This is a genomic window from Erythrobacter sp. SD-21, assembly GCF_000181515.1.
GTDB lineage: Bacteria > Pseudomonadota > Alphaproteobacteria > Sphingomonadales > Sphingomonadaceae > Qipengyuania.
Genome location: NZ_ABCG01000004.1, coordinates 1 through 57,671, shown reverse-complemented (window position 1 = coordinate 57,671; position 57,671 = coordinate 1). Strand labels below are relative to the sequence as shown.

The window sequence follows — 57,671 nt, the reverse complement described above, 5'->3', positions numbered from 1 at the left end:
TGGCCTGCGTTTGCGGGTGGCTGGCGGGCTTGCCTTCCGCTCTCACCGAATTGTGGCAGTCCGCACAGCGTGTCGGCGTGCCCTTGAATTGCCCGTCTATGTGGCAGGATTCGCATCGGACGGTCGCGTGCTGACCTGTAAGCGGGAACCCGGTGGAAAAGTGATCGAAGTTTTCGAAACGCGATTCCTGCTGGCCGAACGAAGTGGCGGCCAGAAGCACAAAGCTGGCCAAGGTCATCAGGATTAGTGTCGAAAGCTTGTTCAACACTGGGGTGCCCTCGGCAACTCGACGACCCGAGAAAACCGACATGATCTTCTTTCATCAAGCGGCAGCCCCCAGCCACTCGCGCTGCAAACTGTCAGACTGACCGGCATAGCGATAGAGTCCGCTTATCGGTTCGTCGCAAGCGGGGCTCGCTTCGTCGGCTATAAGCCCAATAAACCGGACTGGCATCCCAGTTACTTGCTGCGATCCTCGGGTAAGGAGACCTTCGACCAGTCATCCGTCACATGACAACGCTGGCAATCGGTCCCGAATTCCCCGCGGTGGACGTCATCGCGGCGGTGACAATCGGCGCAAGTCGCTGATAGTTCGGCCGGGTCCCCCGCTCTCGCGTGACAGGACCCGCACACCAGCCCCTTGTGCTTGCCGGTGAGGGGGAATTGCGTCTGCGTATCGTGATTGAAACTCCACGCCTTCCAGTCGTTGGCGTTGTGGCAATCGCCGCATTGCGCGGGCGTGCCGAGACGGCCTTCGTGGTGCTCGTCCACATGGCAATCGGCGCATTGCGGCCCCTTGACGGTGAATGTCTGGTCCGCGTGGCAATCCGTGCAATCGATATCGGCATGCTTGCCAAGTAGCGGGAAACTGGTCAGCGCATGGTCGAAGCTGATGTTGGTAGTCCAGTCATTAGAATCGTGACAGCGCCCGCATGAGGGGCCCAGTTCCGCCTTGTGGACGTCGTCCTCATAGTGGCAGGAGGCGCACTCCGGCACGAGCTTCACCTGGTCCGAGGCCTCTACGTGGCAGTCCTCGCAGCGCGCCTCCGCATGCTTCCCGAGCAAGGGGAAGCCGGTCATGGTCGCGTGGTCGAATTCCACCGCTTCCCAATCGGTCTCCGTATGGCAGCGCGCGCAATCGGTGCCGTTGCCGCCCTTGTGACTGTCGTCCTCCTCATGACAACCGAAACAGGTGGTCGGCGGGGCGGCAACCCTTGGTGGCTGGACATGGCAGCTCTCGCAAGTCGCCTGCCGATGCGCCCCGCGCAGGGGGAAATCGGTCAGCCGGTCGTGATCGAACTGGATCCGGGTCCAGGATCGGGGCGTGTGGCAATCCTCGCACTGCTTCCCGTTGGCGCCCTCGTGGGAATCGTCCTTCTGGTGGCAACCGTAGCAAGTCGTCGGCGGGTTCTTGATCGAATTGTTTGCCCCGTGACACGAGGTACAACTTGCCTGCGCATGCGCGCCGATAAGTGAGAAGCCTGTCGTGTCATGGTCGAATTTGACCTGGCGCCAGGACGACGTCGTATGGCAGCTCGAACAATTGGTTCCGCGCGATCCATTGTGGGCGTCGTCCTGCTTGTGGCAGCCATAGCAACTGGTCGTCAGCCCCTCCCATCGCTGGCCCTTGTGGCACGACATGCAACTCGTACGCGAATGCGCGCCGGTGAGGGGATATCCGGTCTTGGAGTGATCGAAGGGCTTCAGGGATTTCCAGTCGGAAACCTGGTGGCAGTCCTGGCAGCGCGGTCCGAGGCGGCCCTTGTGCGGATCATCGCTTTCGTGGCACCCGCGACAGGTCGTCGGCGCGAGGCGATAGGCTTTCCCTCCCGTGTGGCACGAAGCGCAAGACACCTTTGCATGGCCGCCCCGCAGCGGGAAATCGGTGAGGTCGTGATTGAAGCTTCGCGTGTTGAGGCGGACGATGTCGAAGCGCCGGCCCTTATGCTCGGTATGGCAGCTCTTGCAGGTGCTGCGCCGTGCGTTGGAACTGCGCCCGTGATAGCCTGCACCGGCCCGGATGTCCGACGCGACATCGGTGTGGCAGGCGAGGCACTTGGAGTTCTGCGCCTCCTTGCGGAAATTCGTGTGGCACGAGTTGCAGCTGTCCTCGAGCTTTGCGTGCGGCTGCGACAGGGGGCCGGGCGTAACCAGCCGCTCGATGATCGTCTGTCCAAGGGCCGGCGCTGCGACCATCAGCAGCAAGAGAGCAATAAAGGCGCGCAGGCCGCGCATCAGTATTGGTGGACCGCGACGATGTGGAGAGTGACTGCTGCGACCAGCAGGATGAAAAGCGGCAGGTGCAGATAATGCCAGAATCGCAGGAGACGGCTGTAGAAGGCAAAGCTCGAAGCGCGCCTGGTCGCACGGAAAAAGTCCTCCAACCCCTGCAGCAACGCCTGCCGATGTTCCGCGTCGGGGTCCTGCAACTGCCTTCGCACCTCGCGCCCGATAATCAGCGATCTGAGACGCAGGCTCACGAAGGATCGGGCGCCCGCCCAGAAGGATTTCCCCGAAGCGATGGCGCGGTCCTCGAGATCGTGCAGCGTATCCATGATATAGCTGTCGCCGATATGCTCGTGCTCGAGATCGTCGAGCAATGCATCCATTTCTCTTTTCAGGTCTCGGATGGCGATGGTCCGGGTAGAATAGCCCCGGTGAACCCGTGAATAGAGAAAGCGGCCGATTAGGCCGCTCGAGGCAACGATGATCATCGCCCCGAGCGCCGTCGCGCTGTTCAGCGAGCCCCAGCCGAAACGCGAATGATAAAGGATCGTCACAGGGCCCAGCAGCCCGAGGAGCATGTGAAAGCGGAACCAGAACCCGACCGATCCCAGACTGCGCAGCTTGGGATTGCGCTTGCGCAAGGGATAGATGAGCAGGATCAGCATCATCGAACTGCCGATTATGCCAAGCCAGTATCCGATCCCGTCTTCAGGATCGAGCCTCGGGTCGTCCCTGTTGATGAAACCATAGATCAGCGCCGCGAGGACGCCGGCGAGGACAAGGACCGAAAGCACCCGCTCCAGCTGCCCAGGGCGCAGGCGTAGGCGACGAATACCGCGAACTGGCTGGGTCGTTATCGTATCCATGGAGGCAAATTAGGCTCCTTCTGAGCATCGCGCGACCGCAGCGCATTTACGTAACGACCAATCATCACGCAAGTTTTCGGATATTTCATGGCCAAGAATGTGCGCGTTAGTATAGTGCAGGCCAAGTGGCAAAGAGCCAGAAGCGGTCGCACAGTGTAGGAATTGGGAGATGTGGAGTGCTAGCTACAATCCTGACCGCCCTTGCCGGGATCGCCGTCGGCATCGTCGGCATGCGCCTATGGCAACAAAGCCAGACGGCTAGTGCGAATGCTTCCTCGGACGGGGGAGCCGGTGTCGATACGCCGAAGCTGAACTTCGACCGCACGCGCGTGCTGTTGATCGGGGCCGGGGTGCTCGTCGCTGCGACTCTGGCCGTCCTGCTCATCAAGCCCGACGACGACGGCACCGGCGCAGCGCCGGGTAGTGCGATCGCGCTCAACCAGAACAGCCAGCAACTTGAAGACGTCGACACCATGATCGAACGGCTTGCCGCCCGGCTCGAGGCAAACCCCGAGGACGGTGAAGGCTTCCGGATGCTGGGCTGGTCCTATCTCATGACCAACCGGCCACAAGAGGCGATCGCTCCTTTCGAGCGCGCGATAGAATTGCTGCCGCAGAGCGCTGCGGCCCGGTCTGGCTATGGCGAAGCGCTCGTGGCGCTGGCCAAGGGAGAGGTAACGCGCGACGCCCGGCAGGCCTTTGAGCAAGCGCTGGCTATCGACCCCACCGAACCGCGCGCGCGCTATTTTCGCGGGCGCTTGCTGGCGCAGCAGGGCCGGCAGCAGGAGGCGCTCGACCTGTGGATCGACCTCGCCAACTCCGCCTCGCCCGACGCCCCCTGGCAGGCCGACGTACGCCGCGACATAAACCAACTGGCGGGCGAACTCGGTACGGATGTCTCCGGCCGCCTCAACGCCAGCCCCCCACCGTCCATGACCGGTCAGCCGCCGGCGCTCGATGCGGCAACCGTGCAGGCGGCAAACTCGCTCCCGCCTTCGGAACAGGAAGCGATGATCGAGAAAATGGTCGAGGGCCTTGCTACGCGCCTCAAGTCCAATCCCGACGATCCCGAAGGCTGGGCGCGTCTCATCCGGTCGCGCATGGTCCGCGGACAGGCCGAGCAGGCGAAGGCCGACCTCGCCACTGCGCGAAAGGCGCTGGCAGGCAACAGTCAGGGCCTAGCCCTCGTCAACGCGACCGCGAGCGAGGTAGGAGTTCCCTGACCGCCATGCCGACCTGGCAACTCGAACTCGTCTATCTGGTCCCGCTGTTCCTGATATGGCTTGTGTGGAGCCTCTATAAGCGAAAGCGGTCAGCCAAGGCGCGTGCGATCCTGGAAGACAATCTCCAGGCGGGGCTCGCGCATCCGCCTTCGCTCCATCCATTAATCAACCCCGACCTGTGCCTTGGCTGCGGGGCCTGCGTCATCGCTTGCCCTGAAAAGAAGATCCTCGCCCTGATCGACGGCAAGGCCGCACTGGTGGAGCCGACCTCCTGCGTCGGGCACGGCGCGTGCCAGGCCGCCTGCCCTTTCGACGCCATTGATCTCGTCTTCGGAACCGAGGAACGCGGCGTCGACATCCCGCCGCTCTCCCCCGAGTTCGAAACCAACGTGCCGGGCATCTTCATCGCCGGTGAACTGGGCGGGATGGGACTGGTCAAGAACGCCATCGAACAGGGACGCCAGGCGATCGGCTTTGCGGCCCAGAAAATCGCCAGCCTGCCCAATGCGCCCGGGCATCATGACATCGCCATCGTCGGCAGCGGCCCGGCGGGCATTTCCGCAGGGCTCGGCGCGATCGAACGCAAGCTGGACTACGTGCTGCTCGACCAGTCGGACCTCGGCGGCACGGTGGCGCAGTTCCCGCGCGGGAAAATGGTCATGACCTCGCCCGCCGAATTGCCGATCATCGGAACGGTAAAATTCGGCGAGGTCCAGAAGGAAGAGCTGATTTCCTTCTGGCAGGGCGTGGTCGAAAAGACCGGTCTCCAGATACGCACCGGCGTCAACGTCGAGGCCGTGCGCAAGACCGCGACCGGCTTCCGTCTCGAAACCAGCAAGGGCGATATCGAAGCCAAAACCGTCCTTCTCGCCATTGGCCGCAGGGGCACGCCGCGCACGCTGGATGTGCCAGGAGAAAAGCTGCCCAAGGTCGTCTATCGCCTGATCGATCCCGAACAATATGTCGGCGCCAAAGTGCTAGTGGTGGGCGGCGGCGACAGCGCGCTGGAGGCCGCGATCCAGATTGCCGAGCAGAGCGACACGAAGGTCACGCTGTCCTACCGCTCCGACGCTTTCGCCCGTGCCCGCAAGAAGAACCGCAACCGCTTCATCGAACTCGTCGAGAAAGGCGTGATCGAACAGCGGCTGAAGAGCCAGGTCGCGGAAATCCGCGAAGACGAAGTGGACCTGACCACCGAAGACGGTATCGAGACGCTGGCCAACGACTACGTCATCATTTGCGTGGGCGGTATCCTGCCAACCGGCTTCCTCAAGGAATCCGGGATCGAAGTCGAAACCAAGTACGGAACCGCCTGAACAAGGAATTTCGACAGTCTTGGCCCGGGTAGCAATTGTTTCCTCTCCTGCGCTTGGTTAGGTTCCGCAGAGCGCGGGCTATGTCGCGCAAAACGGAGGGACGCAGATGGGCTGGTTTCCAAGCAACTGATCGATGTGCTCGAATGGGAGGAGAAGCCCGGCCAGCTGGCGTGGCGTTTCCCGGTCGAGGATAACGAAATCCAGTACGGCGCGAACCTGACCGTGCGCGACGGGCAGCAGGCAATCTTCCTCGACAACGGAAAGCTCGCCGACAACTTCCAGTCCATTCGGCCAACTCCATTGTAATTTTTTTGTACGCTGCTATATAGAAATTGCCTAGCGTCGTTTGCGACGGATTATGATTGCCGCAGTTTGCGCCCAAGCGCGATATCGGCACCACTTCCATTACATGGAGCATGGCTCCGCAGCGGAATGTGTCCGTGCGGATGATTTTTCGTACGCAAGGAAAACCGATTGGCGAAGGAAGAGCTCATTACGATGGAGGGTGAGATCGACGAGATCCTGCCCGACGGACGTTTCGGCGTCACCCTCGATAATGAGCATCGTCTGATCTGTTACACTGCAGGCAAGATGCGTCGCTATCGTATCCGATCGGTCGTAGGAGACCGCGTACATGTCGAGATGACGCCATACGATCTGACCAAGGGTCGGATCGTCTTCCGCGAACGAACACCCGGGCAAGGACCCGCTGGTGCTCGCAAGCGCGGATACAGGCGCTGAGACTGACAAGAAGGCGGCGGGCAGGACCTGCCGAACATAAGAATAATGAATGCATTGAACCTGCGCGATACGTCGCGCCCTAAACTTTCGCTGCGCTATGGCGCAATCCATGCACAGCGGGCGGACCGGGATCGGACAAATCCCAGTCACATGCCGACCGCCGAGCTGCGACGTCTTGTCGCAACGATGATCGACTGAGCGACATACATAACTCGCGGCCATGCCTCAGCATTCCCGCCACAGCCGGAGAACTGACATGGACCTGAACCTGCAATATGCCGAGCACCAGCGAGCCCTTATGGGTGCTGACGGCGCCGCAAACCATGACGATCGCTTGGCCAAACTGGCGAAGGCTTCTCGCATCGCGGGTCGTATCAGCGACTTCCAGCATGGACTGGGCGCTGCCGCAGCCTGTGCCTGGAGCAAGTCCCAGTTTCCAACTCGGTTCTGACAAAAGCGGGCTCCGAAGCGATCGTCTAGTTCGCACGAAGCTCGCCCGATCAAATCTGCTCACGTTAAATTTCGACGGATATCGACGCCTGGTTAGGAAACCGGAGAATTCCGGTTTTCGCGCCTTGAATATGACGAACTCCTTTCAATTGACGACTTGACGCACAACCTCGGTTCGCAATCTCGCGCGCCGAACACAACCGTTTCTTGAAAGGAAGCGAATATGACTACCGGTACAGTAAAATTCTTCAATGGCGACAAGGGTTATGGCTTCATCCAGCCCGATGACGGCTCTGCCGACAGCTTCGTCCACATCTCAGCTGTCCAGGCGGCAGGCATGACAACGCTCGATAAGGACCAGCGCCTCAATTACGAGGTCGAGACTGGCCGCAATGGCAAGGCCAGCGCCGTGAACCTGTCCGCCGCCAATTGAGAGGTTTCTTGCTCCGGATTGCTTTCAAATGTGGTCCGGAGCTCCCGGTTTTGACCTTTAGGAGTGACGGCAATATCCCAAACCTACGATTTTCAGGTCGCGCAAGCAGACGCGGCTGCGATAGAGGCCGGAGAGGCTGCACTGGAGAATGCCAGGCTGCGCGCACTTCGGTCTGAAGCTGCGTGGCGCGAAATGGCTGACCGCACTCTAAGAATGCAAAAGGAGCGCGAGAAAGCTCGTCGGGCGCGGGAACTCCAAAGTTTCGCGATGCTAGAGCCGGAAAGAAAGGCAGCCCCGTGATCCACGGCCACGTGCTTGTTATCTCCGGTAAGCTCCCTTAATTCAGTTAGTCTGCCTAAACTTGAGTGGAGTCGGTCATCGAAAAGTTGCAGACCGGTAATCCTCTCGCAGCCCCTTCTCACCCATTGTCAGAAAAGTATCTCGCAGAGGTCTGGCGTCGCCAGCAACAGATACTTGGTCGTGTGGCGCTTGGGGGCGACCGCGAACCTACTCTGCGACATAGTCCGCCTCGCCGAAGAACAGACCGGGGACGGCATGCTGGCCTCGATCCTTTTGCTGACAGAAGACGGGCAGCATCTCGAACTGGGTGGTGCTCCGAGTCTGCCCGACGAATACAATGCCGCGATCGAAGGGATGGCGATAGGAGACGGAGCGGGGTCCTGCGGTACCGCCGCCGCGACTGGCCAAGCTATCTTCGTCGATGACATCGCTACCGATCCGCTCTGGGCCGATTTTCGCGATCTGGCACTATCGCATGGTCTGGGCGCTTGTTGGTCGGTGCCGATAAAGGCGGGCGACGGCAGCGTGCTCGGCACTTTTGCGAATTACTATTCCGAACCCCGACAGCCCTCCGACCTTGATCGCGCCATCATCGAAGCGATCGCGCTAACAACATCGATCGCCGTCGAGCGGATGCGCCTAGAGCGGATGCGCAACCGTGCCGAAGAGGCCAAGGCGCTCATTCTGGAAGAACTTCAGCATCGCGTGAAGAACGCGTTCGCCCTCGCGCAGAGCCTTATCAACCTGAACGTGCCGGCGGCGCTGAGCGCCCGGGACCTGGCAGACAAGGTCAACGGAAAGCTTCGAGCGATTGCGTCCGCTCAAGATCTCATAATTATTCGCAACGCGGCCGGGCGTTCGGATGAAATGACATCAATCCATACGCTGCTAGCAACGATCCTTGGGCCATTGGGCCATGGGGATGCAGACGATCGCATTAGCCTGAATGGCGATGAACAGACGGTCGATGCCCAGTCGCTTTCTGGACTGGCCATGGTGTTTCATGAACTCGCCACCAATGCGATCAAATACGGTGCTCTGAAAGATATGGGTGGCAAGGTTTCGATCGATTGGCTGCGAACCGCGGAAGGTCTGAAAATCGAGTGGACCGAAAGTGGAGGCCCGACAACCACACCTCCAGAGAGCCAGAATTTTGGCACTCGCCTTGTCGCATCGACAATCCGCCAGCTCGGTGCGACAATCGACTATGATTGGCGAGCTGATGGCCTTGGCGTGACGATTATCTTGCCGCGCGCGTCGGTTGCCGAATAGGCCGCTCCAGCTTTGACCCTATCAAGGTAGCATTTCCTGTATCGCGGCGTGGACCGTAGCTCGCATATAAGGCTTCGAATAAAATCTCGAACCTTCGGGCAGCGCGTCCTCACCGAGCGCTGTTTTGCCGGACGTAACGATTATGCCGATCTCCGGCCGTGTCCGACAAACCTCATGCGCCAACATGATGCCATCCAGGTCTCCCCGCATGTCGACGTTGGTGAATAGGATACAAACACCATCGCCTGTCGTGAGCGTTTCGAGCGCCTCGCATCCGGTCGATGCTTCAATTACGCTGTAACCAAGACCCGTCAATTGATCAACGACATCCATGCGGATCAGAATTTCGTCCTCGACTACGAGGATGACGGCATCGGAAGAATGCATGGGGAACGTTCCTTCTGGGACAGCCCCTCCGCCTTCTGGAACGACATCCTTCGAGCGCCGGGGTTCGTGAAGCGGTTCCGGAACGGCTCACAGTGTGTTTGATTGCAGGCCGCAAAACGGGCGGCAAGAAATCGCAATACATGCATCAAATGTTATGGTAGGCAACTGCCTATCGCAGGGAACATCTAGCATCTGCGACAGAGAGACCGGTTTGTGCTCCCGCTTTTGAAGAGGAGCAAATCTTGGCCTGTCCGACCTTAGCCGTAAATTTCCCTATATCACGGCGCCCGCTGTGAGGCGTCCCAAGCCGAGCATTCGCCTCACGCCCGCAGCTTCGCGTCGCCAAGGCGAAACGGCTCGCATGGCGATGATGCTTCTTGGGAGAGAAGCGGCGATCGAATTCATGAACGCACATCACGATGATTTGGGAGGGCGTCCCATCGACTTGGCGATTGCGAGCGACGAGGGACGTTCCCGAGTTGAGCTGGCGCTTTCCGAGCGCTGCAACCCGTCGGGCGAACGCAGTATGCTTTAGCAAGTTTCCAGACAGCAGCAGCCCTGCACAAAGGCGACCCGAAGGGCGGCACTGCGACGTTCGTAGTGCCAACCTCGACTATAGGCCTCCGCGCCATTTCAGGGGCGGAGGCCTTCTTTACGGTCGCCCAAGATCCGCGTTAAGATCGGTAGTCAAATCTCGGTCTTCTCTGCGAGAGTGAGGGCGTCTTCTATATCGACGCCCAAATATCGCACGGTGTTTTCGATCTTCGAATGCCCTAACAGGATCTGGATCGCACGGATGTTTCCCGTGGCTTTGTAGATGATGGAAGCTTTGGTTCGACGAAGTGAATGGGTGCCGTATTCCTCTGGATTCAATCCGATGCTCTCGACCCATTCGTCTACAAGTCGAGCATACTGGCGTGTGCTTAGATGCCGCGTCTTCTTTCTCCCTGGCCGGATTGGCTTAGAAGAATGTCGGCTTTCAGAACCTAGGATATCAGATTGCTACATCTTGGATGGGGGCGCAAAGCGGTCACTCGCCGTCTTAATTTCCGAAGTAGGCCCTTAAAGCGTGACACAAATCTGCGAAAAGGTCACATCAAGGTTGCGACTGGGTCACGGTAAGGTTGTCCCAACAGCGGATTTTCGCTAATGGCGCGCCCGGCAGGACTCGAACCTGCTGCCTCAAGATTAGAAGTCTCGCGCTCTATCCAGATGAGCTACGGGCGCGCGCCCTGATCGCCATAACGCGACTTTGCCGAAGCGCCAATCGGCGATAGGCAGCGCGTTATGGAAAAAGCCCCCGACTTGGCCCAGCCCGCCCCGCCCCGATTCAAATATTACGACCTCGTGATGGCGGCTTTCGTCACGATCCTGCTGCTTTCCAACCTGATCGGGGCTTCCAAGCCCAGCTACGTCACCCTGCCATGGGTGGGCCAATGGTCCTTCGGTGCGGGCGTATTGTTCTTCCCGGTGAGCTACATCATCGGAGATATCCTGACAGAAGTGTATGGTTACGCCCGTGCGCGGCGGGTGATCTGGACGGGTTTCGCTGCGCTGCTGTTCATGGCCTTCATGGCCTGGGTCGTGGTGCAGTTGCCGCCGGCGGAAGGCTGGCCGGGGCAGGAATCCTACGAATTCGTCTTCGGCAACAGCTGGCGCATCGTGCTCGCCTCGATGGTGGCCTTCTGGGCGGGCGAGTTCGCCAACAGTTTCGTGCTTGCCAAGATGAAGGTCTGGACCGCCGGAAAGCATCTGTGGGCGCGCACAATTGGTTCAACCGTCGTCGGACAGGGGCTCGACAGCCTGCTCTTCTACCCGCTCGCTTTCTGGGGCCTGGCTGGCTGGCCGGTCGAGCTCTTGTGGCAGGTGATCCTGTCGCAATGGCTGATCAAGACGGCTTGGGAAGCCTTGCTGACGCCGTTGACTTATCTGGTGGTGAACAAGCTCAAGCGAGCCGAGGGTATCGAGATATTCGATACCGATACGGACTTCTCACCTTTCGCCAACTCGCAAGCCAGCCGATGAAAAAAGGGGCGGCCCCCGAAGGAACCGCCCCCAGATACCCCTGAAGACCGGGGGATCTAGAACTTCGCGCCGATCGCCACGCCATAGCGGCGCGGGTCGAGCGTGAAGATGTTGGTGAACAGGCCCGAGCTCGCATCTGTGACGTAGAGACCGGTCACCGAGTCCGAGTCGAAGATGTTCTGAACGAAGCCACGGATGTAGAATCGCTCGCTCGCATCGTTGAATTGGATTTGCGCATTCGCCTGGACGAAAGGCTCGATCCGGTTCACGTTCCCGTTAAAGACATTGCCATACTGTTCGCCGGTAAAGGCGACGTCGAAGCGCGGCACCAAGGTGGCACCTCCGCCGAACTCCGCAGTGTACTGCACGCCGACCGATGCCTTAGTGGTCGGCGCCTGGGGCAGCTTGTTGCCCTTCAGGTTGATTTCAACACCAGGACTGAGCACTTCGACACCACCAAAAACTTCGCCGATGGCGGCTGCCTGGTCCTCGAGCACGCTACAGATGCTGAATGCGCCGGTCGACGCAATCCCGCCATCTTCAGGGAAGGCAGTGGGGCCTTGCAGGCCAAGGCCCGGATTGACTGCAGCAACGAAGGCATTCGCACCCGCGCCGGTCACTGCGCACAGCGCACCATTGGTGATGTCCTTGATGATGACAGCGTCTGGATCGCCGCCACCCGGGTCGCGCGGATTCGAGAAGAACTGGTCACCCGCCACCTCTGCATTGAGGTAGCTGAAGTTCATATTGATCAGCCAGTTGTAGCTCGGGCTGATAATTCCCTCCAGTTCGACACCCCAGATATTGGCATCGATCGTATCATTGACCGAAGTACGCGCGATGATCCGGCTTAGCTGCAGGTCGGAATACTTGTAGTAGAACGCAGTAGCATTCAACTGCAGGCTCCCACCCCCGAAGGTGTTCTTCGAGCCGATTTCGAAAGCGTCGATGCTTTCCGAACCGAAGCTGTCGGCCACCTGGAAGATCGGCTGCAACGGCGGGTTGATACCGCCCGATTTGTAGCCACGCGAATAGGAGGCATAGAGATGGTTGTCGGGGGTCACTTCGAAGTCGACCACGAAGCGACCGGTTATCTCGTTGAAGCTTACCTCCCGCTCCTGGAAAGCCTCGCACCCGGCAACCGAGCCGATCGGACCGACCGGCGACCCAGCTGTACAGGGCGTACCGGGATCGGCATCGAAATCCGCCCCGAAGGGTGTTTCGAAGGGATCCGTACCGTACGGGACAAGGAAACTCGCCAGCGTGGAACGTGCGCGAATTGACTTGGTATCGTCATTGTAGCGCAGACCGCCAGTGATGCTCAGCCGGTCGGATACATCGAAATAGACCTCGCCGAAAATGCCGAAGCTTTCCAGTTTGAAGTCGTCGGTATTGTTTCGGAAGAACGAGGTTCCAAGATAGCTGGGGGGCAAGCCGCCACCGAGCGAAGTGAAGGATCCCAAGACCGAGCTGACATAGTCGATCGCGAAGGAGTTCACGAAATAGCTGTTTTCCAGCACCTTGGATTCCGCGTAAATCCCGCCGACAAGGAAATTGAAGGGCCCGTCGAAATCGGAAGAAAGGATGGCTTCGACCGAGAAGGATTCATTTTCCTGGTTCGAGCGGTCGAATTGCGTACCGTTCGGCGTGCAAACGCGTTCGCCACCGAAAGCGCCCAGATTGTTGAGGTTCGTATCGGAAACGCACAGGTTCGATCCGTCGAACAACGCATCTACGATCGGCTGGAAGTAGGCTCCTGTACCGGGGCCAGCTGCCCCGGCGGCGAAAGCCTGCAAGGTCGGAAAGGCAATAGCCGCATTGGGAATTGCACCGACACCGAGATTGTAGTCCTGTCGGGAATCAACGCTGGTTTCCTGATACGTGCCGGTCACGCCGAGCGTGAACGAACCGAAAACCTGCTCGAGATGAGCCTGCAGTTGCAATTCGTCGGCGAAATAGTCCGGAGTGAATTCGGTGTTCACCACGCGAACATCGGCAGGCTCTTCGAAATTCGCGTAAGCATCCGGGCCGTAGAGACTATTGAGACCGAAGGATGCCGGAATTCCGTTGATGGCAAGGAATTCAGACGAACCAAGAGTGCCCGTGAAGGTCGAATTGGAATTCGTTTTGGCGAAATCCCTGCGCGAGTTGAGGCAGCCGAGCACGCCGGTCGGGTCGCGCTGGCATTGCTGCTTCTGGATGCGAAGGCGATTATCGTCTTCACGGAAATAATAGCCCATCAGATCAATGGTAGTGTTCGCGCCGGGCTCGAACCTCAACGAGCCGCGGATCGCGTACATTTCGCGGTCGTCGATGTCGTTACCGTCGAAGAGGTTCTCGGTGTAGCCGTCCCGGTCCAGCCAGAAACCAGCGACCCGCACACCGATGGCATCACCGACCGGCACGTTGACCATACCCTTGGCTTTGAGCGAATTAAAATTACCATATTCGAATTCGGCAGCAGCGCCGAATCCCGAAAGGTCGGGCTTGGCGGTCACCACATTGACCACGCCAGAGGTGGCGTTGCGTCCGAACAAAGTGCCCTGCGGCCCGCGAAGGACTTCGACCCGTTCGAGATCGAAATATTCCGTTTCGAACAGGCGCGTGTTGAACAATGGTGCGGAATTGAGGTGGATGGCAGTCGCGCTGTCGCACGAGACGCCTACGCACAAGTCGCCGATGCCGCGGATCGTAAAGCTGGACGCAGTGAAGTTCGACTTGGTGAAGGATACGTTCGGAAGGGTGAGTTGGAGGTCGCTGGCATTCTCGATCTGCTGCGCTTCGAGCGCTTCGCTGTCAAAGGCGCTGACCGCGATCGGCACTTCCTGCAGGCTCTGGGCCTGGCGCTGCGCGGTCACGATGATGATGCGCTGGTTGTCGGTGGTTTCCGCGATGCCGGATTCGCTATCGTCTCCGGTGACGTCCTGAGCGTATGCCGGAACTGCAAGTGCACCGGCACAGATGCCGGCCATCAGGGTAGCCCTGATCCTCATAAACCCTCTCCTCATCCCCGGCCGCTCATGACGGCGGCCTGATGCGAAGCTAACACACATTCGTATGCGTGCAAGTTCTGGCGCAGGATTGTTACGCAAAAATGCGGATTTGCGACCACTTATTGCAGTGCAGCAATTTCACGAAATGCAACTGACGTTACGGCATGGCGGGACGCCAACCGGGTTCCTTTACGGCATTGCAGGTTTGGTCAGACGAGCTCGTGGCTCTGCGCGATCTGCGCAATACCGCGTCGTCCGCTCGAATCGCGCGACAATTGCACCACCACGTCGATCACGCTGGCCGCATAGGCGATGGTGTCCGACCGCGTCAGTCCGATCCCGGTCTGCATGACCATCAGCGGCAATTGCTCGAGCGCGCCGCGCAAGGAATTGGCATGGATGGTCGAGAAGCTGCCCGGATGGCCGGTGTTGATCGCGCGCAGGAAGCTCACGCTTTCCGCTCCGCGCAATTCGCCCAGCACGATGCGGTCGGGGCGCAGGCGCAGCGCGGCCTGGAGCAACTCGTTGGCGGTGACCTTGGCCTCGCCCAGCTCGCCCTTCACTGCGACGAGGCCGACGCCGTTCTCGCCGGGAAGCTTCAGTTCGGGCGTATCCTCGACCAGCACCACGCGCTCGTGCTTCGGGATCTCGCCGAGCATGGCGTTGAGGAAAGTCGTCTTGCCGGTGCTGGTGCCGCCCGAGACAAGGATTGTGCGGCGCTGGCGGATCGCCTCGCGCAGGAAGGCCACCGGCTCGGTCTGCGGATCGGGCATGGGCCCGGGCTGGGTTGGCGTGAGCGGACCTGTGTCATAGGCATCGAGCGGCAAGTCCAGCCGGCGGTGGCGGCGGATCGCCATGGCCCAGTGCTTGCGCGCGGCCGGGGGGCCGCAGAACTGGACGCGCGCACCGTCGGGCAGGGTTGCGCCCAGCAGCGGGTGTTCGCGGTTGATGCCCTGGTGGCTAACCCGCGCCACCTGTTCGGCAAGGCGCTGGATCAGGCGGTCGTCGATCTCGGGCCGCAGGACCTTCTGCATACCGCCGGCACCGGCGTCTTCGATCCAGACCTCACCGGGCCGGTTGACGAGGATCTCGGTGACCGTGTCGCGCTCCAGCCATTCGGCGAAGGGCTTGAGATAGGCGTCGAGATAGACGCTGCGCTCGCCATGCAGGTCGACGTTGGGCGCGTCCTCCTCCGGATGCTCATCCGGCAGGAAGGGGTGGATGTCCGCGGTCACCGGGGCCCTCGCCTCAGCTTACGCGCGAGAAATCGAGGTCGCGCGCGGTGAAGATGCGGATCGGCTCGCCCTGTCGCACGCGCACGGTGGGCGAACGCTTGCCGTCCTGCTCGGCTGCGGAGGCGGCCGCCGAGGCCCCGCTGCCGCCCAGCACGACCGCGCCGGCACCACCGGTTGCCAGCGTGCCGAGGCCGCCGACGACCGACAGCAGCATGGCCGAACCGAAGCGCTTGAAGAAGCCGTTGCCCGAGACCTTGCCTTCGAGGCCCGTCGTGCCGTCGAAGCCGATGGCGGGCGAGGCGAGGTTTACCGAGGCGCCATCGGGCCGGATCAGGCGTGTCCAGATGACATAGGCGCGTTTCTGGCCGTTCTGCATGCCCGACTGGTACTGGCCGATGAGGCGGCTCGAACGCGGCACCAGCACCCGTGTGCCGTCGAAGCTGCGCACATCCTGGCTGACCACGGCGCGGACATAGCCCGGTACGTTGGTGTCGATCGCGGTTTCGAGGATCGCGGGGATCAGCGTGCCTTGCGTTACCGTGGTCGCGGGATTGCTCATCGCCTTGGCCTGCGCCGGAGCGCCGCCGACACCGCCGACGCGGCTGGCGAAATCGCTTGCCGAATTGCCGTTGGCAGCGCCAGACTCACCGGCCGCAACAGCCTCGCCCGCGGCGGCTCCTGCGGGCGCGCTGCCGGCGTCGAAGACCACGGTCGGGTTGCTGTAGGGATTGCCGCCCGGCTCGACCTGCGGCGGCGCAGCGAGCACGGGCGCCGGGGCGGGAGCGGCCATGGCGGCCTGCTGCGCCTGCGTCGGACGTTCGATCGTGATCGCCGGCTTTGAGGCCGGTGCAGCGACCGATGGTGCCGCCACCTGCGGGCTGCCGACGCTCGGCTGCTCGGGCAGGCGCGAGGCGTTCATGCTCCACAGGGTCACCGCGCCCAAGCCCGCCACAATGGCGATGCCGGCGACCATGCCCATGGCTTCACCCTTGCCGCCCGGTCGGGCCACGGCGGGAAAGGCGTTGCGCTGCGCAAGGTCGATGACTTCGGCGTCGCTCTCGTCGCGCGGGTCGGTGTCGTTGGCGACCTTGCTGGTCTCGGGGATTCGGTTTGCAAGACGCATCAGTTGTCTCCCTTGCGGGCAAGGCCCGTTTCGCCGAGCGGCACGGCGGCGCGTTCGGGCCCGGTGTTGACCAGCGTTGCGCTCTCGTCGCCAGAGCGCAGGATGATCGAGCGCGGCACGCCGTCGATGACCACGGTGTCGCCGCGTACGGTGTAGTTGACCGGCCCCTCTACGCCCTTGGCGTTGGCGACGAGGATCGCGGGAACCTCGCGCCCGGTGGGCCAGGTGAGGAAGGTCGCTTCGCCATCGTCGAACGCGCGTTCGGGGAGGAGCGTGGGTGCGCCCTCGCCGTTCCAGGCGAAGTTGAGGTCTGCCGGATCGACGGCGGAGAAAGGATCAGCCGGCGCTGCCTGCGTCGCGGCGGCATCGGCCATGCGGGCCTTGCGCGCTTCTTCTTCCGGATCGACCGGATAATCGAAGCGCAGAACGTAGAGCGGCTTGGCCGTCGGGCTGGCGACCAGGTCGAAGAGATAGGTGCGCTTGGTCGTGACGACCGTCAGGTTGGTCGCGGCGCGCGGTTCGAGCGGCTTCACGAAAAGGATATTGGCGCGCTTGTTCGGCGTGACCTGCCAGCTTTGCGAATTGCCGATGGCGACATTCTCGATCGTCTCGTCCTCACCGAAGACGATGCTGGCCTGCACGTTCACGCGGCCCGGCAGGGTGACGACCGAATATTCGTCGTACAACACTTCCTGCAGGCGCGGATCAGCCAGCGCCGGGGTGGCGAGGAGCGAGAGGGAGAGCGCGGCGAGAGCGACGCGTTTCATGAGCTTTTCTCCGTAGAACCGAGACTGCGCGGCGGGGCGGACTTGAACCGGCTGCCGATCCCCGTCGTGCGGCTGGGACCCTTACTGGCAGGTCCCGTCTGAGCGCCGCCTGAAGCAGTCGCGTAAACCTTGGTGGTGCGCGAGACGGAACTCGCGCTGTCGTTGGCCGCAGCGCCGGTCGCAACAGCTGAAACGTCGATCCGCCGCGCCTGATCGCTCGCCTGCGTGGCGGCCTGCGCCTGAGCGAGCGGCTGGACGACCTGCGGCGCGGGCGCCGGGGACGCTGCCGGAGTGGCGGATGCGGTTTCCGCCGAGGGGACGAGGCCGAACACGCTCCAGCCCGACACCATGGCACCGGCCACCTTGAACACCATTACCATCAGCGCGACATGCACCGCGCCGATCATGAAGAACGCCATGCCCGCCTGCGCCGGGACGGTGCCCGGATTAGCCGTCAGCGCGGAAAGGATCGGGACCGAAAGCTCGAGCATGATCGAGCCGCCGAGCACCGCGAACAGCGGCGCGAGCGCGCACATCACCACGCCCTTGAGCCAGCCGGTGAAGAGGCCGCGCGTGCCGTTGAACAGCGCTAGAACCACGAAGACCGGCCCTAGCGCCACGAGGATACCAAGCGCGATCTTGGTCGTCACCAGCAGGCCGACCGTGCTAAGCATGAAGAGCATGGCGCCCAGCCACATCATCCCCTTGGGCGAGAAGGCCGAGAAATCGCTCTCGCTGCCACTCGCCTCCTGGATGGCGATGAAGACCACGTCGATCTTCTGCGCGAAGACGTTGGTCGCCGAGCCCTGCACGCCGGTGAGCACACCCGCCAGCCAGTCCGGCGTGAAGACGAAGAGGTTCCACACCACGCTCTGGTAGGCAACCCAGCTGGTCGCAAAAGTTAGCACGAGGCCCAGTGTCATCATGCGCGGCACGAGGCTGCGCACGCCAATATTGGTGCGGCCCGTCAGCAGCAGGAAGCCGAAGATCGCGATGTAGATGGTGAGCAGCGCCGTCAGCGCATAGCTGAGCGCGCCGCCCGAAGCAAAGAGCTTGCCGAAGGCCGCCGCGCTCGCCTCGCCTGCCACGCAGTCGACGCCTCGCAGCGCGGCTGCGACCCCGTTGCCTACCTGTTCGGCAGCCTGCTGGCAGGTGGCGCTGGTCATTCCGCCGCCAATCCGATCACCGGCTCGTCACCCTGGGCGTGGTCCGGACCGCCCGGCCAAGCCGTACCGGTGAGCGCGGGGAACCAGTCGGCGGGCGCATCGCCCATCGCTTCGCGCAGCAGGTCGAGACGGCGGACCGAGCTTTCGCGGCCTGAAAGCAGCGTCAGCACTTCGGGCGCGCCCGACAGGTCGAGGCGCACCACCACGCTCGCATCGGGCTGGCGCACGAGGAAACAGCGGCTGTGCGCCGGCAGAGTGCGGATCAGCGCGAGCTCGTGGCTTGTAAGGCCGAAGCCATCGCAATAATCCTCCATGCGGGCGCGGCTGTTGGGCATGAAGACCATGGTCGCGGTCTGCTCGACCAATGCGGTGGAAATACGGCTTTCCAAGGCATCACGCGCCGACTGTGTGGCGAAGCCGACCAGCGCGTTGCGCTTGCGCAACGTCTTGAGCCAGTCGCGGATGCGCGCGGCGAAAATCTCGTCGTCGAGCGCCTTCCAGCCCTCGTCGATGAGGATCATCGTCGGCTTGCCGTCGAGGCGCTCCTCGATCCGGTGGAAGAGGTACATCATCACCGGTGTGCGCAGCTTCGGGTTCTCGAGCAGCGCGGTCATGTCGGAGCCGAGCACGCGTGCGGTCAGGTCGAGCTTGTCTTCAGCGTTATCGAAGAGCCAGGCGTTCTCGCCCTCACCGATCCATGCGCCCAGACGGTCGGCAAGATCGCCCGGTTGCGGACGCTTGCTGCCCGAAAGCAGCTCCTTGAAATGACGCATGCGGCGCAAGCTCGGATCATTGGCATAGGCCGCATCGACCGCAGACGCGATGGTGGCCTCTTCCTCCGGACCCTCTGCCTTCAATAGCACGCCCAGCCAGTCGCGCAGGAAGGCGCGGTTGCCCGGCGTATCGGGCAGCGCCATCGGGTTGAAGCCGGTCGGCTCACCCGCGCGGATGCTGTCGTAGCGCCCACCGATCCCGCGCACGAAGAGTTCCGCGCCGCGGTCCTTATCGAACAATATGGTGCGGGGCGCGAACTTCTGCGCCTGCGCGGCGAGGAAGTTCATCACCACGGTCTTGCCCGACCCCGACGGCCCGATGACCGAGAAATTGCCGAGGTCGCCATGGTGGAAGTTGAAGAAGAAGGGCGTCGCGCTGGTGGTCTCCAGCAGCGTCACCGCTTCGCCCCAGTGATTGCCCTGCGCCTGCCCCAGCGCGAAGCCGTGAAGCGAACCGAAGCTCGCCATATTGGCGCTGGAAATCAGCGCGCGGCGGACGAGATAGCCCTCGTTGCCGGGGAACTGGCCCCAGAAGGCGGGTTCGAGATTGGTGTCCTCGCGCACGGCGATCGCGCCGGTATCGCCCAGCGAGGCGGCGCAGGCGGCGGTCGCATCGTCGAGGCGGGCCAGGCTCGTTTCTTTGACCATCACGGTGAGATGATGATCGCCGAAACCGACGGCCCCTGCCCCCAGTTCGTCGCGCGCCGCCATCATGTCGGCGCGCTCGGCGATGGCGTCCTCATCCGCGCTTTTCAGGCGGCGGATGGCAAGGTCCATGCGTTCACGCGCGGTCTGGCGTTCTGCGGGTGCGTAGCTTTCCGAAACGACCATTTCGAACGGGAGCCGCAGCAGCCCGTCGAGCAGGCCAGGACTGGTCGCTTCGGGATAGTCCTTGAGGCCCAGTATGGCGCCGAAATCGGGCGAGCCCGAGCCGCGCATTTCCAGCGCGTCGAGACCGAAACTGACACGGCGGTAAGGCAGCATCATGCCAAGATCGACATCGTCCGAAGGCTTGCGGACAGGGCGCATCTCGCCGTTGTAAAGCGCCGAGAGCAGCTCCAGCATTTCGGAGTTTACCGCGCCCTGCGGCCCGACGTAATCGCCTAGCACACTCGCGCCATAGGCCTGTAGCGAAGCCACCAGCCCTTGCGCCGCCGCGCGAAGTCCGCGCAGATCCTTGGGGTCCGCTTCGAACTGGTGCTTGCGCCCCTTCGCCTTTTTCGAAATCCGCTCGACAAGGCCCGCCTTGCCGCGTGCGGGGCGACGGATCAGGGTGATGAACTGGTCGTTCACGAACAGCTGGCCCGAGCCCAACCGCTCTTTCCAGCGCGCATCGATGTGGCGGCTGATCGGATCGGGGAATTCCGCATCCAGTTCCACCGACACGCGGCGGCGGATGACATGGTGATACATAACGAAGCGCGCGTCGAGCGTCGAACGCAGCATCACCTCGCGCGTTGCCGCATGGGCGTTTAGCGCCTCGCTATCCTCGGTCTCGAACAGGAGGCCGGGAACCTGGATCGCGGTCATCACGCTGCCGTCGCGCAGCAGCACTGTGTTCTCATCGACCAGCTTTGCATAGGGCAGGCGGTCGCCCGCGCGGGCTTCCTTCTCGCTCCAGGCGGCGGGGCCGATCCACTTGGTCTTACGCGGCATAGGAATTGCACCCCCAGCGCTTGTAGTTTGCAACGCGCGGGCACTTCGAAACCTTGGTGATCCAGAGGTCGAAAATGCGCGGTTCGCGCAGGCAGGCGAAATAGCCGACACCGTGCATCACGAGTGCGGCGAGCAGGGCCCAGAAGCTGCCGGTGATAAGGAAGACTTCGGTCGTCACGATCCCGTTGATCACGAAATAGTTTAGCGTCACGCCCGCAAACATCTGCGGGCGGGTGAGCGCTCTGTGGACGGGGTGGCGGACGAGCGCGGTCATACTAGCCTGCCGCGCCCTGGATACCGGCCACGATCGTGCCTGCGCCGAACAGGATGAATACCCCGAGGATTACGGTCGCGCCGAAGCGCCAGTTGAGCCGGCCGGTCAGCATCATGAAACCGACGGCGGCCACCGCCATTACAGCCACAGCAGTCGCGACATTGCCCAGCAGCGTGCCCTGAAGCCAGGCCAGCGCGTTGACCACCGGGCCTGAGCCCGCCGGATCCTGCTGCAAGGCCTGCGCAAAGGCAGTCGAAGGGTTGAGAAGCGCGGCGAGGACCGCAAGCCTGGCGATAAGCGATTTCAAGTTACTCTACTCCCGTGAGTGATCGGCAAGGCGGCCCATGATCGAGGCCACGTAATTCTGTGTTTCGCGGATGCGCGGGATGCCTCCTGCGCGCTCCACCCGGCCGGGGCCGGCGTTATAAGCGGCCAGCGCCTTTTCGAGATCGCCGTCGAACCGGTCGAGCTGGGCACGAAGGTAACGCGCCCCGCCTTCGAGGTTGGCGAAGGGATCGCGCGGATCGACGCCCAGGTCGCGCGCGGTTCCAGGCATCAGCTGCGCAAGGCCCTGCGCGCCGGCGGGCGATACGGCGTCATGCCGCCAGCGGCTTTCCTGCCAGACCATTGCCTCGATCAGCGAGGGGCTGAGGTCGTAGCGTGCGGCCAGTTCGGCGACCTTCGCCTTGTAGGCCTGCGGAACGTCGGCCGCGTGATCGGCAGGGTCGCCCACGATATTTTCCGGCACGTCGATCTCTGCCGGCACTTCGGCAAGCGCTTCGCCCGCGCCGAGCTCGATCGCCTGGGCAGGAGCCATCGTGGCCTGCCCGCCAGCCTTCCAGCGCGCGCCGTCCGCGTCGATCTCCAAGACATCCGCCTTCGCCGGGAAGGCGGTCAGCGCGATGCAGGCCAATCCTGCAACAAGCGCCAAGTGTGCGCGAATCATGGTCGGACACCCTCCGTGCAGCCCCATTGGATACCCTACATGACACTGGGGTGACAAATAGCTGAATATCCTCCTGCAAACAAACGGCCCGCGTTTCGGCAAGGAAACGCGGGCCATGTTGGATATCCCCGGTCGTTCGGCGGGAAAATCAGCGCACGGCAAGCGCCTCGTAGCCGCGGAATTTGCCGCTATCGAGCATGGCAAGGCCCTTCCTGGCGAGCACGCGCGAATCGACCCAGTCGCCGCTGGCGGTCTCAAGGTCGAAACGGTCGGCGTGGCGGACGGCGGCGGTGAAGCTTTCGCGCGCTGCATCAAATTCGCCCACGCGCGCGAGGGCGACGCCGTGGTTGATCTGCAGCGCCGGATCGTCCGAGGCGGCCGCGCCGCATTGCTCAATGGCCCGGAGCGCTTCGCGCCCCTCGCCCGAGACGAGTTCTTCATAACCCATGGTGCAGTCCGCTTCCGGTGCGGAAACGATCATTACAGGTCCGTCAGCAGCGACCAGAAGCGCGGCGGCAGCGATAAGCGACATTTGATTTCTCCCAAACTTGTAGGGTGAAAATGCCGCAATATTTCGGCTCCTGCAACAAAACCGTAACATTGTCACAATTCTGAAATGTGCGCGGTTCGTCCGGTTATCTGTTGAAACTGCAACATAACGGTCACGTAGCGACACAAACTGTCACACAGCGCTCCTAGCTGGCGAGTCGCGATCAACGAATTCGCACTTCGAATTTCGACTCAATCCGGTTTTTTGAGGGGACCGAACCCGTGACCAATCTTCATCGCTCGCTTATCCTCGGCGCGTCCGCAATCGCCCTTTCGGCTTGCGGCGCCGACGAAATCGTTTCGCCCGGCACCGGCGGCAACGTGACCATCAACAACGGCGGTGGCGGCACCCCGGCCCCGACGCCCACCCCGACCCCGGGTGCCACGCTGGTGACCCCGGCTGCCGGCTGCCCCACGATCAGCGATCCGGTCGGCCTCACCGACAGCGGCACGATCTCCGGCCCGACCGGGGAATACCGCGTCTGCACCATGCCCGCGCGCTTCAGCGCCAGCTCGACCCTGCCCTATATCGAAGGCCTGCTCTACCGCATGAACGGCCGCGTCGATGTCGGCACCGACGGCGGCCCGGCAGCCGACACCAGCGACGGTCTCGACGACACCGATGTCGAACTTACCATCGAGCCGGGCGTTATCGTCTATGCCTCGGGTTCGAGTTTCCTCAACGTCAACCGCGGCAACACCATCCAGGCGAACGGCACCGCCGCCCGCCCGATCGTCTTCACCAGCCGCGACAACGTCCAGGGCCTCAACACCGACACCTCGTCGGGCCAGTGGGGCGGCGTCGTCCTATCGGGCCGCGCCCCGATCACCGACTGCATCGCCGCCGGCGCCACGCCCGGTACCGTCAACTGCGAACGCCAAGTCGAAGGCGCCGCCCAGCCGGCCATCTACGGCGGTGCGCGCATCGACGACAGCTCGGGCAGCATGGAATACGTCCAGATCCGCTATTCGGGCTTCGTCCTTTCGGGGGACAGCGAGCTCCAGTCGCTGACCACCGGCGGCATCGGTAAGGGCACCAACCTCAGCCACATCATGAGCTACAACAGCTCGGATGACGGCGTCGAATTCTTCGGCGGCCGCGTCAACATGACCAACCTCATCGTGGTCGGCGCGGAAGACGACAGCATCGACACCGATACCGGCGTGAAAGCCAACCTCCAGTACGTGATCGCGATCCAGCGCCCCGGCGCCGGCGACACGATCATCGAAGCGGATTCGGACAACGCCTTCAACGAGAGCACGCCGCGTCAGAACACGCGTATCTCGAACGCCACCTTCGTGCACCAGAACGCCAACGACCAGGTCATCCGCATCCGCGGCCATGCCGACTACTCGATCGCCAACTCGGTCATCGTGTCGGCACAGGACACCGCCTGCCTGCGCATCGACGGCCAGGAAGAGCTCTCCCAGACCACCGGCCCGGACGAAAGCGGCCCGGTCTCCTTCGACAGCGTCGTGCTCGACTGCGCCACCCCGTTCCGCGACAGCTCGGGCGCGACCGCAGCGGAAATCCTGGGCGTCTTCGACAACGGCACGAACAACAATTCGATGTTCACCAACACGCTGCAGTCGCTGTTCCTCAACGGCAGCAACGAAAATGGCGTGATGGTCTTCGACGTGACCGCCTGGGCACCCTTCTTCACCCTGCCCGACAATATCGGCGCTGTCTTCGACAGCAACGCCAGCTGGGTGAACGGCTGGACCTGTACCTCGAGCACGGTGACTTTCGACAGCGCGACGTCGGCCTGCACCAGCCTGCCGGTCTACGACTGATCCCGATCCAGCAGGATGGGGGCGCGCGTCAGAGCGCGTCCCCATCCTCATTTGCAAAGTTTCCAATTCCCGACCTTATCTGAGGGGGTCAATTCCATGTCATCCGGCAAGCAGCTCACCGCCCTGCTCCTGCTCTCCACCGCCCTGACCTTCCCCGTTGCCGCGACCGCGCAGAGCACGGGTGCCGAAGGCCCGCCGCCGACCGAAGAGGAAGTTCCCGACGAGGAACTGACGCAGGATGTCGAGGACGCGAACGACACCGTCCCCGGCGATATCGCCGAGGAAGAACAGGCCGAACCCGACATTTCCGTTCCCGGCGGCACCATCGTCGTCACCGGTCGCCGCAACCGCGACGTGACGCGCGCCTCCCCGCAGGTCGTCACCGTGCTCGACACCGCGACCATCGCGCGTACCGGCGAAGGCGACATTGCCGGCGCGCTGGGGCGCACCACGGGCCTCTCGCAGCAGGGTGGCCTCGTCTATGTCCGCGGTCTTGGCGATCGCTATTCGCTGGCGCTGCTCAACGGCCTTCCGCTGCCCTCGCCGCAACCGCTCAGCCGCGTGGTCCCGCTCGACATCTTCCCGACCAGCGTGGTCGCCTCCAGCCTCGTGCAGAAGACCTATTCGCCCAACTTCCCGGGTGAGTTCGGCGGCGGTGTCGTCAACCTGACCACCCGCGCCATCCCCACTGAGAGTTTCGTGACCGTCAGCGGTTCGCTTTCGGGCGACAGCGAAACCACCTTCGGCCCCGGTTACAGCTATTTCGGCGGCGACTGGGACTGGACCGGCTTCGACCAGGGCCGCCGCAATGTCGAGAATTACGGCGCGTTCCAGGGCTTCTTCGACAGCGGTGCACGCATCAACGACGAGGGTGTCGACACAAGGGCGATCCTGAAGGACATCAATGACCCCAATCTCTATCTGGTCCAGAAGATCGGCGACCTGCCGGCGAATTTCAGCGCAGGCATCACGGCCGGTACCTCCTTCGATGTGGGTGCCGACGGAATGCTCGGCATCATCGCTACCGGCTCGATCAGCAACAAGTGGCGCAACCGCCTGATCACCAAGCAGACGGCTTCCAACGCCGAGCTGGAACTCGACAGCGATTTCCGCGAATTCGCCACCGACAACCGCGTGCTTGTCAACGGCCTGCTGGGCTTCGGCTTCGAGATTGCGGAGCACAAGTTCCGCTTTACCAACTTCTACATCCACGACACGCTGAAGCGCGCGTCGATCGAAGAAGGTATCGACTTCCAGAACGACGACCAAGACCTCATCCAGGACACCTCGTGGTTCGAGCGCCAGCTGTTCAACAGCCAGTTCGTGGGCGAACTCGAGTTCGGCGATCTCTCGGTCGATCTGCGCGGCGGCTATGCCCAGACGCAGCGTGAAGCGCCTTTCGAATGGACCTTCGCCTATTCGCGCCCGGTCAACAGCCCCAACGATCCGTTCGGCGAGCTCTATCTCAACCTGCTCGACAACCAGCGTGGCCGCGCCACGGTGGCCTTCAGCGACCTGACCGAAGATCTCTGGTATGGCGGGATCGACGTCGGCTATGTCTTTACCGACTGGCTGAGCGCGACGATAGGCTATGCCTATACGGATACCGACCGCACCTCCACGCGGCGCGAGTTCGACATCCGCGCGTCCTCCGGCTTCCCCGAAGGCCTCGGCGTGTTTCGCCCCGACAACCTTCTCGGCGATGCCTTGATCGACCTTGCCTTCGACCGCGACGCGCAGGCCGCCGGCGGCATCGGCCCGTACGAGCTCAACATCTTCGAGACGACGCAAGCCGACCCGGCCTTCGCAGCGGCGCTGGAAATCCACGCCGGCTACGGCAAGGTGAACCTGCGCCCGATCGACCGTCTCTCGCTCGATGTCGGCGTCCGCTACGAAACCGCCGTCCAGTCGGTCGACGCCATCGAGGTCTTCGCCGAGCCGCTCGGCTCGAGCAGCGCAACCCTGCTGGAAAACGATTACTGGCTTCCGGGCGGCACGCTGACCTGGGAAGTCACCGACAGTTTCCAGCTGCGCGCCAGCGCCTCGAGGACCATTGCCCGCCCGCAGTTCCGCGAGCTGATCTTCCAGACCTATTTCGATCCGGAAACCAACCGCCAGTTCAACGGCAACCCGCGTCTCGTCGACAGCCAGCTGACGAATTACGAGGCCCGTGCCGAATATTACTTCGGCGGCGGCAGCCGGGCGAGCGTGGCCGGGTTCTACAAGGACATCGAAAACCCGATCGAAGTCTTCACCAGCTTCTCCGACAACGAAATCATCAGCGGCTTCGCCAACGCGCCGCAGGCCGAACTCTACGGGGCAGAAGCGGAATTCCAGTACAATTTCGACCTGTTCGATCTTGGCGGCTGGTTCGAGAGCCAGCAGCTCGTCGCAATCGCGAACTACACCTACACCCAGTCCGAGATCAAAGTCGGGGCCGACGACACCGCGCGGGTCTTCCCCTTCGCCGATCAGCCGGCCGCCAACTTCTTCGACGACGGCGTGTCGCTGACCGGCCAGTCGGACCACCTCGTGAACCTCCAGCTAGGCCTCGAGGATCTCGACCGCCTGAGCCAGTTCACGCTGCTGTTCAAATACGCCAGCGAACGCGTCACCAGCCGCGGCGCAGGCCCGCTGCCCGACATCATCGAAGAACCGGGCATCAGCCTCGACTTCGTGGTGCGCCAGGGCTTCGAGCTCGCCGGTTCCGAAGTCGAGATGAAGTTCGAGGCCCGCAACCTCACCGGGCAGGATCACGAGGAATTCCAGACCAACGGGACCGACCGGATCGAGATCAACAGTTACGAAGTCGGGCGCAGCTTCAGCCTCGGCGCATCGATCAAATTCTGAGGTATCCTCCTCGGATAGACTCGAAAGGACCGCTCTTCGGAGCGGCCCTTTTTTCATGTTCAGAGGTGCGGTGGGACCGTGTCAGTGGCTGTCGTAAACATAGCCGAGCGAGCGGACCGTGCGGATGGGATCGCCCACCCCGACCTGCCGCAGCGCCCGCCGCAACCGGCCGATCCAGACATCGACCGTTCGCTCGTCGATGGGCGGGTCCTGCTTACCCAGCCCGTCGATGAGTTCGCTGCGGCCGAGGACACGGTCGGCGTTCTCGGCGAAGAAGCGGAGCAGGCGGAACTCGTTAGGGCGCAGGGGAATGGGCTGGTCCTTCCAGCGCGCCTGCAAGGCAGGCATGTCGATTTCGAGGTCGCCCAGACGGAATGGGCGCGTGCTGGCCTGCGCTACCCTTCCGCTGCCGAGGGCCAGCACCCGGTCGAGCACGCTGGTGCGGTCGATCGGGCCGAGCACATAATCGTCGGCGCCCGCCGCCAGCGCCCGGCGCTTGTTCTCGGCATCGCAGCTTTCCAGCACCATGGTGATGTGGGCATCGCCCGTCCGACTATCGGCGCGCAGGCGACGGCACATTTCGAGACCGGATAGATCTTCCAGCACCCAGTCGACGAAAACGCATACCGGGCCTTCGAGCAAACGCCGCGGCCCGCCCGACGCGAGACGGTCGAAAACATAGGTCGTCTCGCCATTGTCGAAATTGTCGTATCGTTCGACCTGCGGGTCGGTCATGAGTATATAGATGACGGCCACGAACGCGTCCCTTGCCCCCTGATGGTGGGCCAGCGATGGCGCATGGATGTGACCGGTTTGTGACCTTGGCGCGCATGGCTGTAACAGTCGTAAACTTCAGCTTTCGCGCAGGGTGACGGGCCCGAAGGAAGGCGCGGTCGAGGCAACGCCGACCGGCATTTTCGGCAGATAGGGTTTCTCCAGCCGCTCGACCTCTACTTCAGTCAGATCGAGCGTGATGGCATCGACCGCGGCGCCGATGTGACCCGGCTTGGTGGCCCCGACAATGGGGGCGGTGATGCCCTTGGCGAAATGCCAGCCGAGCGCCACACTCGCGCGCGATACGCCGCGTTCCTCGGCAATCGAGCCCACCGCCTCGATCACGGCGCGGTCGGCCTCGATATTCTGCGTGTAGAGCATCTTGCCGAAGCCGTCCGTCTCGCTTCGCACGGTGCTTTCGTCCCAGCCCCGCGCCAGCCGTCCGCGCGCCAGCGGCGACCATGGGATGAGGCTCACGCCTTGGTCCTCGCACAGCGGGATCATTTCGCGCTCTTCCTCGCGGTAGAGCAGGTTCACGTGGTTCTGCATCGAGATGAACGTCGTCCACCCACGGCGGCGGGCGACTTCCTGCGCCTTGGCGAATTGCCACGCCTGCATCGAGGACGCGCCGATATAACGCGCCTTGCCCGCCTTCACGATGTCGTGCAGCGCTTCCATCGTCTCTTCGATCGGCGTGGTTTCGTCCCAGCGGTGGATCTGGAACAGGTCGACATAATCCATGCCCAGCCGGCGAAGGCTGTCGTCGACGGCTTGGAACAGACTCTTGCGCGAAAGCCCGCCCGCGTTGGGCGTGTTGCGCCAGGGCAGGAAGGCCTTGGTGGCCACCACGATTTCGTCGCGATGGGTGAACTCGGGCAGCAGCTTGCCCACCAGTTCTTCCGACGCGCCCTTTGAATACATGTTGGCGGTGTCGAAGAAGTTGATCCCCGCTTCCACCGCCTCCCGAAAGAAGGGTCGGCTTTCTTCTTCGCCCAGCACCCAGTCGCCGTGCCAGCCCTTGGTCGTGTCGCCATAGCTCATGCAGCCAAGGCACAGGCGCGAGACCTTGAGGCCGCTGGGTCCGAGATTGGTGTATTCCATTCCCGCTCAGCCGCCCACGCTCATCCCGCCATCGACGCTGATCGTCTGGCCGACCACGTAATCCGCCAAGGGCGAGGCGAGGAAGAGCGCAACGCCCGCCATGTCCTCGGGCAGGCCCAGCCGCCCTCGCGGCGTTTCGGAGATGATGTGCTTCTGGGTCTTCTCGTCCTTGAGGAAGGCGTCGTTTATCTTGGTGTGGACATAGCCCGGCGCGATGCCGTTCACGCAGATGCCGTCGCCCGCAAAGGCCACGCCCAGCGATTTCACCATGCTGATCGCGCCTGCCTTGCTCGCGCCATAGGCCGGGTTGCCGACGAGGCCGCGATAGCCGCCGATGGAGCTTACGATCAGCAGCGATCCGCCCGTGTCGGCCAGTTTCCGCCGAACCGCGTTGGCGCAATCGAGCAGGCTGTCGAGGTTCACCGCCATCACCGCATCCCATCCCTCGCGGGTGAATTCCTCGCGGCCATAGCGCGCAATGCCCTGGCACAGCACCACGACATCGAGCCTGTCAGGCCAGCCGAACGTATCCACGGCTTCGCGATCCGCGACATCGAGCGAATGGAAGGCGAGGCCCTCCATCTCGCTGTCGGGATAGTCTTCCGCCGAAGCGTGCGTGCCGGTCACATGGACCGTCGCGCCGCGCTCGCGGAAGCCCTGCGCGATGCCGTTGCCGATGCCGCTGGTGCCTCCGACGACGAGGACGGTCTTGCCGGAATAGTCGAGCGGGTCGCTCATGCTGCCTGGAAGCCCGCGAGGCGCTGGGTGATGATCGCGTCGGCCTCGGCCATGATGTTGTCGATGAGTTCCTGGCAGGTCGGGATGTCGTTGATGAGGCCTGCCACCATGCCGCAGGACCATGCGCCTGCGTCCATATCGCCTTCGGTCATGATGCGCGGATAGACGCCTGCGACCTGTTCGATGATGTCCTCAAACTTGAGGTGAGCACCCTTCTCCTGCTCGATCTTGAGCAGTTCCTCGACCGCGTCGTTGGTCATCACACGCTCGGTGTTGCGCAGCGGGCGCATGACGAGGCGGGTGTCGAGTTCACTCGCCGCGACGATCGCCGCCTTCACGTTTTCATGCACCGGTGCTTCCTTGGTGGCGATGAAGCGCGTGCCCATGTTCATCCCGTCCGCCCCCATGGCGAGCGCGGCGACAAGGCTGCGTCCATCGGCCATCCCGCCGCTGGCGACGAAGGGCATTTCCAGCTCGTCCGCCGCGCGCGGGAGCAAAATCATGTTCGGGATATCGTCCTCGCCCGGATGGCCGCCGCATTCGAAGCCGTCGACGCTCACCGCATCGCAGCCGATCGACTGAGCCTTTAGGCTGTGGCGCACGCTGGTGCATTTGTGGATCACCTTGACGCCCGCGTCCTTGAAGAAAGGCAGGACCTGCGCCGGGTTGTTGCCAGCCGTCTCGACGATCTTCACCCCGCCTTCGATGATGGTTCGCACGAGGCCCGGATAATCGGGCGCGTTGACCGTCGGCAGGAAGGTCAGGTTCACGCCGAAGGGCTTGTCGGTCATGTCCTTGCAGCGCGCGATCTCGTTGGCGAGCTTTTCGGGCGTCCCCTGTGTGAGGCCGGTGATGATGCCGAGCCCGCCTGCGTTGGAGACCGCCGCCGCCATTTCCGCAAAGCCGACATAATGCATGCCGCCCTGGATGATCGGATGCTCGATACCGAACATTTCGGTGATGGCGGTCTTCATGGGGCGTTCTCCCTTCGTGTTGCGTTTTGCAACCGGTATCGGCGGGAGGTGCTCAAGTCTAGCGCTTCGCGACCCGCTCCAGCGCGCGCAGCAAGTCGCGGCCGCGATCCGTAAGGGAAAGGCCGGCGGCGGTATCCTCGGCCAGCCCCTCGCGTTCCAGGTCCGCGCCGGTGGGTGCGCGCATGATGCGGCCGTATTGCCCGCCGTGGTAGATCAGGGGCTCGGCCTCGCGCCGGTCGAAATCGACCACTTCGCCGAGGAAGATCGCGTGATCGCCGCCCTCATATTCGAACCGCGCCCGGCAGCCGAAACGCGCCGCGCAGCCTTCGATCAGCGGCGCGCCTTCGGGACCATCGCCGAGCGAGAGGCCTTCGAACTTGTCGATAGCGGGGGTGGCGAAGCGGTCGGACATCGCCTGCTGGTCGGCCGCCAGCACATGGACCGCCCAGTTCTGCGCATCGCGGAACACCGGCAGGCTGCCCGAATGAAGCGAAAGGCTCCACAGCACCATCGGCGGGTCAAGGCTGACCGAGTTGAAGCTGTTCGCCGTCAGCCCCACGGGCGCGCCGGAGGCATCGCGCGCGGTAACGATGGTCACGCCGGTGGCAAAGCTGCCGAGCGCGCTGCGAAAGGCGATGGGATCGAACATGCGAAGGCTGCGCTAGAGCCAGCTTTGTGCGAGAGCAAGCGTCAGGCGGCTTTCACACCGGTCGGACAATAGCGCTGGAGGTACTGGTCATGGCCCGGCATCTGCTGGACAAGCCACTTGATCGAGCGTTCCATCTCGTCGACCTCTTTCGCCACACCATCGATCACCCCGGCGGCCATCGGGCTGGTGCCGTCCATCGTGATGCCCTGCCCCAGCATGACCGCAGCCCAGCTGGTGGTCGTAAATAGCTCGTCCTCCTCGCGGAAGACCTGGCCGTTCGCCTTGAAAATCTCGATTTTCTCGCTGAGCGTATCGGGCACGTCCATCGTGCGGACGTAATTCCAAAATTCGGAATCGTCGCGCCGTGTCACCTTGTAGTGCAGCACGAGGAAGTCGCGGATGCGCTCGTATTCCTTGTCGGTGAGGCGGTTGTACGTGCTCGCCTGCGCTTCGGTCACCCCGTCGAGCGAGAGCGTGGCGATGAGCTTGTTCACGCCGGTGTTGATGAGGTGGATCGAGGTCGATTCCAGCGGTTCCATGAAGCCCGAAGCAAGGCCAAGCGCGACGACGTTCTTGTTCCAGAACTTCTTGCGGCGCCCCGTCACGAACCGCAGGTGATTGGGATCGGCGGTCGGCTTGCCGGCGAGGTTCTGGACGAGGATGTCATGCGCCTCGTCGGCTTCCATGAATTCGCTGCAATAGACATGGCCGTTGCCGTTGCGGGTCTGCAAGGGAACCTGCCACTGCCAGCCGGCCTTGTGCGCGGTCGCCTTGGTGAAAGGCGGCGGCGGAGAACCGTCGTCGCGGTTGCATGGCAGCGCCACGGCGCGGTCGCAGGGAAGGAACCTGGTCCATTCCTCATAACCGGTTTCCAGCGCCTGTTCGATCAGCAGTCCACGGAAGCCCGAGCAATCGACGAAGAAATCGCCTTCGATCTCTTCCCCATCGTCGAGCGTGATGCCTGTGACGAAGCCGGTCTCGGGATGCAGGGCGACGTTCTTCACCAGCCCTTCGCGCCGCACCACGCCGCGCTTTTCGGCATAAGCGCGCAGGAAGCGGGCATAGGCGGTCGCATCTATATGATAGGCGTAGTTCATCGGCGGCAGATCGTCGCGGCCATAATCCTGCGAGCGCATGAACTTGCCGAAATGGGCCGCCATGGTCTCGAGGTTGAAGACCTGCAGCGGGCGCTTGTCGCCGCGTTCGCGCATGGCGTGCCAGACCTGGTGGAAATGCACGCCGCCCAGCTCGTAGCCATAGTCACCGAAGGGATGGATATAGCTTTCCCCGACCTGGCCCCAATTGGCGAACTGGATGCCCAGCTTGAAGGTGCCCTGCACCGCGGCCATCATCTCGCGCTCGTCGATATCGAGCGCGTTCTGGAATTCGACGAAGGGTGGAATCGTCGCCTCGCCGACGCCGACCGTGCCGATCTGTTCGGATTCGACCAGCGTGATCTTGAGGTCGCGCCCGTCGCGGATACGCGACAGCGCGGCGGCCGCCATCCATCCTGCAGTCCCGCCGCCGACGATTACGATATGTTCGATAGCCATGCGCATCCCTTGCCATCAAAGCGGCACTGTTGCCAGTCCGCCACGGTGCTTGTGAACGTTCATATTGATTGTTGTGAACGCTAACAAGTAGCGATATATGACAAATTGATCACAGGATTCGTCCTGAAGAATCGCTTGGGACCAGGGAGGATACATGTTTCGCAAAACGACTGGCGTCGCCGCATTTTCGCGTACCGCCGCACTCACCACCGCATCGGGCCTGGCACTTGTCGCCGCGCATCCTGCGCTCGCGCAGGATACCGATGGCGACATCACCGAAGAATCTGCTGGCGGCACTCCGGAAGAGCTTGATGACGAGAACGTCATTATCGTTACCGGCTTTGCAGAGTCGTTGAAAACTGCGCAAAGCATCAAGGAACGCGCCGACACGGTCGTCGACGTGATCACCGCAGAAGACATCGGCGCCTTGCCCGACCGTTCTGTCGCGGAAACGCTGCAGCGCGTGCCCGGTGTGAATATCGGTCGTTTCGAAAAGACCTCTGATCCGACCCGTTTCTCGGTCGAGGGTACCGGCGTCATCATCCGTGGTCTTCCCTATGTGCGCTCGGAACTGAACGGACGCGATATCTTCTCTGCCAATGGCGGTATTGCGCTGAGCTTTGAAGATGTGTCTCCGGAACTGGTTGGCCGTGTCGAAGTGTTCAAGAACACCACTGCCGACATGATCGAAGGGCAGATTTCGGGCCTGGTCAATCTTGTTACCCGCAAGCCGCTCGACAACCCCGGGCTGAACCTCGCGGGTTCGATCGAAGCCAACTATGGTGACCTGCGCCAGGAATGGTCGCCGACTTTCAACATTCTGGCATCGGACACATTCGACACGGCTGCCGGCACCTTCGGGCTTCAGCTGAGCTATTCGAACTCGGCCCTCAAGAGCCGTACCGATGCGTCGCAGTTGGTCGATTACTGTTACCGCCCGGCTGACCTCAGCAGCGGCTGCATTCGCGCCCAGGCGGTCGACTCGGGCGGCATCCAGGGTGATGTGCTTTTGGGTCCCGACGAGTTCCCGCCGGCTGACAGCGTTCTGGTTCCGCAATTTGCCAACGTCCGCTCGACCACGCTCGATCGTGACCGCCAGGCCTACTCGGTCGTCGGTCAGTTCGAAACGCTCGACGGCCGCCTGCTGATGACCGCAGAATATCTGCGCTCGGATACCAGCTTCTTCACCGAAGAATTCGCACTTTTGGGTCGTATCGACGATGGTGTGGCGACCAACCAGCCGCGCCCCGGTACGAGCTATGAGTTTGATGCCAATGGCAATTTCGTGAGCGGTGTTCTTACGCAGAATGTGGACGACGCTTACGCGACCCCCTTCGGCATCGGCGGCATCCCGCTGGATGCGCTGCGTTTCCTTCGTGGCACCGATAGCACCACCGAGGACTATTCGTTCGATATCGAGGCCGAATTCACCGATCGTTTCCGCGGCAAGTTCGAGGCGCAGCACGTCTCCTCCGAACTGACCCGCAATGCGGTCTTCGGCGCAACAAGCACTTGGGCCGACATTGGAATCGACCTGAGCGGCGAAACCCCCGATATCCAGTTCTTGCAGCCGTCCGGAGCGCTTCCGGCCGACGTTCCGCAGGATTATTTCGGCAGCGGGTACTACACCTACTACTGGTTCGCTCTCGACAGCCGAGAGCGCAATGATGGTAATCTGTTTAGCCTGTCGGGGGATTTCGAATACGACATCAGCGACGAAGGTTTCCTCAAGAAAGCGCGCTTCGGTGCACGCTGGGCGGCGCGCGACCGCGTTAACCGCAACACGAACTTCAGCACCTGGGGCAATTTGTCGGCGCCTTGGACCGGTCGTGCGGGCTGTTTGCCCTGGGGCCAGAACCCGTCGACCTTCGAGCCGTGCACTTACGAGCCGGGCCGTTTCTTCACTGGCCTGCCGGGCCAGGCGGACGCCATCGGAGGCGGCGCCTATACCGACGAATTCCCGGGCTTCTCGCAGCTCCGTTCGCCCTTCGCGGACAACTTCCAGCGCGGCGAGGCGGGGACTCCGATTGAAGGCGGATCGGCGTTTTTCTTCGGCGGTGATGATTTCCTCGGTGAATATCTCGCGGGAACGACCGACGAACAGGTCGCACAAATCAACGCATTCAGCGGATCCGGTCCTTTCGGCGTTGCCACCTACGGCGTGAACAATCGCAGCCGTACCCTTCTCGATGGCACGGTCGTGCAGTGCGATCCGTTTTGCCCCGGCGAAATTTCGGACGTGACCGAAATCACAAACGCGGCTTATGCCCGCGCCGATTTCGGCAGCGATTTCGGAAGCTGGACCATGTCGGGCAACATCGGTGTCCGATATGTAGAGACTAAGGTTAGCAACGATTCGACCATCGCCTTCCCCGACCCGGCCCAATTCGATGACGTGGACAATGGCGGCAATGGCGACGGGATTGTCCAGCCGACGGAGATCTCAACTCCGTGTGCTGCAATTCCCGTCGATAGCGAAGGCAGACCGGAATATTGTGATCTTGCAGGCGCTCGCTTGGCCGAGTTCGCATCGCTCTATACGGGCGAGCTGATCTCGGACACGCGCGACATCGTCTTCGATCATTGGCTTCCGTCGCTGAACGTTCGGTTCGACAACAATAACGGCATCGTCATCCGCGGCGCCGTTTCGAAGGGGATCTCGCGTCCCGACCTGAACCTGTTCAACGCCGGCGGTACGCTTGCATTCAGCGGCAACGCCGATTCGGGTCCGCTGCTTCAGCTGCAGACCGGGAATCGCAATTTGCGCCCCGTCGAATCGTGGAACTATGATCTCAGCCTCGAATGGTACTTTGCCGAGGTGGGTTCGCTTACCGCAGCCTTCTTCTTGAAAGATATCGACGGCATTGTGCAGAACGGCATCGGCCTCGCGAACTATTCGGCGCCGGACGCCGGTTCGCAGGACGTGATCATCCGTGGTCCGGCGAACGACATCTCGGGCACGCTCAAAGGGGTCGAGATCGCCCACCAGCAGGTCTACGACTTCCTGCCAGGCTTCCTCGATGGCCTCGGCACGCAGTTCTCATACACCTATGTCGACGCCAGTGACTTCCCGAACCCGAATATCTCGGGCATCGGTTCGCCGTCGGTGAACTCGAGCGGCGGCCCGGTAAACAACGGTCCGTTCGTGGCAGGCACACCGCTTCAGGGTGTATCCGAGCACACGATCAACGCCACGATCTTCTACGAGCGTGGTCCGTTCTCGGCGCGTGCTGCGTACAACTGGCGTAGCGACTTCCTGGTAACGACGCGGGACGATCTCTTCCCGTACTCGCCGATCTTCCAGGAAGCCGGCGGCCAGCTTGACGGGTCGATCTTCTACACGGTCAACGAGAACCTCAAACTCGGCGTCCAAGGTGTTAACCTGCTCGACGAAGTAACCAAGCTGTCGACCAAGGTGGACTACGACGGCACGCGCCCGATCAGCGCGGCATTCCGCAACGATCGCCGCTACACGTTCATCGCCCGCTTCAACTTCTAAGTGGGCCGGATGACCGGTTAAAAAGGCGGGCCTCGGTTGAAGCGACCGGGGCCCGTATCCGTATGGTATGCCCAGATTTGTGGGGCTTTCGAATGGCGGGATTCGACTCGCTTCATTAGACTTTACGAAGTCGGCAAACGAAATTTCGGGGGGCCCATTGACATGGCTCGGCGGCGCCAATCGGTAACGATCAAGCATGTGGCAGCGGATGCGGGGGTTTCCCTGCAGACGGTGAGCCGCGTCATCAACAACGAGCCCAATGTCCGCCCCGCGATGAAGGAGCGGGTGCAGGCGAGCATCGACAAGCTTGGATACGTGCCCTCGATCGCTGCGCAGCGGATGAGCGGCTCGCGTTCCTATCTCATCCTCGCCATCAACGACCGTGACCTGACGATCGCCGACTGGCGCGCGCGCGAAGGGCGCGACTGGGTCGACCAGATGCTGCTGGGCGGCATGCTGACCTGCGCCGAGCACGGCTATCGGATGATGATCGAACTCGTCGACACGCATAACGACCATGTCGAGCGCGAACTGGGGGCCGCGTTGGCGGCCCTCCAGCCCGACGGCGTCATCCTCACCCCGCCGCATTCGGAGAATCCGCTCATCACCGGACTGCTTGCCGAGCGCGGCATACCCTTTGCACGGATCGGTTCGAAGCAGGAAGGTCCCGGCGTGCCGATGACCATGGGCGACACGCATAACGCGCGCCTCGCCACCGATCACCTGATCGAACTGGGGCACGAACGCATCGGCTTCATCGCCGGGCCACAGGAATTCAGCCTTGCCGACTGGCGTATCGAGGGATGGCGGCAAACGATGGCCGATGCGGGCTTCGTGACAGACGGGCTATGCGAACGCGGAGATTTCGGTTTCGAAAGCGGCATGGCGGCGGCCAACAAACTGCTCCATGCCGCTGAGCCGCCGACCGCGATCATCGCCAGTAGCGACCAGATGGCGCTCGCCACGCTCGAAGTGGCCCGCACGCGGGGCCTCGACGTGCCCCGGGACCTTTCGCTGGTAAGTTTCGATAATTCGCCGATCGTCCGCTTCACCCAGCCTGCGCTGACCGCAGTCGACCAGCCGATTTCCGCCACCATATCGCGCGCCGTGGAACTGCTCATCGCGGCCCGCAAGAAGGCGCTCCCGACGGAGCCCGTCTCGGTCGTCGGCGAACTCGTCGTGCGCGGCTCCACCGCCCGCCCCGAAACTCGTGGCTGAGACCGCGCCCGAGCAGCGACAGACGCTGCGTTTCCTGTGGCTCTACGCGCTGGCCGCTGCCGGCGGGGCCGTATCCTACGTTCCCTTCCTTACCCTCTTGCTGCCTGTCCGGGCGACCGAGATGGTCGGCGACGCCAATATCGACCTGCTCGCCTATATTGCTTTTGCCGGAGCGATCACGGCCAGCCTCGCCAATATCGGTTTCGGCTGGCTGAGCGATGCCACCGGCACGCGGCGACCGTGGATCGTGGCGGGCCTTGTCCTCTCCTGCCTGCTGCTCGTCAGCATTCGGGCGACTGATAGCCCGACCGAACTGATCGGCCTGGTGGTGGTGTGGCAAGTCGCTCTCAACATGATGCTCGCCCCGCTTGCAGCTTGGGCGGGCGATGTCGTTCCCGACCGGCAGAAGGGTCTGCTGGGTGGCCTACTCTCCTTCGCCCCCGCGCTCGGTGCTGCATCGGGCGCGCTGGTCACCCTGCCCGGCCTCGCAGGACCCGACGAGCGGCTCGCCCTCGTCGCCGCGCTGGTCGCCGTCATGGTGCTGCCGGTCATCCTCTTCGGCAGGCCCGTCCCCATGCCGGACCTTACAGCGTCGCTTACGCCGGCCGAAAACGCCCCTCCGCGTTTCCCGCGGGGTGCAGTTGCGCGCATGTGGCTGGCACGCCTGCTGGTCCAGATCGCCGAGGCAGCGCTCTTCGCCTATCTCCTCATCTGGCTGACCGGCATCGACGGCAGCTTCACCGACAGCGACACCGCGCGAATCTTCGCGCTGGTTCTCGGCCTGTCGGTCCCGCTGGCCCTCTTGGCCGGGCGCTGGTCCGACCGCCGCGACCGTCCGATCATGCCGCTGGCATGGGGCGCGGGCGTCGGCGCGTTGGGTCTGGTCGCCATGGCGCTGGCGCAGGGTATCGAGGGCGCCATTGCGGGGTATCTCGTTTTCGGCCTCTCGACGAGCGTTTTCCTCGCGCTCCATTCGAGCCAGACCCTGCGCGTTCTGCCCAAGCCTGCTACCCGTGGACGCGATCTCGGGCTTTTCAACCTCACCAATACCGTACCCAGCCTCATTATGCCCTGGCTGACCCTGGCGCTCGTGCCGCTGTTCGGCTTCTCCGGCCTGTTCTTCCTGCTAGCCTGCCTGGCGACGCTTGCGACCATCCTGTTGCTAACCATGCCGAGGTCCCCCACCCCATCCAACTAGCGGCTTGATTTTGCCCTTAACGCATGGCATTTCTCGCCTTTGATAACGTTCTCAATTGGGAGAGAACGCGGAGGGATGAGGAATATGAAAGCCTTTTGGATGGCCACCGCCGCTGCAGTGGCCCTTGGCGGTTGCAGCACCCTGCCGGCAGGGGCCGAGACCGCAGTGGCGAGCGCGCCGGTGTCGGCCGAGGACGCCCGCGTTGCGGACATCCTTTCCCGCATGAGCCTGGAGCGCAAGGTCGCCCAGCTCGTCCAGCCCCAGATCAACAGCTTCACGCCCGAGGACATGGAGCGTTATCGCTTCGGCAGCTACCTCAACGGCGGCAACGGCGGCCCCTATGGCGATGAATACGCCCCGGCCAGCGAGTGGCTGCGTTATGCCGACGAGATGTATCTCGCCTCGGTCGCGCCCATGCCGAACGGCGAGCCGGTCATCCCCACCATCTGGGGCACGGACGCGGTTCATGGCCACACCAATGTCGTCCAGGCGACGATCTTCCCGCACAACATCGGCCTCGGCGCGACGCGCGACGCCGACCTGCTGCGCCGCATCGGCGAGGCGACCGCGGCCGAGATCGAAGTGACGGGGATCGACTGGAACTTCTCCCCCACCGTCGCCGTGGCGCGTGACGATCGCTGGGGCCGCACGTACGAAAGCTATTCCGAAGATCCCGCCATCGTCGCCCCGCTGGGCGCGGCGCTGGTCGAAGGCCTGCAGGGCCGCAAGGGCGATCCCGACCGTCTCGGCGCAGGGCATGTCATCGCCACCGCCAAGCACTTCTTCGGCGACGGCGGCACCGAGCAGGGTGTCGACCAGGGCGATGTGAACGGCGATATCGAAGCGCTGAAGAAGATCCACGCCGCGCCCTATCCCGCCACCATCGCGGCGGGTGTCGAGACGATCATGGCCAGCTTCAACTCGATCAACGGCCGCAAGATGCACGGCAACGAGGCCCTGCTGACCGACGTCCTGCGCGGCGAACTCGGATTCGACGGGCTGGTCGTGGGCGACTGGAACGGCCACGGACAGGTCGCCGGCTGCACCAACACCGATTGCCCCCAGTCGCTGCTGGCCGGGCTCGACATCTACATGGTGCCGGACGACTGGAAGGGCCTGATGGAGAACCTCGTCGCGCAGGTCGAGGACGGCACCATCCCCATGGCCCGGCTCGACGAAGCGGTCGGCCGCGTCCTGCGCATGAAGCTGCGCGCGGGCCTGCTCGACGGTTTCGTGAAACCCTCGGACCGCCCCAACGCGGGCCAGTACGAGCTGATCGGTTCGCCAGAACATCGCGCCATCGCGCGGGAAGCGGTGGCGAAGTCGCAGGTCATCCTCAAGAACAACGGTGTCCTGCCGCTGAAGGAAGGCGCCAACGTCCTCGTCGCCGGCACGGCTGCCGACGACATCGCGCAGGCCGCAGGCGGCTGGACGCTGACCTGGCAGGGCGGGAGCGATCTCGACAACAGCTATTTCCCCGGCGCGACCTCGATCTGGAGCGGCCTGGAAACCGCTGTCGAAGCGAGCGGCGGCAGCGCCACGCTTTCGGCCGATGGCAGCTATGAAGCCAAGCCCGATGTGGCGATCGTCGTCTTCGGCGAGGAGCCCTATGCGGAATTCGCAGGCGACCGTAAGCACCTCGGCTTCACCGACGAGGAAGGTCTGGACCTGCTGCGCAAGTTCAAGGCCGGAGGCGTGCCCACCGTGGCCGTCTTCCTTTCGGGCCGTCCCATGTGGATGAACCGCGAGATGAACGCCGCCGATGCCTTCGTGGCGTCCTGGTTGCCCGGCGGCGAAGGTTCCGGCATTGCCGACGTGCTGACCGGCGCGCTACCGGCCACCGGCAAGCTGGGCTTCAGCTGGCCCGCGACCTGCGATTTCGGTCCCCTGAACGGCCCCGATGGCGCGCTTTTCCCAGTCGGCTACGGCCGTTCGCTCACCGACACCTCGCCGACGCCGGTGCTCGACGAGAACTGCGCCCCGTTGGTGCAGGGTGCGGCCAAGGACTGGTATGTCAGCGGGCGCCTTGCCGATGGCGTGCTCGCCAACACGGCGACCGGCAAGCTCGACAATCTGCGCGGTGAAGCCGGCGGCATCTTTGCAACCGGCCTCGACCGCAACGCGCAGGAAGACGCGCGCGCGATCAGCTTCGGCCCAGGCGCAGTCCTCGAGCTGGTGCAGGCGGGCGGCGACACTGGCTATGGCTACCGCGTCACCTACGAGGTCCAGACGCGTCCGTCCGCAGCCGTTTATGTGAAGGTCGGCGCAAGCGAACCGCTGGACGTCACGCAACAGCTCTCGGTCGCAGAAGGCAAAGGCTATCGCGAGATGGTCCTGACCGACGCCTGCATGGCGGACCTCGGCCCCTCTCTGACGATCACGTCGCAAGGGCCGTTCAAGATCAACATCGGCGCGGTGGTACGCGAGGAATTCGCGCAAGGCACCGCCTGCTCTTTCTGAGCAGCAATCGTATTCGCTTTGTGGGACGGCAGAAGGCTGGCACACAAAGCGCAGCAACAAAACCCGGGCTACGTTGGGTCGCACCGGGACTTGGGAGGACAACTGAAATGGCACTCGCACCCGACGTTTCGTCGAGCACGGATCCGAACCCGATCGAGAAAGAGGGCGGCGGCATTCACGCCCCAGGCCTCAACTACTTCGTCTTCGGCCTGTTCTTCATCTTCGGCGGCATCACCTCGCTCAACGATGTGATCATCCCGAAGCTGAAGGAACTCTTCACGCTCAGCTACACCGAAGCGATGCTGGTGCAATTCTGCTTCTTCTTCGCCTATCTCGTGATCGGTATTCCGGGGGCGAAGCTGGTCAAGAAGCTCGGTTACATGCGCGGCGCGGTTGCCGGACTGCTGACCATGATGGTCGGCTGCCTTCTGTTCATCCCGGCGAGCCAGACGGCAACCTACGAGATCTTCCTCTTCGCCCTGTTCATTCTCGCCAGCGGCGTGGTGATCGTACAGGTGGTGGCAAACCCGCTCATCTCCCTGCTTGGCCCGCAAAAAACGGCGCACAGCCGTCTTACCTTTGCGCAGGCGTTCAACTCGCTCGGTACCACCGTCTTCCCGATCGTGGGCGCCGCGGTCATCCTGGGCAGCCTGGCCAATGTTACCGCAGACCAACTCTCCGGAGCCGAGCTTACCGCCTACAGGCAAGCCGAAAGCGAAGCCATCTGGCAGGGCTATCTCGGCGTTGCCGCGCTGATCGCCATCGTCGCCCTCGCCGTATGGCTGTTTCGCAATCGCCTGCCGCATGATCCGAAGATGATGGGCGAAAACGAGTTCGTGTCGAATGGCCGTTACCTCGTCGGCCTCGCGATCATCGTCGTCGGTGCGCTGCTGGCGATCAACGTCAACGCCTGGCTCGGCGTGCTGCTGATCATCGCAGCCCCGCTCACATGGCTGTACGACAACGATCTGCTGCGCCGCAGCCGTTTCAGCTTCGGCGCGCTCTGCATCTTCCTCTACGTGGGTGCCGAGGTCTCGATCGGATCGATCATCATCAACTACCTCGCGCAGGACCGTGTCCTTGGCGAACCGGAGAGCGTGATCGGCTGGATGATCGGCCTTTATTGGGGCGGCGCCATGGTTGGCCGTTTCATCGGCTCCTATTTCCTGCGCGTCTTCTCGCCTGGCAAGATCCTCGCCTTCAACGCGACGGGCTCGATCATCCTGATCCTGATCAGCATCATGACGACCGGCGAACTCTCGGCCTACAGCCTGCTCGCCGTCGGCCTGATGAACTCGATCATGTTCCCGACCATCTTCTCGCTCGCCTGCGAGAGGCTCGGTCCGCGGGCAGCCGACGGGTCGGGCATCATCAACGTCGCCATCTTCGGCGGCGCGGTGGTTCCGCTCCTCTACGGCGTCCTCGCGGATGCCAGCGGCAGCCTCGCTTTCGCGATGATCCTGCCGATCGCCTGCTACGCGATTATCGCAGGCTTCGGACTCTTCGCGCGGCGCCCTGCCGCCGCGTAAGAATTCGCATTCACACCGACCTTCGGGGGTTCGCAAGGAGGCTTCGGTCTGCCATGCGGCCCCCGAATTCTTTTGTATCTTTAGGGACGCCCATGACCGACGCCGAACTCGCCGCCCATCTTGCCGAAGTCGCAGGCAAGATCTTGATCCAGGTTCGGGAGAGCGGCATGTTCGAAGGCAAATCCCTGGGCAAGGCCGGCGACGAGACGGCCAACCAGTTCCTCTGCCACGCGCTCACCCAGCAGCGCCCCGAAGACGGCCTACTGTCGGAAGAAAGCAAGGACACGGCAGAACGCCTCGCCAAGAGCCGCGTGTGGATCGTCGACCCGGTCGACGGCACGCGCGAATATGGCGAGGCCCGTTCGGACTGGGCGGTCCACGTAGCGCTTTGCGTCGACAGCAAGCCGGAAACGGGTGCGGTCGCCCTGCCCGGCCTCGACATGGTCCTGCGCACCGATGCGCCTATCGACGTGCCCGCAGCCGCAGACGCCCCGCGCATGGTCGTCAGCCGTACGCGTCCGGCCAAGGAAGCCGTTGCCGTCGCCGAAGCCATCGGCGCGGAACTCGTGCCGATGGGATCGGCCGGAGCGAAGGCCATGGCCGTGGTGCGCGGCGAGGCGGAAATCTATCTCCACACGGGGGGGCAATATGAGTGGGACAGCGCCGCCCCTGCCGCGGTGGCGCTCGCCCATGGGATGCACGCAAGCCGGATCGACGGCAGCCCGCTCACCTACAACCAAGCGGATACCTACATGCCCGACCTGCTCATCTGCCGCCCCGAATGGGCCGAGCGGGTGCTCGCCGAAGTGGCCAAGCTCGATCGAGCGTGATCCAACAAGCCGAAGGGGTCATTTTCGCCTTCCGAGCAGCGCTCTGGTTTCAACGTATGCAACTATTTCGTCCAGAACGGACAAGAATTATTTCGCGAAACGTTTCGAAATTTCCGAAGAAATCCCAGTTTCGCGTTGCAAGGGCAGCGATATCCCCAGCATAACCTATTGAAAGAAAGGGATAAGAAAAAAGGCGTTCCATATCGGGACGTTCTCCCGGCACCCCCCTTCACAGCCCCCCTCGATTCATACATGTTAACCGGCACATAACGATTCGCCTTGTTTTTTCAGAGCGTTCGTTCGCCGCATGATCTGTGCGGCATGAGAGTTTTTGAGGGGGGTACATGACTTCGAGAGGCCTTTGGGCTATTATTGGCGCGGGTGCGGCATGTGTTGCGGTCCCGGCCAATGCACAGGACATCGTCCACGAACCGATAAGCCCGACATTCGGCGGCAATCCGTTCAATTCCAACCACATCCTCGGCATTGCGAATGCGCAGAACAAGACCAAGGACCCGAATGCGGCCAGCACCAATTCGCAAGCCGATATTTTCGCCCGCCAATTGCAATCCCGCCTGCTTTCGGCGCTGTCGTCGCAAATCGTCGACGCCATCTTCGGTGACGATCCGCAGGAAAGCGGGGTCATCAGCTTTGGCGGCCAGACGATCTCGTTCTTCCGATCGCTCGATTCCGTGACGCTCATCATCACCAATGACGATACGGGCGAAGAAACCCGCATCGTGGTTCCGCTATTCATCGAGGTGAACTGATGGCCCGCATCGGACTGACCTGCTGCCTCGCGGCAGCCGCCTCGCTACTGGGTGGGTGCACCACGCTCGGTGACGACGGCCGCGACCTGCTGCCGGAAGAAACCAGCCTCGCCTATTTCCCCAAGCAGACCCAGACACAAAGCCTGCTGCAGCAGTTGCCCGCGCCGGAACGCCAGGTGGCGATTGCCGTCTACGGTTTCACCGACCAGACCGGGCAGTTCAAGCCCACCGAGGCCGGGCAAACGCTGTCACGCGCCGTCACGCAAGGGGCAAGTTCGATCCTCGTGAAGGCCCTCCAGGATGCCGGCTCGCGCGACTGGTTCACCGTGGTGGAACGCGAACGCCTCGATAACCTCCTGAAGGAACGCCAGATCATCACCGAGATGCGCAAGCGCTACCTCGGCGAGGAAGAAGTCGACGCCAGCGCACTGCCCGCGCTCATGTTCGCCGGGGTCCTGCTCGAAGGCGGGATCGTCGGCTACGACACCAACACCGTGACCGGCGGCGCCGGCGCAGCCTTCCTCGGCATTGGCGGCCGGACCGAATACCGTCAGGACACTGTAACGGTGTACCTGCGGGCGGTCTCCGTCCGCACCGGCGAGGTTCTCACCAATGTGACGGCCTCGAAGACCATTGCCAGCAAGGCAGTCGGACTGAGCACGTACAAATTCGTCGGATTCAAGGAATTGCTCGAAGCCGAATGGGGGATCACCACCAACGAACCCGACCAGATAGCCCTCCAGCAGGCGATCGAAAAGGCCGTTTATGGCCTGGTCCTCGAAGGCGTCGAACTCGACCTGTGGCGGTTTGCCGACATGCAGGCGGCCCAGCCGCTCATGTCGACCTACCGCGCCGAGCGGGACGGCGTCTACGACGCGCGCGACGTACAGAACGCCGTTCGCCGCGCCGGATCGCTGACCGCCCTCGAGGTAGTCGAACGCGACGAAGGCCGCGGGAGCCGCACCGGCTCCTGACGCACAACGAATTCCCGCCGGTCGGCCTCCGGACGGCGGGACCAGATTAAGAAGCGTGAAACACGCTACTGGGCCGCAAAAAAACGCACGCAAAGGAGCGGCAACTCCGATGCGTGCAGAAATGTAGGCTGCGATACCTAAGCCACTCGGCGTCTTCTGCGCCGTCGTGATCCTTGAGTATCGCCTTGATCAAAAGGTGATGCAAGTCATGAAGAATACGATCCTTACAGGCGCTTCGATCGTTGCGCTTATCGCTGCTGCTCCGGCGTCTGCCCAACAGGTTCAAACCTCCGACATCTGGCAGAACGGCGAGGACAACTCGGCCACCGTCAGCCAGCAGGGCAACGAGAACCTCTCCGATGTCGATCAGGACGGCGACGATAACTTCGTCGAAGTAACACAGACCGAAAACCCGGTCGGCTCCACACCGTTCAACACACCATCGAACGAATCGATTATCGATCAGGACGGCGATAACAGCCGGGCCCGTGTCGAACAAAACAACGATAATCCCGGTGGACAGTCGAACATTGCCAACATCACTCAGGTTTCGAGCTACGATCCTGCCGATACGGATGCCGACAGCACCGTACCTTCGGGTTATGCCAATAACGCGCGGGTCATCCAGAACGGAAGCGACAACCAGTCGACCATGGTCCAGGACGACTCTGCCGGCGGGATCACCGGCGCAGCGGCCTACAACTCGCAGGAGGGTACTGGCCACCGCTCCACCATCAACCAGGATTACACCGGCGTGAATGGCGTGGAATTCGATCCTGCCTCCCGCGTGGACGTGATCCAGTCGGGAACGAACAACATTTCCGACGTAGATCAGTCCCGTCAGGCCAACTCGCTCATCGTTACGCAGTCGGCATCGAACAACTTCTCCGATGTCGACCAGTACCGCCAAGGCAACACCGGCACGGTTTTGCAGTCGGGTAGCGATAACGACAGCAACCTGTTCCAGGACCAGTTCAACGATGCCACCGTCAGCCAGACCGGTGATGGCAATGACAGCAACCTGATCCAGGACACTTCGAACTTTGCTTCGATAACGCAGTCCGGGAATGGCAACGGCAGTCTCGTCACTCAGGGCGAAGGCCTTGCTCCGCCCAGCCCAACCGATGTCGGCCGAGATAACTCGGCTACCGTCATTCAGTCCGGTGACGGCAACACGAGCGCCATCGATCAGCGCCGCGATTCCACAGCTCTCGTTACGCAGTCCGGCGGCAGCAACATCAGCGATATCCAGCAGATCGGCGGCGCCGGTTCGGACAATTCGGCAATCGTCGAACAGCTTGGCAGCGCGGATGTAAGCAACATCCTGCAGGACGGTGCCAACCAGTTCGCAAATGTGCTGCAGAACGGGTCGAGCGAATACAGCTCGATCATGCAAAACGGCGACGGAAACTCCGCGCTGGTCGATCAATCCGGTTCCAACAACGAGTCTTATATTGATCAAAACGGAACGGGTAACGCAGCGACCGTCACTCAGACGGGCACATCCGATTACTCGTCGGTTGCGCAGAACGGCACCGGCAACACGGCCACTGTCACGCAGGGCAATTAACCAGATCGAGGCGGGGGCCCTGTGCTTCCGCCTCGCTACGTTCAACAGGAGGACCAAATGAAAAAGATTATACTCACCAGCGCCAGCGCACTCGCGCTCGGCATCGCGGCTCCGGCAGCTGCACAAAGCAACAATCAGTCCGATATCGATCAGAACGGCAACGATCTCAGCGCCGATGTGACGCAGACCGGTTCGGACAACACGTCCGACATCGACCAGAGCTCGCAGTTCAACGACGCAGTCGTCGATCAGTCCGGCAGCAACGGCGATGTCGACATTGTCCAGACCGGCAACGGCCAGGAGCTTTCGAAAACCAATCGGGCAACCGTGATCCAGGCCGGCGACAGTGCCGAAGCCGACGTTCTGCAGGAAAACGGAGACGGCGGCGATGCCAACCGACTGACCACATATGTGGACCAGAACGGGGACAGCTATGCCTCCGTGACGCAGGCCGGCCGCGCGTCGCAGGCCGAAGTCTACCAGACCGGTGATCTCAACGAGGCTTATGTCGACCAGCGCGGCACGGGCAACTTCATCGGTAACACCAACAATGCGGCCGAAGGCGGTATTGTCCAGAACGGCAACGGAAATCTGGCAAACATCGATCAGAATCCGGCCAAGTATTCGAGCGGCGCTATCAGCCAGACCGGCGACGACAACGATGGCGTCATCCGTCAAGAGCAGGTCAGCGGCAACGGCGCCGAACTGCGCAGTTTCGCTACAATCGGCCAGACGGGGACCGGCAATTCCGGCACGATCAACCAGCTGAGTTCGGCAAACCCCGCCGATCAGGACGCATCGATCATCCAGAACGGTACGTCCAACATGGCTACGACGGACCAGACGGGCCAGTACAACGACGGCTTCGTTTCGCAGAGCGGCACGGGCAACTCGTCCAACCTGACGCAGCAGGGTGCCTCAGCCACTGCAAACATTTCGCAGGATGGCACCACCAATGTCAGCAACGCGACTCAGGGTTCGCCAAACCGGCTGACCAGTTTGCAGCAGCTGGACCTTCTCCAAGACGGTACGGACAACAATTCGACCATTACGCAGTTCGGTTCGCAGAACGTGGCTGCTGTCGAACAGTACGGCGAGCGTAACACAAGCATCGTCGATCAGCCGGGCCTCGATAACGCAGCCGGCGAGTTTGACGGTGACGGCGACGTAGCGATGGTCGGTGTCACGCAGGATGGTTTCGACAACTACTCGAGCGTAACGCAGTCGGCCAACTTCGGCTCGGCCTTCGTCAGCCAGGTCGGTGACAATCTGGTCAGCAATGTCAGCCAGACCGGCTACTCGAACTTTTCGAGCGCCGCTGTCGATCAGGTCGGCGCCTCGAACACCGCCACCATCAACCAGTATTCGGATAGCGCCGCAAACGGTGGTCCCGCGCGCCAGATGGAGGCCAGCATCACGCAGGAAGGTTCGGGCAACGCCAGCACGATCGGCCAGACCAACACGCTGGGCGATCCGGCCGTGTCGGGCAACAGCGCTTCCAGCTTGCAGACCGGCACCAACGGTTACTCGCTGATTATGCAGGACGGCCACGACAACTTGGCCACGCTGATCGATTCCGGCGATCTGAACCGGAGCACGATCACCCAGTCGGGCGACTTGAATAGTGCGCTGGTTACGCAGGGTGGAAGCTCGAACGTCTCCACCATTGCTCAAGACGGTGCAGGCAACAGCGCAACCGTAGCGCAGAACTGAGGAAAGAGCGGGGGTGTGCCAGCGCGGCACGCTCCCGCCTTCTCGCACTGCGAACGCAACAGAGTGTGACAGGCAAGCGGCACGGAAAACCCCGCAGTACCAATTAAGTCGCAAATAATAACAAGCACTTAAACGTGAAGAAGGTGAGATGAAAAAAACTATCATGACAGGCGCCAGCGTACTGGCCCTCAGCATTGCAGCTCCGGCAGCGGCGCAAAGCAATACCAGCGACGTCGACCAGACCGGCAATGCCAACGGCGCAACTGTTTCACAGAGCGGTTCCAATACTTCGGATATCGATCAGACTGGCGACAGCAACTCGGCCAGCAATGTTCAGTCGGGAGCCGGCAACAGTTCAACGATCGACCAAGACTCTTTCTTCGGCCTTGCCGATGTGACGCAGGACGGTGACAGCAACGTTTCCACAATCGACCAAGACGATCCGGACACCGCACCCGGCCAGGACGGCACGACCGGCGTTGCCGATTTCGATCCCGACGCAACTGTCAGCCAGATCGGCAACAGCAACATGTCCGGCATCACCCAGACCATCGCTGCCGGCGGCGGTTTCAACCAGACCGCGCGCGTCACGCAGACCGGTGACAACAACTCGTCGAATATCGACCAGAACTCGGACGGCCCTGGCTACACCGGTGGTCTTCGCGCCCAGGTCAACCAGACGGGCGATGCGAGCTCGGACATCATCCAGACCGGATCGAACGCGGGTAAGAACCTGAACGCCTATGTCACACAGGATGCTTCGACCTCGAACATCATACAGACCGCCAGTGACGCCAGCGGTCAGAATCCGACAGCGGTAGCCCGCGTCAATCAGTCGGGCGGTTCGCTGTCGAACATCACCCAGTCGCTGACGGGCAACCTGACGAGTGACCTGAATGCCGATGTCACGCAATTTAACGGCGCGACCTCGAACATTACCCAGCGCGCAAATGGCGATGAATCGGTGACGCAGGACGCCATCGTGACGCAGGACGGTGCGAGCACTTCCAACATCACGCAGACGTTCGACAACGATGGTTCGAGCAACTTCATGGCGACCGTCAACCAGAACGGCAGCGGCAATCTATCGAATGTCACGCAGCGCGATGAAGGCTTTGGTGTCATCGGTAACGCGGATGGCGGTCTCGTGGCCGACGTCAACCAGACTGGCGACGACAACACCTCGGCCCTCGTCCAGGAAAACAAGAGCGCGTTTGCCGATATCGATCAGACCGGCGACAGCAATATCGTCGATGCTTTCCAGGGCACCGCGGGCAACGATCTCACTGTCCTGCAGTCGGGCGATGCGAACACCTCGAACTCGCTTCAGCTTGGCCTGAATAACTCTGCCAACGTCACTCAGGATGGCATCGGTGCGACCTCGACCATCGACCAGACCGGCCGCAACGACAGCGCCTTTGTCGAGCAGTTGGCTGGCTCGGATGGTTCGACCTCGCTCATCACCCAGCTTGGCGATGTCAGCGGTGACCGTAGCGAAAATTCCGCGACGGTCAGCCAGTCGGGTGCGCTCAACGTGTCCGAACTGACTCAGTCAGGCTTTAACAGCACCGCTGATGTCCTGCAGTCTGGTTCGGGCAACACCAGCCGGCTCTCGCAGAACGGTACGGTCGACGGTTTCGGGAACACTGCAGACGTCAACCAACTGGGCAACGACAACCTGTCGGATATCGCACAGGATGGTTCGGGTAACAGCGCGACCGTTACGCAGAACAGCGATGCCAACACCTCATACGTGAATCAGAACGGCAACGGCAACACGGCCAGCGTCACGCAGGGAATGTAAGCTTCCGAGCCGGGCGCGCCAATCGAGGTGCGCCCGGTATTCCTTCCCATTTTCGAAATTAACCAGATCATGAAAAAGACTATTCTCACCAGTGCATCGATCATTGCCCTTGGCATCGCCGCTCCCGCATTCGCGCAGAGCAACAATAGCGATATTGATCAGACCGGCCACAATCTGTCGGCCGACGTCACGCAGACCGGTTCGAGCAACGATTCCGATGTACTGCAGACCGGTGTCTACAACGAAGCTACCGTTGATCAGGCGGGTACCAACGGACAATCGACCGTGAACCAGAGCGGCACCGGCACTGAAAACACGCCCAACGAAGTGTTCGTCGATCAGGCAGGCGACAGCGCCGAATCCACTGTTACGCAAGTGGGCGGACGCAACAATCTCGCTCGCGTCGACCAGAACGGTGACAACATTTCGGACGTTTCGCAGGATGGACGCTTCCTTACTGCGACGGTGCTTCAGGATGGCGCAGGCAATGATTCTTCCGTGGTGCAGGCGGGCAACAGCCTGCGTGTCACGGATGGCGATGCAGCGGCCGGCGTAGTGCAGTCGGGCGACGACAACATGTCGTCGATCACTCAGGATCCGGCAACCTATTCGACCGCGAACACGACGCAGATTGGTAACCGCAACTCATCGTCAACCACGCAGATGACCAATGGTAACCCCGGCAACGCCAATCGCAGCCTTGCCTCGGTCGATCAGACTGGCGACGATAACGTTTCGACTGTTAGTCAGCAGAGCACTGTCGATCCCTCGCTTCTGACCGCGATCGTGGACCAGACCGGCAACGGCAACGAGTCCTACGTCGACCAGAACGGTTCGGAGGAGTCGGCGCTGGTCACGCAGCTCGGCAACGATAACCTGTCGGATGTCGATCAGGATGGTTCGAGCTTGCTGGCCGCCGAAGTGATGCAGAACGGCAACGGAAACAATTCCGATGTAAACCAGTCGATTTCCGGCAGCGATGCCAGCGATGCCTTCGCCAGCGTCAGTCAGGCAGGCGGCGCGACTTCGACTGTCAATCAGACCATCTTGGGTGATGAAGCGACCAACATGGACGCGGTCGTGACGCAGAACGGCGTGAGCACTTCGACCATCACGCAAACGTTCAACAATGACGGTTCGAATACCTTCGCCGCAACGGTCAACCAGACTGGCGACGGGCACGATTCGACCATCGTTCAGGCCGATCTCGGCGGCGCTCCCGTAAACAACCCTGACAATTCCCTGACGACCAATGTAACCCAGACCGGCAGCGACAACACGTCGGACCTGACCCAGCTCAATCGTGGTCAGCTGGCCAACGTCGACCAAGGAGGTTCGTTCGAAACCTCACGCGCACGTCAGGACGGTCAGAACAGCGAAATCGATGTCGACCAGTTTGGTACGGGTAACGAATCCGATATCGATCAGGGCGGCTTCGGGAACTTTGCCCGGGTAAACCAGACGCTCGGATCGTCGGATAACGATGCCACCATCCTTCAGGGTTCGGAAGGCAACAACGATGCGACCATCAATCAGGAAGGTGCGAGCGGTCAGGCGTTCATCACTCAGATCGGCAACGCCCGCGGTGAAACAGCTACCATCCACCAGTTGGCGGGTGCGGATCAAAACACCGCTCGCATAACCCAGAACGGTGACGATGCCGGCGGATCTCCGCAGAACAACAGCATCGCCACCATTACCCAGAATGGCGGTCTGCTGAACACCTCGGAAATCGTCCAGAACTGGGCTGATAACACCGCAACAAGCAGTCAGAACGGTTCGGAACTTCAGTCGATGATCACGCAGAATGGCGAGTTCAATACCGCGACTGTCAATCAGACTGGCGATGGTCACATGTCGACTGTCACGCAAACCGGTACTGGAAACTCGGCTATGGTGACCCAGGGCAACTGATCAGGTACACCGAGTCTGATATAAGACGCGGGGGCGGAAAGCCTTATTTTCGCCCCCGCAGTTGCAAAAGCCGGACTAGGACGGCCTATTCCACAGGTCCGAACTGAGCAGTCTAGGGAGAGAATTGAAGTGCCTCAGATGAAACCGAACTCTCTTACGGCAATTCTAGCTGCAGCGATGATGTCATTCGCAGCGCCTGTTCTCGCGGACACTGGGAACATACCCCCGGGTGATCCTTGTGGAGACGGGAATGGCGCCGGCACAGGCAATCCCTGCGGTGGCAATAACGGGAACTCCGGCGAGAACGGCAACGCCGGCTTCACTTTCGAGGAAATCGCAGTTCCGGTCCAAGAGGATCGTGGAGCTTTCATCTCCCAGATCGGATCGGGCAACACCGCCGAAGCCGATCAACAGGGCACTAGCGCCTATGCCCGCGTCATTCAGAACGGGGACGCCAACCAAGTGGATTTGCGTCAGGATGATGGCAACCATTATACCGAAATCGCTCAGGACGGAGATAGCAACACCGTCTTCGCGGGACAGGACGGCAACGGGCAAGCGGCTCTTCTGCTTGCTCAAAGAGGCAGTGGAAACTCTGCGGAGCTGTCACAATTTGAAAGTGGCGACCTCTATTCCGCAGCGGCAATCAGCCAGTCCGGGTCAGGCAATCGACTTAACCTCGTGCAGGATGGCAGCGATAATCAGGCTCGCCTCGCACAATCGGGCGACAATAATATCATGACCGCGACACAACTCGGTGCAGGCAACCGGCTGGAATGGACCCAAAACGGAAGCGGCCTATCCGACCTTCAGATTACGCAAGACGGCGGTCAAGCGCTCCAAATTACGCAAACGAATACGGGGGCACCACCGCCAAGCGGGAATTGAACATGTCGACTTTCACTCTTCTTCCGTTGCTTTTGCTTTCCACCCAATCGGATTTGGAACCTAGAAACGTTCCTGTTCTGGCTGCCGAAGATTCCGTTTACGTAAACCAGACTTCCTCCGATAGTGCAGAGAGTGCCTCGCTCAAGGCATTTCTTCCAACCACCGCAGAGAAAGCGACGAATCCTCCAGCTAGCGATGACAAGTCGCTGGAGGGCCAAACGCTCGAGAACCCCCGTCGGCCCGACCAGGAGATGGTCCAATTGTCTGCCCGTGATCGCGAAATGGGCGGCACAACCGATCAACTAACCCGCGAACGGGGGCGGCGCGCACTGGCGCAACTGACGGAGCGTGACCGCGCGATACTATTCAGCGCCGTAAATGGGACGGACATTTGCGAGCGGGAGCCCAGCAATCCGGCAATTATCGAATTGTGCCTTGTTAGATTGGAGGACAGGTCCGAAGAGTTTGCCGGCAACTCCGCACCCAGCCTGTCTCCGGAAGAACGCCTGCTCGGCGAGGGTCTCGATAGCGATCGGGTAGCAACGCTCGAATCGGCTATTTCCAGGCTTGCCCGGGGTAACAGCGCGCTCAATTCAAATGAGGATCAGGCCATCGCATCTGTCGCACTCGGCAGTTCGACGTTGGCCCCGGCGCAGCCGACATCCGAGGAACCGAATCCAAGCGAACTATCGGCCGAAACGCAGGCCCTCATCAACGCGATCGTGGAACAATTCTCCACCCAGGCCGGGGGCGGACTATGATTACTATCGCATCTCTCATTCTGCTCAGCAGCGTGGCAACCGGAGAACAGGTAGTGGAAAGCGAACAGGCAATCTCAATGCGGATCGAGGATGGCGATGGAACAATCCAAATCGAGATGATTGCGAAGTCGCCTCACGATCAAGTCGTCGATTACCAAATCGAAGTGATCGGCGACTCGCGTTCCCGGCATAGCGGGAAGTCGAAAGTTCCGGCCCAGACCGAGACCTCTATTTCGCAGTTTCGGGTGTCGCACAGCGGGACATGGTGCGCAACTGCCGAGATCACAGAACAATCTGGATCTACATACACACTGACGGCAGGAGATTGCGCGTCGCTGGAGGTCAAGTAAGTTTTAACTAACGGACACAGGTCTGGTTTTGTTGATTTGGGGGAGGAATTGTGAGAAGCCAGAGCGTCCATCGCACGACAGCCCTTCTTTCAAGCGCAGCCGTTTGGGGCCTCGTCGTCGCTCAGCCGTCAATCAAATTTGAACCGCAATCGGCTGCTGAGAGGGTTCGCTTGCCAGATCGACCTCGTGCGGCTCGTCAGATTGACCGTACGACAGTGGTATCGCCTGTCGCAATTGAACCTCGTCCCCAGCTATCGCCCAATTTGGGAATGAAATTTGCCAGCCAGCCGGCACGCGATTTCCGTGACCAGATTGCGGTTGATAGAGTTCCGCAACCCATGTTGACGGGCGCTCAGTCGAGGGAGGTCAGAAATGCTTCCGGTGACCACGCGGGGGCAGAATTGAAAACCGTGGTAGAAAGTCCACAATTCGCGGCTAACGTTTCCGACATGCCTCTCGTCAGAAGTACCCCCTCGCGTAGAGTGGGCGAGCTGGGCAAAGAAATCCGTACAGTCACTCCCAGCAGCACGACAGAAAAGCTTCCGCGCCCGCTCGAGGTTTCACGTGACTATAACACCTCGGCGCCTCCCCAAGTCGACTCAGTGCGTCCGTCGATAAGCCATGTTGGATATCTTGGCGGTGATGAGGCTGCGCAGAGAAATGGGGCGCCTTCCTCGTCCATTCCCGCTTCGGAAACACGGCCCGTCTATAACTTGAACGCTAGCCAAGCATTCTCCGATTCAGAAAATTCGCACGGTATACCGGAGATAGCCGGCGCGACCGACACATTCGCTTCCCGCCCGCAAAATAGCGGTGTCGATAAAGTCCCCACCTCGTCCACGGAACGGCTTGAGCCAGCGCAAACCATTCTCAGCGAAAGCGAGCGCGTCGCGATACTTGCAAAGGTCCAGGGTGAACGTTCGGCAAGGGCCGCAATCGCTCGCCAAGCAATCAGGGCGCCCGGAAACACGGCAACCGGCCTTGCCGGCACAGCTTCGGTGCAATCCCGCCTCGGTCGGCATGATCCGCCACACCGACCCACTGCGGAAGCAGCGGTCAATCGTGCAGCCCCCCCCACGTCGTCAACAAGAGGTCGAACATCCAAGGCTGAAATCGAACAAATAGCTACATCAGCCTCTCTCGCCTATATCGATCAGATCACGCAGCCCGCTTTCAAGAAACGTATGGCTGTGAGGATGGACGGGCGAGAAGTCGGTGCCGTGCCCTTTCAGGTTAATGGGGATCGCACGATATCAGTGCATCTTGGTCAGGTGCTTGACCTCTTCGAGGACCGATTTGACCCGACTGAATTTGCCGGTCTTCGCAATGCAAAGGCCAGCGAGGAATTCGTCACTCTCAAACAACTGGTCAGCGCGGGAATCGAACTGCGGTATGACCCGGTGTACGACGAAATCGTAGTTTCGACCTAGCTAGAACGCAGCGCGAGGAGTTGCCGTGCGCGGCTCAAGTGAGGCCGATCAAGCATTTTACCTTTATACCCGATCGTTCCGGCCCCGGGCTTAGCATCGAACAGATCGATAATCTCGCGCGCCTCTTGAACCTCTTTCTCGGTCGGCGTGAAAGCTGCATTGATTACCCGGACCTGGTCTGGGTGTATCGCCAACATACCGCGATAGCCATCCTGCCGAACTCGCTCTGCGCGCACCTTCAGGCCCTGTAAGTTGCGGAAATCTGCGTCTATTGTCTCTATGGCCGGTACCGAAGCCGCCGCAGCACCCAGCAATGTCAAACTGCGAGCGAGTTCATAGGTGAAACGGTAATCTCCGTCTGGCCCGCAGTTGGACAGCGCCCCAACGGAATCTGCAAGATCTTCCGCTCCCCAAGTCATGGCAACTAGTCTCGGGGCTCCCGCATAATCGCCCGTGGTGAACATGGCTGCGGCGACTTCAGTAACCAGCGCGATAACTGGCATGGCTCCTGGCTCAAGACCATGTTCGAGTTCCAGCGCGGTCAGCATCCTGTCGAGCTTTTCCACATCCTCACGGCCGCGTGATTTCGGCAGCATGATCCCGCCTGGCTGCATGGGCAATACCGCTGCCAAATCGTCCGCAGTATGTGGCCCATCGAGCGGGTTGATACGAACCCATAGACGTGCACGTCCGGCTTCGTTTTGCATCTGAAGAAAATGAGAGACCCGCGCGCGTGCGGCGGGTTTCTCACCCTCGACTACGGCATCTTCGAGATCAAAGATAACAATGTCGGCGTCCCCTTCGGTCGCTTTGGTCATCTTTTTCTCGCTGTCACCCGGCGCGAACAACCATGAGCGATGACGAACGGGCAGGCGGGCTTCCTTGATCACGTTAGGCGTCTCCAATCTCCTAGCGGGGTAGAGCCAACGTGACGGCCCTTGGTCAAGTTATTGTGAGAAGTTTGATGCACGTTGCGCACAAAAAAGCCCGCCTGGATGGGCGGGCTGTTTGTGCTTGAATTCGGTGGTTGCGGGGGTTGGATTTGAACCAACGACCTTCAGGTTATGAGCCTGACGAGCTACCGGACTGCTCCACCCCGCGGTACCTTCTTGTTACGCCTCAAGCGCCGGCGCCGACATCTGTCGGCTGGGCTTCCCTCGCATAAGCTCGGGCGGCCGGTCGGCCTTGCGAAGTGCTGCGCACTTCGATGGCGCTCTCGTCACCAGCGCGGAGGCCGGAGACGAAAAAGCCGCCGCTCGGGTGTAACCGGCAGCGGCTTTTGAAATCGTGAATGGGTTTATAACCACATGCCCGCCGGCTTTAATGCCTGGCGACGACCTACTCTTCCAGTGCTTGAGCACTAGTACCATCGGCGCTGTCCGGTTTCACGGCCGAGTTCGAGATGGGATCGGGTGGGTCACAGACGCTAAGGTCACCAAGCAATAGAGCTGGCGGACATGGGTTTAAATCGATGCTTTGAGCTTTGTTGGGCTTATCCGGCTAGAGTTTCCTCCACCTCGCGGACAGCACAGGGCTGTCGTTGATGGTATGGATCCTACAAGCGCGAAAAGAACTATTAGGACCGGTTAGCTCCACACATTACTGCGCT

Annotated in this window: 48 protein-coding genes, 2 tRNA genes, 1 rRNA gene and 1 pseudogene (1 of these 52 running past the window's edge); 27 read left to right on the top strand and 25 right to left on the bottom strand. The window is 61.8% G+C overall.

Annotated elements, in window-relative coordinates; all coding sequences use genetic code 11:
• The 3 genes from ED21_RS08080 to ED21_RS08070 form a co-directional block, all read right to left on the bottom strand.
• Positions 1-268: the start of a hypothetical protein gene (locus tag ED21_RS08080; RefSeq protein WP_006833380.1), read on the bottom strand. It extends 2,249 nt beyond the left edge of the window; the window shows 268 of its 2,517 coding nt (coding positions 1-268); the start codon lies at positions 266-268; its stop codon lies beyond the left edge, outside the window.
• 191 nt (positions 269-459) lie between these two features.
• A complete protein-coding gene (locus ED21_RS08075) occupies positions 460-2,235 on the bottom strand; it encodes a cytochrome c3 family protein (protein ID WP_006833379.1) in 1,776 nt (591 codons plus the stop codon).
• Positions 2,235-3,092 (bottom strand): hypothetical protein, encoded by an 858-nt coding sequence (locus ED21_RS08070; protein ID WP_156787408.1) that lies wholly within the window; start codon positions 3,090-3,092, stop codon positions 2,235-2,237. Before ED21_RS08070 ends, ED21_RS08075 begins: the two co-directional genes overlap by 1 nt.
• Positions 3,093-3,268: 176 nt before the next feature.
• On the opposite strand from ED21_RS08070, the gene ED21_RS08065 reads away from it, so the two are divergent.
• The 7 genes from ED21_RS08065 (at position 3,269) to ED21_RS14710 (ending at position 8,827) form a co-directional block, all read left to right on the top strand.
• Positions 3,269-4,315, top strand: a complete 1,047-nt coding sequence (locus ED21_RS08065) for a tetratricopeptide repeat protein (RefSeq protein ID WP_006833377.1) — start codon at positions 3,269-3,271, stop codon at positions 4,313-4,315.
• Positions 4,316-4,320: 5 nt separating this feature from the next.
• Positions 4,321-5,631 carry an NAD(P)-binding domain-containing protein gene (locus tag ED21_RS08060; RefSeq protein WP_006833376.1) on the top strand — a complete coding sequence of 437 codons (1,311 nt, stop codon included), beginning with the start codon at positions 4,321-4,323 and terminating at the stop codon, positions 5,629-5,631.
• A gap of 135 nt (positions 5,632-5,766) precedes the next feature.
• Positions 5,767-5,937 carry an SPFH domain-containing protein gene (locus tag ED21_RS15095; protein WP_006833375.1) on the top strand — a complete coding sequence of 57 codons (171 nt, stop codon included), beginning with the start codon at positions 5,767-5,769 and terminating at the stop codon, positions 5,935-5,937.
• Between the two features lie 168 nt (positions 5,938-6,105).
• Positions 6,106-6,372 (top strand): translation initiation factor IF-1, encoded by a 267-nt coding sequence (infA, locus tag ED21_RS08055; RefSeq protein WP_006833374.1) that lies wholly within the window; start codon positions 6,106-6,108, stop codon positions 6,370-6,372.
• Between the two features lie 256 nt (positions 6,373-6,628).
• Positions 6,629-6,823, top strand: coding sequence for a hypothetical protein (locus ED21_RS08050; protein WP_006833373.1), 195 nt, complete (start codon positions 6,629-6,631; stop codon positions 6,821-6,823).
• A 222-nt stretch (positions 6,824-7,045) separates the two neighbouring features.
• The gene (locus tag ED21_RS08045) at positions 7,046-7,255 is read left to right on the top strand and encodes a cold-shock protein (protein ID WP_006833372.1); all 210 of its coding nucleotides are present in this window, start codon (positions 7,046-7,048) and stop codon (positions 7,253-7,255) included.
• Positions 7,256-7,735: 480 nt separating this feature from the next.
• Complete coding sequence (locus tag ED21_RS14710; RefSeq protein WP_255347534.1) at positions 7,736-8,827, top strand: sensor histidine kinase; 1,092 nt, start codon at positions 7,736-7,738, stop codon at positions 8,825-8,827.
• A gap of 21 nt (positions 8,828-8,848) precedes the next feature.
• Here ED21_RS14710 and ED21_RS08030 read toward each other — a convergent pair whose 3' ends face one another.
• Complete coding sequence (locus ED21_RS08030) at positions 8,849-9,214, bottom strand: response regulator (protein ID WP_006833369.1); 366 nt, start codon at positions 9,212-9,214, stop codon at positions 8,849-8,851.
• A gap of 361 nt (positions 9,215-9,575) precedes the next feature.
• On the opposite strand from ED21_RS08030, the gene ED21_RS15390 reads away from it, so the two are divergent.
• The gene (locus ED21_RS15390) at positions 9,576-9,749 is read left to right on the top strand and encodes a hypothetical protein (RefSeq protein WP_006833368.1); all 174 of its coding nucleotides are present in this window, start codon (positions 9,576-9,578) and stop codon (positions 9,747-9,749) included.
• A gap of 152 nt (positions 9,750-9,901) precedes the next feature.
• On the opposite strand, the pseudogene ED21_RS08020 reads toward ED21_RS15390, so the two are convergent.
• Positions 9,902-10,150: pseudogene (locus tag ED21_RS08020) on the bottom strand (tyrosine-type recombinase/integrase); the annotation flags it as partial.
• A 214-nt stretch (positions 10,151-10,364) separates the two neighbouring features.
• Positions 10,365-10,441: transfer RNA gene (locus ED21_RS08015), tRNA-Arg, on the bottom strand.
• A gap of 60 nt (positions 10,442-10,501) precedes the next feature.
• Between ED21_RS08015 and ED21_RS08010 the strand changes: the two genes are divergently transcribed.
• Positions 10,502-11,239, top strand: coding sequence for a queuosine precursor transporter (locus ED21_RS08010; RefSeq protein ID WP_006833366.1), 738 nt, complete (start codon positions 10,502-10,504; stop codon positions 11,237-11,239).
• Between the two features lie 56 nt (positions 11,240-11,295).
• Here ED21_RS08010 and ED21_RS08005 read toward each other — a convergent pair whose 3' ends face one another.
• The 10 genes from ED21_RS08005 to ED21_RS07960 form a co-directional block, all read right to left on the bottom strand.
• Positions 11,296-14,232, bottom strand: coding sequence for a TonB-dependent receptor (locus ED21_RS08005; protein ID WP_156787406.1), 2,937 nt, complete (start codon positions 14,230-14,232; stop codon positions 11,296-11,298).
• A gap of 209 nt (positions 14,233-14,441) precedes the next feature.
• Positions 14,442-15,467, bottom strand: coding sequence for a P-type DNA transfer ATPase VirB11 (virB11, locus tag ED21_RS08000; RefSeq protein ID WP_006833364.1), 1,026 nt, complete (start codon positions 15,465-15,467; stop codon positions 14,442-14,444).
• A gap of 13 nt (positions 15,468-15,480) precedes the next feature.
• Positions 15,481-16,590, bottom strand: coding sequence for a TrbI/VirB10 family protein (locus ED21_RS07995; RefSeq protein WP_006833363.1), 1,110 nt, complete (start codon positions 16,588-16,590; stop codon positions 15,481-15,483).
• Positions 16,590-17,357 (bottom strand): TrbG/VirB9 family P-type conjugative transfer protein, encoded by a 768-nt coding sequence (locus ED21_RS07990; protein ID WP_006833362.1) that lies wholly within the window; start codon positions 17,355-17,357, stop codon positions 16,590-16,592. The genes ED21_RS07995 and ED21_RS07990 overlap by 1 nt, the downstream gene beginning before the upstream one ends.
• Positions 17,354-18,523 carry a type IV secretion system protein gene (locus tag ED21_RS07985; protein WP_006833361.1) on the bottom strand — a complete coding sequence of 390 codons (1,170 nt, stop codon included), beginning with the start codon at positions 18,521-18,523 and terminating at the stop codon, positions 17,354-17,356. The genes ED21_RS07990 and ED21_RS07985 overlap by 4 nt, the downstream gene beginning before the upstream one ends.
• Positions 18,520-20,952: a VirB4 family type IV secretion/conjugal transfer ATPase gene (locus ED21_RS07980; RefSeq protein ID WP_006833360.1), complete on the bottom strand. Its 2,433-nt coding sequence runs from the start codon at positions 20,950-20,952 to the stop codon at positions 18,520-18,522. Before ED21_RS07980 ends, ED21_RS07985 begins: the two co-directional genes overlap by 4 nt.
• Complete coding sequence (locus ED21_RS07975; RefSeq protein WP_006833359.1) at positions 20,942-21,226, bottom strand: type IV secretion system protein VirB3; 285 nt, start codon at positions 21,224-21,226, stop codon at positions 20,942-20,944. The genes ED21_RS07980 and ED21_RS07975 overlap by 11 nt, the downstream gene beginning before the upstream one ends.
• A gap of 1 nt (position 21,227) precedes the next feature.
• Positions 21,228-21,533: a TrbC/VirB2 family protein gene (locus tag ED21_RS07970; protein ID WP_006833358.1), complete on the bottom strand. Its 306-nt coding sequence runs from the start codon at positions 21,531-21,533 to the stop codon at positions 21,228-21,230.
• Between the two features lie 6 nt (positions 21,534-21,539).
• Positions 21,540-22,172 (bottom strand): lytic transglycosylase domain-containing protein, encoded by a 633-nt coding sequence (locus ED21_RS07965; protein ID WP_034922060.1) that lies wholly within the window; start codon positions 22,170-22,172, stop codon positions 21,540-21,542.
• A gap of 148 nt (positions 22,173-22,320) precedes the next feature.
• Complete coding sequence (locus ED21_RS07960; RefSeq protein ID WP_006833356.1) at positions 22,321-22,704, bottom strand: hypothetical protein; 384 nt, start codon at positions 22,702-22,704, stop codon at positions 22,321-22,323.
• A 239-nt stretch (positions 22,705-22,943) separates the two neighbouring features.
• Here ED21_RS07960 and ED21_RS07955 point away from each other — a divergent pair, with 239 nt between their 5' ends.
• Positions 22,944-24,515, top strand: coding sequence for a hypothetical protein (locus tag ED21_RS07955; protein WP_006833355.1), 1,572 nt, complete (start codon positions 22,944-22,946; stop codon positions 24,513-24,515).
• Between the two features lie 96 nt (positions 24,516-24,611).
• Positions 24,612-27,365 (top strand): TonB-dependent receptor domain-containing protein, encoded by a 2,754-nt coding sequence (locus ED21_RS07950; RefSeq protein ID WP_006833354.1) that lies wholly within the window; start codon positions 24,612-24,614, stop codon positions 27,363-27,365.
• A gap of 81 nt (positions 27,366-27,446) precedes the next feature.
• Here ED21_RS07950 and ED21_RS07945 read toward each other — a convergent pair whose 3' ends face one another.
• From ED21_RS07945 to ED21_RS07920, 6 genes are all read right to left on the bottom strand, one after another.
• Entirely contained in the window at positions 27,447-28,121 is a 675-nt protein-coding gene (locus ED21_RS07945) for a response regulator transcription factor (RefSeq protein ID WP_006833353.1), read from the bottom strand.
• 96 nt (positions 28,122-28,217) lie between these two features.
• On the bottom strand, positions 28,218-29,240 hold the full coding sequence (locus ED21_RS07940) for an aldo/keto reductase (protein WP_006833352.1): 1,023 nt from the start codon (positions 29,238-29,240) through the stop codon (positions 28,218-28,220).
• Positions 29,241-29,246: 6 nt separating this feature from the next.
• Positions 29,247-29,978, bottom strand: a complete 732-nt coding sequence (locus tag ED21_RS07935) for an SDR family NAD(P)-dependent oxidoreductase (RefSeq protein ID WP_006833351.1) — start codon at positions 29,976-29,978, stop codon at positions 29,247-29,249.
• Positions 29,975-30,952, bottom strand: a complete 978-nt coding sequence (locus ED21_RS07930; RefSeq protein ID WP_006833350.1) for a nitronate monooxygenase family protein — start codon at positions 30,950-30,952, stop codon at positions 29,975-29,977. Before ED21_RS07930 ends, ED21_RS07935 begins: the two co-directional genes overlap by 4 nt.
• Before the next feature lie 58 nt (positions 30,953-31,010).
• Positions 31,011-31,601 carry a flavin reductase family protein gene (locus tag ED21_RS07925; RefSeq protein ID WP_006833349.1) on the bottom strand — a complete coding sequence of 197 codons (591 nt, stop codon included), beginning with the start codon at positions 31,599-31,601 and terminating at the stop codon, positions 31,011-31,013.
• A 41-nt stretch (positions 31,602-31,642) separates the two neighbouring features.
• Positions 31,643-33,160 (bottom strand): tryptophan halogenase family protein, encoded by a 1,518-nt coding sequence (locus ED21_RS07920; protein WP_006833348.1) that lies wholly within the window; start codon positions 33,158-33,160, stop codon positions 31,643-31,645.
• A 148-nt stretch (positions 33,161-33,308) separates the two neighbouring features.
• Here ED21_RS07920 and ED21_RS07915 point away from each other — a divergent pair, with 148 nt between their 5' ends.
• The 16 genes from ED21_RS07915 to ED21_RS15385 all read left to right on the top strand — a co-directional run bounded on the left by ED21_RS07915 (position 33,309) and on the right by ED21_RS15385 (position 56,062).
• Positions 33,309-36,653, top strand: a complete 3,345-nt coding sequence (locus ED21_RS07915; protein ID WP_006833347.1) for a TonB-dependent receptor — start codon at positions 33,309-33,311, stop codon at positions 36,651-36,653.
• A gap of 162 nt (positions 36,654-36,815) precedes the next feature.
• A complete protein-coding gene (locus ED21_RS07910; protein WP_006833346.1) occupies positions 36,816-37,871 on the top strand; it encodes a LacI family DNA-binding transcriptional regulator in 1,056 nt (351 codons plus the stop codon).
• Entirely contained in the window at positions 37,864-39,069 is a 1,206-nt protein-coding gene (locus ED21_RS07905; RefSeq protein WP_006833345.1) for an MFS transporter, read from the top strand. The genes ED21_RS07910 and ED21_RS07905 overlap by 8 nt, the downstream gene beginning before the upstream one ends.
• An 84-nt stretch (positions 39,070-39,153) precedes the next feature.
• A complete protein-coding gene (locus ED21_RS07900; RefSeq protein WP_006833344.1) occupies positions 39,154-41,529 on the top strand; it encodes a glycoside hydrolase family 3 protein in 2,376 nt (791 codons plus the stop codon).
• Between the two features lie 107 nt (positions 41,530-41,636).
• Complete coding sequence (locus ED21_RS07895) at positions 41,637-43,058, top strand: sugar MFS transporter (protein ID WP_006833343.1); 1,422 nt, start codon at positions 41,637-41,639, stop codon at positions 43,056-43,058.
• A 92-nt stretch (positions 43,059-43,150) separates the two neighbouring features.
• Complete coding sequence (locus ED21_RS07890; RefSeq protein WP_006833342.1) at positions 43,151-43,888, top strand: 3'(2'),5'-bisphosphate nucleotidase CysQ; 738 nt, start codon at positions 43,151-43,153, stop codon at positions 43,886-43,888.
• Positions 43,889-44,232: 344 nt separating this feature from the next.
• A complete protein-coding gene (locus tag ED21_RS07885; RefSeq protein ID WP_006833341.1) occupies positions 44,233-44,658 on the top strand; it encodes a curli assembly protein CsgF in 426 nt (141 codons plus the stop codon).
• The gene (locus tag ED21_RS07880; RefSeq protein WP_006833340.1) at positions 44,658-45,632 is read left to right on the top strand and encodes a CsgG/HfaB family protein; all 975 of its coding nucleotides are present in this window, start codon (positions 44,658-44,660) and stop codon (positions 45,630-45,632) included. Before ED21_RS07885 ends, ED21_RS07880 begins: the two co-directional genes overlap by 1 nt.
• 208 nt (positions 45,633-45,840) lie before the next feature.
• On the top strand, positions 45,841-47,202 hold the full coding sequence (locus ED21_RS07875) for a hypothetical protein (protein WP_198005839.1): 1,362 nt from the start codon (positions 45,841-45,843) through the stop codon (positions 47,200-47,202).
• Between the two features lie 57 nt (positions 47,203-47,259).
• Positions 47,260-48,915 carry a hypothetical protein gene (locus ED21_RS07870; RefSeq protein WP_006833338.1) on the top strand — a complete coding sequence of 552 codons (1,656 nt, stop codon included), beginning with the start codon at positions 47,260-47,262 and terminating at the stop codon, positions 48,913-48,915.
• A gap of 148 nt (positions 48,916-49,063) precedes the next feature.
• Positions 49,064-50,719, top strand: a complete 1,656-nt coding sequence (locus tag ED21_RS07865; protein ID WP_006833337.1) for a hypothetical protein — start codon at positions 49,064-49,066, stop codon at positions 50,717-50,719.
• Between the two features lie 27 nt (positions 50,720-50,746).
• Positions 50,747-52,633 carry a hypothetical protein gene (locus tag ED21_RS07860; protein ID WP_006833336.1) on the top strand — a complete coding sequence of 629 codons (1,887 nt, stop codon included), beginning with the start codon at positions 50,747-50,749 and terminating at the stop codon, positions 52,631-52,633.
• Positions 52,634-52,771: 138 nt separating this feature from the next.
• Positions 52,772-53,521, top strand: coding sequence for a hypothetical protein (locus ED21_RS14705; RefSeq protein WP_006833335.1), 750 nt, complete (start codon positions 52,772-52,774; stop codon positions 53,519-53,521).
• Positions 53,522-53,523: 2 nt separating this feature from the next.
• Positions 53,524-54,282 carry a hypothetical protein gene (locus ED21_RS07850; RefSeq protein ID WP_006833334.1) on the top strand — a complete coding sequence of 253 codons (759 nt, stop codon included), beginning with the start codon at positions 53,524-53,526 and terminating at the stop codon, positions 54,280-54,282.
• Positions 54,279-54,632 (top strand): curli-like amyloid fiber formation chaperone CsgH, encoded by a 354-nt coding sequence (csgH, locus tag ED21_RS07845; protein WP_006833333.1) that lies wholly within the window; start codon positions 54,279-54,281, stop codon positions 54,630-54,632. Before ED21_RS07850 ends, csgH begins: the two co-directional genes overlap by 4 nt.
• 269 nt (positions 54,633-54,901) lie before the next feature.
• Positions 54,902-56,062 carry a hypothetical protein gene (locus ED21_RS15385; RefSeq protein WP_156787403.1) on the top strand — a complete coding sequence of 387 codons (1,161 nt, stop codon included), beginning with the start codon at positions 54,902-54,904 and terminating at the stop codon, positions 56,060-56,062.
• Here the strand turns inward: ED21_RS15385 and ED21_RS07835 are convergent.
• The 3 genes from ED21_RS07835 to rrf form a co-directional block, all read right to left on the bottom strand.
• Positions 56,059-56,952, bottom strand: a complete 894-nt coding sequence (locus tag ED21_RS07835; RefSeq protein ID WP_083800413.1) for a CoA ester lyase — start codon at positions 56,950-56,952, stop codon at positions 56,059-56,061. The genes ED21_RS15385 and ED21_RS07835 overlap by 4 nt on opposite strands.
• 134 nt (positions 56,953-57,086) lie before the next feature.
• Positions 57,087-57,163: transfer RNA gene (locus tag ED21_RS07830), tRNA-Met, on the bottom strand.
• 224 nt (positions 57,164-57,387) lie between these two features.
• Positions 57,388-57,502 (bottom strand): 5S ribosomal RNA (gene rrf, locus ED21_RS07825).
• Positions 57,503-57,671: the final 169 nt, after the last annotated feature.

Excerpts from the sequence above, each read along its gene's own strand:
- ED21_RS07925 (WP_006833349.1), bottom strand. The coding sequence starts at position 31,601 with ATGTTCGATCCCATCGCCTTTCGCAGCGCGCTCGGCAGCTTTGCCACC.
- ED21_RS07990 (WP_006833362.1), bottom strand. The coding sequence starts at position 17,357 with ATGAAACGCGTCGCTCTCGCCGCGCTCTCCCTCTCGCTCCTCGCCACC.
- ED21_RS15390 (WP_006833368.1), top strand. The coding sequence starts at position 9,576 with ATGGCGATGATGCTTCTTGGGAGAGAAGCGGCGATCGAATTCATGAAC.
- ED21_RS14705 (WP_006833335.1), top strand. The coding sequence starts at position 52,772 with ATGAAACCGAACTCTCTTACGGCAATTCTAGCTGCAGCGATGATGTCA.
- ED21_RS07940 (WP_006833352.1), bottom strand. The coding sequence starts at position 29,240 with ATGGAATACACCAATCTCGGACCCAGCGGCCTCAAGGTCTCGCGCCTG.
- ED21_RS07965 (WP_034922060.1), bottom strand. The coding sequence starts at position 22,172 with ATGATTCGCGCACACTTGGCGCTTGTTGCAGGATTGGCCTGCATCGCG.
- ED21_RS07960 (WP_006833356.1), bottom strand. The coding sequence starts at position 22,704 with ATGTCGCTTATCGCTGCCGCCGCGCTTCTGGTCGCTGCTGACGGACCT.
- ED21_RS07985 (WP_006833361.1), bottom strand. The coding sequence starts at position 18,523 with ATGACCAGCGCCACCTGCCAGCAGGCTGCCGAACAGGTAGGCAACGGG.
- ED21_RS07920 (WP_006833348.1), bottom strand. The coding sequence starts at position 33,160 with ATGCGCATGGCTATCGAACATATCGTAATCGTCGGCGGCGGGACTGCA.
- ED21_RS08010 (WP_006833366.1), top strand. The coding sequence starts at position 10,502 with ATGGAAAAAGCCCCCGACTTGGCCCAGCCCGCCCCGCCCCGATTCAAA.
- ED21_RS07850 (WP_006833334.1), top strand. The coding sequence starts at position 53,524 with ATGTCGACTTTCACTCTTCTTCCGTTGCTTTTGCTTTCCACCCAATCG.
- ED21_RS07915 (WP_006833347.1), top strand. The coding sequence starts at position 33,309 with ATGTTTCGCAAAACGACTGGCGTCGCCGCATTTTCGCGTACCGCCGCA.
- ED21_RS07900 (WP_006833344.1), top strand. The coding sequence starts at position 39,154 with ATGAAAGCCTTTTGGATGGCCACCGCCGCTGCAGTGGCCCTTGGCGGT.
- ED21_RS07865 (WP_006833337.1), top strand. The coding sequence starts at position 49,064 with ATGAAAAAAACTATCATGACAGGCGCCAGCGTACTGGCCCTCAGCATT.
- ED21_RS08060 (WP_006833376.1), top strand. The coding sequence starts at position 4,321 with ATGCCGACCTGGCAACTCGAACTCGTCTATCTGGTCCCGCTGTTCCTG.
- ED21_RS07975 (WP_006833359.1), bottom strand. The coding sequence starts at position 21,226 with ATGACCGCGCTCGTCCGCCACCCCGTCCACAGAGCGCTCACCCGCCCG.
- ED21_RS08075 (WP_006833379.1), bottom strand. The coding sequence starts at position 2,235 with ATGCGCGGCCTGCGCGCCTTTATTGCTCTCTTGCTGCTGATGGTCGCA.
- ED21_RS07885 (WP_006833341.1), top strand. The coding sequence starts at position 44,233 with ATGACTTCGAGAGGCCTTTGGGCTATTATTGGCGCGGGTGCGGCATGT.
- ED21_RS07870 (WP_006833338.1), top strand. The coding sequence starts at position 47,260 with ATGAAAAAGATTATACTCACCAGCGCCAGCGCACTCGCGCTCGGCATC.
- ED21_RS07995 (WP_006833363.1), bottom strand. The coding sequence starts at position 16,590 with ATGCGTCTTGCAAACCGAATCCCCGAGACCAGCAAGGTCGCCAACGAC.
- csgH (WP_006833333.1), top strand. The coding sequence starts at position 54,279 with ATGATTACTATCGCATCTCTCATTCTGCTCAGCAGCGTGGCAACCGGA.
- ED21_RS07950 (WP_006833354.1), top strand. The coding sequence starts at position 24,612 with ATGTCATCCGGCAAGCAGCTCACCGCCCTGCTCCTGCTCTCCACCGCC.
- ED21_RS07910 (WP_006833346.1), top strand. The coding sequence starts at position 36,816 with ATGGCTCGGCGGCGCCAATCGGTAACGATCAAGCATGTGGCAGCGGAT.
- ED21_RS07875 (WP_198005839.1), top strand. The coding sequence starts at position 45,841 with ATGAAGAATACGATCCTTACAGGCGCTTCGATCGTTGCGCTTATCGCT.
- ED21_RS08050 (WP_006833373.1), top strand. The coding sequence starts at position 6,629 with ATGGACCTGAACCTGCAATATGCCGAGCACCAGCGAGCCCTTATGGGT.
- ED21_RS08030 (WP_006833369.1), bottom strand. The coding sequence starts at position 9,214 with ATGCATTCTTCCGATGCCGTCATCCTCGTAGTCGAGGACGAAATTCTG.
- ED21_RS07930 (WP_006833350.1), bottom strand. The coding sequence starts at position 30,952 with ATGAAGACCGCCATCACCGAAATGTTCGGTATCGAGCATCCGATCATC.
- ED21_RS08045 (WP_006833372.1), top strand. The coding sequence starts at position 7,046 with ATGACTACCGGTACAGTAAAATTCTTCAATGGCGACAAGGGTTATGGC.
- ED21_RS07895 (WP_006833343.1), top strand. The coding sequence starts at position 41,637 with ATGGCACTCGCACCCGACGTTTCGTCGAGCACGGATCCGAACCCGATC.
- ED21_RS15385 (WP_156787403.1), top strand. The coding sequence starts at position 54,902 with ATGAAATTTGCCAGCCAGCCGGCACGCGATTTCCGTGACCAGATTGCG.
- ED21_RS07880 (WP_006833340.1), top strand. The coding sequence starts at position 44,658 with ATGGCCCGCATCGGACTGACCTGCTGCCTCGCGGCAGCCGCCTCGCTA.
- ED21_RS08070 (WP_156787408.1), bottom strand. The coding sequence starts at position 3,092 with ATGGATACGATAACGACCCAGCCAGTTCGCGGTATTCGTCGCCTACGC.
- ED21_RS07935 (WP_006833351.1), bottom strand. The coding sequence starts at position 29,978 with ATGAGCGACCCGCTCGACTATTCCGGCAAGACCGTCCTCGTCGTCGGA.
- ED21_RS08005 (WP_156787406.1), bottom strand. The coding sequence starts at position 14,232 with ATGAGGATCAGGGCTACCCTGATGGCCGGCATCTGTGCCGGTGCACTT.
- ED21_RS07890 (WP_006833342.1), top strand. The coding sequence starts at position 43,151 with ATGACCGACGCCGAACTCGCCGCCCATCTTGCCGAAGTCGCAGGCAAG.
- ED21_RS07980 (WP_006833360.1), bottom strand. The coding sequence starts at position 20,952 with ATGCCGCGTAAGACCAAGTGGATCGGCCCCGCCGCCTGGAGCGAGAAG.